Annotated in this window: 47 protein-coding genes (2 of these 47 cut by a window edge); 18 read left to right on the forward strand and 29 right to left on the reverse strand. The window is 49.0% G+C overall.

The genetic code is table 11. The features are described from left to right. Positions 1-659, forward strand: the 3' portion of a protein-coding gene (locus ACN0S4_RS04985) for a gluconeogenesis factor YvcK family protein (protein ID WP_417656617.1). 238 nt of this gene lie to the left of the window's left edge; 659 of the gene's 897 nt are visible here — the last part of the coding sequence; the start codon falls outside the window, past its left edge; its stop codon occupies positions 657-659. A gap of 12 nt (positions 660-671) precedes the next feature. Further along, positions 672-3,332 (forward strand): M14 family zinc carboxypeptidase, encoded by a 2,661-nt coding sequence (locus ACN0S4_RS04990; protein WP_417656618.1) that lies wholly within the window; start codon positions 672-674, stop codon positions 3,330-3,332. Positions 3,333-3,411: 79 nt separating this feature from the next. Here ACN0S4_RS04990 and dcd read toward each other — a convergent pair whose 3' ends face one another. Both dcd and ACN0S4_RS05000 read right to left on the reverse strand, forming a co-directional pair. After that, on the reverse strand, positions 3,412-4,008 hold the full coding sequence (gene dcd, locus ACN0S4_RS04995) for a dCTP deaminase (RefSeq protein WP_417656619.1): 597 nt from the start codon (positions 4,006-4,008) through the stop codon (positions 3,412-3,414). A gap of 24 nt (positions 4,009-4,032) precedes the next feature. Next, the gene (locus ACN0S4_RS05000; RefSeq protein WP_417656620.1) at positions 4,033-5,103 is read right to left on the reverse strand and encodes an Mrp/NBP35 family ATP-binding protein; all 1,071 of its coding nucleotides are present in this window, start codon (positions 5,101-5,103) and stop codon (positions 4,033-4,035) included. Between the two features lie 151 nt (positions 5,104-5,254). Here ACN0S4_RS05000 and metG point away from each other — a divergent pair, with 151 nt between their 5' ends. The 4 genes from metG to ACN0S4_RS05020 all read left to right on the forward strand — a co-directional run bounded on the left by metG (position 5,255) and on the right by ACN0S4_RS05020 (position 9,791). After that, positions 5,255-7,279, forward strand: a complete 2,025-nt coding sequence (gene metG / locus ACN0S4_RS05005; RefSeq protein WP_417656621.1) for a methionine--tRNA ligase — start codon at positions 5,255-5,257, stop codon at positions 7,277-7,279. Then, a complete protein-coding gene (locus tag ACN0S4_RS05010) occupies positions 7,279-8,463 on the forward strand; it encodes a class I SAM-dependent rRNA methyltransferase (RefSeq protein WP_417656622.1) in 1,185 nt (394 codons plus the stop codon). The genes metG and ACN0S4_RS05010 overlap by 1 nt, the downstream gene beginning before the upstream one ends. 83 nt (positions 8,464-8,546) lie before the next feature. Next, positions 8,547-8,933 (forward strand): histidine triad nucleotide-binding protein, encoded by a 387-nt coding sequence (locus tag ACN0S4_RS05015; RefSeq protein ID WP_417656623.1) that lies wholly within the window; start codon positions 8,547-8,549, stop codon positions 8,931-8,933. An 18-nt stretch (positions 8,934-8,951) separates the two neighbouring features. Beyond that, on the forward strand, positions 8,952-9,791 hold the full coding sequence (locus ACN0S4_RS05020; protein WP_417656624.1) for a sterol desaturase family protein: 840 nt from the start codon (positions 8,952-8,954) through the stop codon (positions 9,789-9,791). On the opposite strand, the gene ACN0S4_RS05025 is transcribed toward ACN0S4_RS05020, so the two are convergent. From ACN0S4_RS05025 to ACN0S4_RS05050, 6 genes are read right to left on the reverse strand one after another with little or no spacing between them, the layout of a single operon-like run. Further along, positions 9,754-10,359: a CDP-alcohol phosphatidyltransferase family protein gene (locus ACN0S4_RS05025; protein WP_417656994.1), complete on the reverse strand. Its 606-nt coding sequence runs from the start codon at positions 10,357-10,359 to the stop codon at positions 9,754-9,756. The two genes, ACN0S4_RS05020 and ACN0S4_RS05025, sit on opposite strands and share 38 nt — an antisense overlap. Further along, on the reverse strand, positions 10,356-11,024 hold the full coding sequence (locus ACN0S4_RS05030) for an ATP-binding cassette domain-containing protein (protein ID WP_417656625.1): 669 nt from the start codon (positions 11,022-11,024) through the stop codon (positions 10,356-10,358). Before ACN0S4_RS05030 ends, ACN0S4_RS05025 begins: the two co-directional genes overlap by 4 nt. After that, entirely contained in the window at positions 11,021-12,652 is a 1,632-nt protein-coding gene (locus ACN0S4_RS05035) for an ABC transporter permease subunit (protein WP_417656626.1), read from the reverse strand. Before ACN0S4_RS05035 ends, ACN0S4_RS05030 begins: the two co-directional genes overlap by 4 nt. After that, positions 12,649-13,785 carry an ABC transporter substrate-binding protein gene (locus ACN0S4_RS05040; RefSeq protein WP_417656627.1) on the reverse strand — a complete coding sequence of 379 codons (1,137 nt, stop codon included), beginning with the start codon at positions 13,783-13,785 and terminating at the stop codon, positions 12,649-12,651. Before ACN0S4_RS05040 ends, ACN0S4_RS05035 begins: the two co-directional genes overlap by 4 nt. 8 nt (positions 13,786-13,793) lie before the next feature. After that, on the reverse strand, positions 13,794-15,959 hold the full coding sequence (locus tag ACN0S4_RS05045) for an FAD-dependent oxidoreductase (protein WP_417656628.1): 2,166 nt from the start codon (positions 15,957-15,959) through the stop codon (positions 13,794-13,796). 35 nt (positions 15,960-15,994) lie between these two features. Then, a complete protein-coding gene (locus ACN0S4_RS05050) occupies positions 15,995-18,394 on the reverse strand; it encodes a TonB-dependent receptor (protein WP_417656629.1) in 2,400 nt (799 codons plus the stop codon). Between the two features lie 179 nt (positions 18,395-18,573). Between ACN0S4_RS05050 and ACN0S4_RS05055 the strand changes: the two genes are divergently transcribed. Together ACN0S4_RS05055 and msrB are read left to right on the forward strand one after the other, a co-directional pair. Continuing rightward, complete coding sequence (locus ACN0S4_RS05055) at positions 18,574-19,296, forward strand: DUF1499 domain-containing protein (protein WP_417656630.1); 723 nt, start codon at positions 18,574-18,576, stop codon at positions 19,294-19,296. Further along, entirely contained in the window at positions 19,293-20,486 is a 1,194-nt protein-coding gene (msrB, locus tag ACN0S4_RS05060; protein ID WP_417656631.1) for a peptide-methionine (R)-S-oxide reductase MsrB, read from the forward strand. Before ACN0S4_RS05055 ends, msrB begins: the two co-directional genes overlap by 4 nt. 43 nt (positions 20,487-20,529) lie before the next feature. Here msrB and ggt read toward each other — a convergent pair whose 3' ends face one another. Continuing rightward, positions 20,530-22,320: a gamma-glutamyltransferase gene (gene ggt / locus ACN0S4_RS05065; RefSeq protein ID WP_417656632.1), complete on the reverse strand. Its 1,791-nt coding sequence runs from the start codon at positions 22,318-22,320 to the stop codon at positions 20,530-20,532. 129 nt (positions 22,321-22,449) lie between these two features. Between ggt and ACN0S4_RS05070 the strand changes: the two genes are divergently transcribed. Next, positions 22,450-23,058, forward strand: coding sequence for a rhomboid family intramembrane serine protease (locus ACN0S4_RS05070; RefSeq protein WP_417656633.1), 609 nt, complete (start codon positions 22,450-22,452; stop codon positions 23,056-23,058). A gap of 21 nt (positions 23,059-23,079) precedes the next feature. Here ACN0S4_RS05070 and ACN0S4_RS05075 read toward each other — a convergent pair whose 3' ends face one another. The 11 genes from ACN0S4_RS05075 to gyrA all read right to left on the reverse strand — a co-directional run bounded on the left by ACN0S4_RS05075 (position 23,080) and on the right by gyrA (position 34,924). Then, positions 23,080-23,412 carry a ComEA family DNA-binding protein gene (locus tag ACN0S4_RS05075; protein ID WP_417656634.1) on the reverse strand — a complete coding sequence of 111 codons (333 nt, stop codon included), beginning with the start codon at positions 23,410-23,412 and terminating at the stop codon, positions 23,080-23,082. Between the two features lie 75 nt (positions 23,413-23,487). Then, entirely contained in the window at positions 23,488-24,195 is a 708-nt protein-coding gene (gene pyrF / locus ACN0S4_RS05080; RefSeq protein WP_417656635.1) for an orotidine-5'-phosphate decarboxylase, read from the reverse strand. After that, a complete protein-coding gene (gene lapB / locus ACN0S4_RS05085) occupies positions 24,196-25,353 on the reverse strand; it encodes a lipopolysaccharide assembly protein LapB (protein WP_417656636.1) in 1,158 nt (385 codons plus the stop codon). A gap of 3 nt (positions 25,354-25,356) precedes the next feature. After that, positions 25,357-25,641 (reverse strand): lipopolysaccharide assembly protein LapA domain-containing protein, encoded by a 285-nt coding sequence (locus ACN0S4_RS05090; protein WP_417656637.1) that lies wholly within the window; start codon positions 25,639-25,641, stop codon positions 25,357-25,359. A 99-nt stretch (positions 25,642-25,740) separates the two neighbouring features. Further along, positions 25,741-26,025, reverse strand: a complete 285-nt coding sequence (locus tag ACN0S4_RS05095; protein WP_417656638.1) for an integration host factor subunit beta — start codon at positions 26,023-26,025, stop codon at positions 25,741-25,743. A 52-nt stretch (positions 26,026-26,077) separates the two neighbouring features. Continuing rightward, complete coding sequence (gene rpsA, locus ACN0S4_RS05100; RefSeq protein ID WP_169929724.1) at positions 26,078-27,751, reverse strand: 30S ribosomal protein S1; 1,674 nt, start codon at positions 27,749-27,751, stop codon at positions 26,078-26,080. A gap of 110 nt (positions 27,752-27,861) precedes the next feature. Next, positions 27,862-28,563: a (d)CMP kinase gene (gene cmk, locus ACN0S4_RS05105; protein WP_417656639.1), complete on the reverse strand. Its 702-nt coding sequence runs from the start codon at positions 28,561-28,563 to the stop codon at positions 27,862-27,864. Positions 28,564-28,657: 94 nt separating this feature from the next. Next, a complete protein-coding gene (gene aroA / locus ACN0S4_RS05110) occupies positions 28,658-29,962 on the reverse strand; it encodes a 3-phosphoshikimate 1-carboxyvinyltransferase (protein WP_417656640.1) in 1,305 nt (434 codons plus the stop codon). Positions 29,963-29,973: 11 nt separating this feature from the next. Beyond that, positions 29,974-31,074 (reverse strand): histidinol-phosphate transaminase, encoded by a 1,101-nt coding sequence (hisC, locus tag ACN0S4_RS05115; RefSeq protein ID WP_417656995.1) that lies wholly within the window; start codon positions 31,072-31,074, stop codon positions 29,974-29,976. A gap of 59 nt (positions 31,075-31,133) precedes the next feature. Beyond that, a complete protein-coding gene (gene serC, locus ACN0S4_RS05120; RefSeq protein WP_417656641.1) occupies positions 31,134-32,225 on the reverse strand; it encodes a 3-phosphoserine/phosphohydroxythreonine transaminase in 1,092 nt (363 codons plus the stop codon). A gap of 5 nt (positions 32,226-32,230) precedes the next feature. Then, positions 32,231-34,924, reverse strand: coding sequence for a DNA topoisomerase (ATP-hydrolyzing) subunit A (gyrA, locus tag ACN0S4_RS05125; RefSeq protein WP_417656642.1), 2,694 nt, complete (start codon positions 34,922-34,924; stop codon positions 32,231-32,233). A 152-nt stretch (positions 34,925-35,076) separates the two neighbouring features. Here gyrA and ubiG point away from each other — a divergent pair, with 152 nt between their 5' ends. The 6 genes from ubiG (at position 35,077) to ACN0S4_RS05155 (ending at position 41,013) form a co-directional block, all read left to right on the forward strand. After that, entirely contained in the window at positions 35,077-35,814 is a 738-nt protein-coding gene (gene ubiG / locus ACN0S4_RS05130) for a bifunctional 2-polyprenyl-6-hydroxyphenol methylase/3-demethylubiquinol 3-O-methyltransferase UbiG (RefSeq protein WP_417656643.1), read from the forward strand. After that, positions 35,814-36,473 (forward strand): phosphoglycolate phosphatase, encoded by a 660-nt coding sequence (gene gph, locus ACN0S4_RS05135; protein WP_417656644.1) that lies wholly within the window; start codon positions 35,814-35,816, stop codon positions 36,471-36,473. The genes ubiG and gph overlap by 1 nt, the downstream gene beginning before the upstream one ends. Positions 36,474-36,873: 400 nt before the next feature. Then, complete coding sequence (gene nrdA, locus ACN0S4_RS05140; RefSeq protein ID WP_417656645.1) at positions 36,874-39,213, forward strand: class 1a ribonucleoside-diphosphate reductase subunit alpha; 2,340 nt, start codon at positions 36,874-36,876, stop codon at positions 39,211-39,213. A 30-nt stretch (positions 39,214-39,243) separates the two neighbouring features. Next, positions 39,244-40,374 carry a class Ia ribonucleoside-diphosphate reductase subunit beta gene (gene nrdB, locus ACN0S4_RS05145; RefSeq protein WP_417656646.1) on the forward strand — a complete coding sequence of 377 codons (1,131 nt, stop codon included), beginning with the start codon at positions 39,244-39,246 and terminating at the stop codon, positions 40,372-40,374. A gap of 9 nt (positions 40,375-40,383) precedes the next feature. Continuing rightward, complete coding sequence (gene yfaE, locus ACN0S4_RS05150) at positions 40,384-40,644, forward strand: class I ribonucleotide reductase maintenance protein YfaE (protein ID WP_417656647.1); 261 nt, start codon at positions 40,384-40,386, stop codon at positions 40,642-40,644. A gap of 105 nt (positions 40,645-40,749) precedes the next feature. Beyond that, the gene (locus ACN0S4_RS05155) at positions 40,750-41,013 is read left to right on the forward strand and encodes a GrxA family glutaredoxin (RefSeq protein ID WP_169929714.1); all 264 of its coding nucleotides are present in this window, start codon (positions 40,750-40,752) and stop codon (positions 41,011-41,013) included. A gap of 39 nt (positions 41,014-41,052) precedes the next feature. Here the strand turns inward: ACN0S4_RS05155 and hrpA are convergent, their stop codons facing one another. The 3 genes from hrpA to ACN0S4_RS05170 all read right to left on the reverse strand — a co-directional run bounded on the left by hrpA (position 41,053) and on the right by ACN0S4_RS05170 (position 46,407). Further along, the gene (hrpA, locus tag ACN0S4_RS05160) at positions 41,053-44,832 is read right to left on the reverse strand and encodes an ATP-dependent RNA helicase HrpA (RefSeq protein ID WP_417656648.1); all 3,780 of its coding nucleotides are present in this window, start codon (positions 44,830-44,832) and stop codon (positions 41,053-41,055) included. A gap of 62 nt (positions 44,833-44,894) precedes the next feature. Beyond that, positions 44,895-45,314, reverse strand: coding sequence for a CBS domain-containing protein (locus ACN0S4_RS05165; protein WP_417656649.1), 420 nt, complete (start codon positions 45,312-45,314; stop codon positions 44,895-44,897). A gap of 79 nt (positions 45,315-45,393) precedes the next feature. Beyond that, positions 45,394-46,407: an isoaspartyl peptidase/L-asparaginase family protein gene (locus tag ACN0S4_RS05170; RefSeq protein WP_417656650.1), complete on the reverse strand. Its 1,014-nt coding sequence runs from the start codon at positions 46,405-46,407 to the stop codon at positions 45,394-45,396. A gap of 208 nt (positions 46,408-46,615) precedes the next feature. Between ACN0S4_RS05170 and sbcB the strand changes: the two genes are divergently transcribed. Together sbcB and ACN0S4_RS05180 are read left to right on the forward strand one after the other, a co-directional pair. After that, positions 46,616-48,049 carry an exodeoxyribonuclease I gene (gene sbcB / locus ACN0S4_RS05175; protein ID WP_417656651.1) on the forward strand — a complete coding sequence of 478 codons (1,434 nt, stop codon included), beginning with the start codon at positions 46,616-46,618 and terminating at the stop codon, positions 48,047-48,049. Beyond that, on the forward strand, positions 48,018-49,640 hold the full coding sequence (locus ACN0S4_RS05180) for a GMC family oxidoreductase (protein WP_417656652.1): 1,623 nt from the start codon (positions 48,018-48,020) through the stop codon (positions 49,638-49,640). The genes sbcB and ACN0S4_RS05180 overlap by 32 nt, the downstream gene beginning before the upstream one ends. A gap of 38 nt (positions 49,641-49,678) precedes the next feature. Here the strand turns inward: ACN0S4_RS05180 and ACN0S4_RS05185 are convergent, their stop codons facing one another. Continuing rightward, positions 49,679-51,985, reverse strand: a complete 2,307-nt coding sequence (locus tag ACN0S4_RS05185) for an efflux RND transporter permease subunit (RefSeq protein WP_417656653.1) — start codon at positions 51,983-51,985, stop codon at positions 49,679-49,681. 13 nt (positions 51,986-51,998) lie between these two features. Beyond that, on the reverse strand, positions 51,999-53,147 hold the full coding sequence (locus tag ACN0S4_RS05190) for a YCF48-related protein (RefSeq protein WP_417656654.1): 1,149 nt from the start codon (positions 53,145-53,147) through the stop codon (positions 51,999-52,001). A 226-nt stretch (positions 53,148-53,373) separates the two neighbouring features. On the opposite strand from ACN0S4_RS05190, the gene ACN0S4_RS05195 reads away from it, so the two are divergent. Beyond that, positions 53,374-54,729, forward strand: coding sequence for a DUF1329 domain-containing protein (locus ACN0S4_RS05195; protein ID WP_417656655.1), 1,356 nt, complete (start codon positions 53,374-53,376; stop codon positions 54,727-54,729). A 120-nt stretch (positions 54,730-54,849) separates the two neighbouring features. Here the strand turns inward: ACN0S4_RS05195 and ACN0S4_RS05200 are convergent, their stop codons facing one another. The 4 genes in view from ACN0S4_RS05200 to ACN0S4_RS05215 are tightly spaced (at most 24 nt apart) and all read right to left on the reverse strand, a layout consistent with a single transcriptional unit that may run on beyond the window. Then, entirely contained in the window at positions 54,850-55,728 is an 879-nt protein-coding gene (locus ACN0S4_RS05200; RefSeq protein WP_417656996.1) for an NAD(P)-dependent oxidoreductase, read from the reverse strand. A gap of 24 nt (positions 55,729-55,752) precedes the next feature. Beyond that, positions 55,753-56,631 (reverse strand): diacylglycerol/lipid kinase family protein, encoded by an 879-nt coding sequence (locus tag ACN0S4_RS05205; protein WP_417656656.1) that lies wholly within the window; start codon positions 56,629-56,631, stop codon positions 55,753-55,755. Positions 56,632-56,635: 4 nt separating this feature from the next. Further along, on the reverse strand, positions 56,636-57,400 hold the full coding sequence (locus ACN0S4_RS05210) for a methyltransferase domain-containing protein (RefSeq protein ID WP_417656657.1): 765 nt from the start codon (positions 57,398-57,400) through the stop codon (positions 56,636-56,638). Next, on the reverse strand, positions 57,397-57,671 hold the final stretch of the coding sequence (locus tag ACN0S4_RS05215) for a Nif3-like dinuclear metal center hexameric protein (RefSeq protein ID WP_417656658.1). The gene runs 484 nt beyond the window's last position; 275 of the gene's 759 nt are visible here — the last part of the coding sequence; its start codon lies off the right edge, out of view; it ends in the stop codon at positions 57,397-57,399. The genes ACN0S4_RS05210 and ACN0S4_RS05215 overlap by 4 nt, the downstream gene beginning before the upstream one ends.

Raw genomic sequence — 57,671 nt, forward strand, 5'->3', positions numbered from 1 at the left:
TGGGTCATAATTTCGGTAACCTACTTTTATATACACTCGAGCAATTAAGTGCGCGTCCGGTAGACGGCATTCAATTACTATCACGGCTGTTGAATGTGGATATCAGACTCTTACCGATGTCTGAGAGCCCCGTCGATTTAGTCGCAAGCACTAAAGAAGGGTTACATTGTTTCGGCGAACTGCATGTCGATGGTTTGCTGCACATGCCGGCGTCACTACATTTATCCAAATCTGTACCAGCGACACCTGAAGCACTGCGCCACCTGCGCCGCAGCGATCTGATTATCCTCGGTCCAGGAAGTTTGTTGACGTCAGTCATGCCGCCGTTATTAGTAGAGGAATTCGCGCAGACTGTCGCAGATAGTCAGGCTCCTGTAGTTTTTATTGATAATCTCATACCTGAACAAAGTCCTGCGGGGAAAGTGAGCCTGGCTGAGCGATTACAATGGATGGAAGAACAATTGGGAGTCGATGTCGTTGACCTCATTATTAGTTCCAATCCGCATCCAGACATCGATAAGCCATGGGTTCAATTGCATCAACAGCAGCCTCAAGAGCCACATCGCCATTGCGCATCAGGCTTATGTCGCGCTCTGGAGCAATCGCTTACCCTGCTGGCTCATAAGTTACCTAAGCGCGCCAACATCAAACAAGTCTAAGAAGGAATTGGCATGAAACGAACAGCTTTAGCTTCTGCGCTCGCAGTAGCCTCTTGTTTTGTTACCTCAACAGTCGCAGATACACTCGGTTTAGAAGTGCCGTATGCTGCAAGCACGCCTAGTATAGAGGCAACATTGGGGTATCCAACTGGACAGAAAATCAGTAGCCCTGAAGCTATCCATGACTACTTCCAAGAGCTCGCGAAAGCGCATCCAGACCAAGTAAAACTCAAATATTACGGGAAAACTTGGGAAGGCCGTCCGCTATTTTTCGCGATCATTTCTAGCGCCAACAATATTGCCAATCTAGATTCATTTAGTGAGGGAATGCAACAGCTTGCAGACCCACGGCAGACGAGCGCCGCAGAAGCCGAGCAGCTAATTCAAAGCATGCCAGCAAGTATTTGGTTGTCGTATGGTGTCCATGGCAATGAAATTTCATCACCAGAAGCTGCCCTACTCACCGCTTATCACCTGTTAGCGGCTGAGGATCAAGCAACACAGACAATGCTCGATAACACCATGGTGTTCATTGACCCATTGCAGAATCCTGACGGCCGCGGTCGTTTTGTGAGCCGATACTATATGACGGCGGGGTTAGAACATAGCGCAGATCGCATTTCCGCAGAACACAATGAGCCGTGGCCGAGTGGTCGCAGTAATCATTATTTGTTCGACATGAACCGTGATTGGATAGCTTTAACGCAGCCTGAAATTTCCGGACAAGTCGATGCATTACTCGATTACTATCCGTTGATTTTTGTTGATTTACACGAGATGGGTGGTGACACCAGCTACTACTTTACTCCTGAAGCGCGTCCTTATAACCCGCTGATCACCAAAACGCAGCGCGAAGCGTTATGGCAAATTGGTGAAAATAACGCCAAGTGGTTTGATGAACGCGGCTATCAGTATTTTACGCGCGAAATCTTCGATGCGTTTTATCCAGGTTACGGAGCCAGTTGGCCGCTTTATCACGGTTCACTCGCAATGACCTATGAAATGGCCTCTGCGCGTGGACATAAATGGCGTACCAAAGATGGCACCATTTTGACCTACGGTGACGGTGTTAAACGTCACTTTGTTGCGTCTGTTGCCACTATTGAGAGCGCGTCTCAAAATCGTCAGCAACTCTTTCAGAATTTTTGGAACTACCGCAGCCAAGCTATTCGCGACGGCCGTGGCAGCGACAATCGCGTTCGCATCATTCCTGGCACCGACGATGCGGCAGCAGCACGCAAGTTAGCAGGATTGTTGGTGCAGCATGGTGTCGAAGTGAACCAAGCGACCGAGTCATTCAAAGTATGTGGCAATAATTATCCAGCCGGCAGCTATATCGTCGATGGCGCACAACCCGCACAGTATATGGTGCGCACCTTATTAGACGAACGCATCGATATGGATCAGCCGTTTATCGATGATCAAGAAGAGCGACGTGCGAACAATTTACCGGACGAAATCTACGATGTGACTGCATGGTCATTACCACTCATGTTCAACGTCGATATTGATGCCTGTAATAGCGTCCCATCCGTCGACAAAATCGCCGTTGATGGCCGTCTGATTGAGTCAGGTAGTGTTACCAACGCCGATGCGAAACTAGGTTACATAGTTGCTTGGGGCGATATGAATGCGGGCCGCTTCCTCACTGCAGCCCTGCGCGCTGGGTTACATGTGAAGCAAAGTGATCTTGCGTTCAAACATGTGAACGGCAAAACCTACCCTGCAGGAAGTTTGATTTTGACTCATGCTGAGAATGAATCGAACCTCGCAGCAGCGGTGCTCGAACTTGCTCGTGAAAGCGGCGCACAGGTTGATGGCGTGGATCGCAGTTGGGTTCTCGAGGGACCAAACTTTGGGTCTATGAACGTCAATCGTGTTCATGCACCGAACGTTGCCATGGCCTGGGATGAGCCATTCTCAAGCCTAAATGCCGGTCACACTCGTTTTGTGATCGAACAACAGTTCAATTATCCAGTGACGGCTATTCGCACGGAGCAGTTGGCACGTTCCAACCTCAGTCACTATCAAGTCTTGATCTTACCCGCTCTGGCTGGCAACTTCTCTCATGCACTGGGCGAAAGTGGGCTAGCTAACCTGAAAGACTGGGTGCAGAAAGGTGGCGTTCTCATCACGCTGGGAACTGCGACACGTTGGGCTGTCGATAACGACCTTCTTGCCAGCGCTCGTGAAGCTGCCATTACCGATAAAGAACCCGGCCATGGTGACGAAAACCGTGTGGACGGATTACTTCTTGAAACCGCCAGAGACCTTGCTCACTACATTCAAGCAGACGAGGCTGATCCGTATTGGACCGCCGGTATTCTCGCTCGCGGTGAAGTAGACCAAGACCACTGGTTGGCGGCGGGCGTTAAGCCTGAGGTGGTCAGCATTACTGTCGGCAATGACATTTATCGTCCACTAACCATTGATAACGGCCGCAATATCGTCAACTATGCAGCAGCAGACCGGGTTGTTGCTAGTGGCTACCTGTGGGCGGAAAATCAACAACAGTTGGCACATAAGCCAGTGTTGATGTGGCAACCGCACGGCCGTGGGATGTTGGTCTCGTTTACACAAGAACCGACCTATCGTGCGTACCTTGACGGCATGAACTTGCTATTGATGAACGCCATCTTTGGCGGCTCTGCGCACGCGCGACCTCTGCGTTAACCACCACGAAATGAAAAAAGGCGTTGCCGTTATTCCAGCGGCAACGCCTTTTTTATAACTTGAATATGAACGTTGTAGCCTAATCGTCGCTGGTATCGTCAGCACTGATGCGCGATGCAACCGCTCCACGTTGATCTTTGTACTTCGCGTCTTTACGTTTGCTGTAAGGGCGTAAACAAGGCTCATCAAGCAACTCAAAGCTCAATGCCCCAATTTTCATCAGTGGACGCAAAGCGAGCGGAAGTTTCCCACTATTAAAGAACTCGAGGACGACCTGCCCTGACCAACCTGGATCGATTCGATGCGCAGTGACATGTACCATGAGTCCAAGTCGAGCCAATGACGAGCGACCATCTAACCAGCCAACCATATTATCAGGTAACGTCACCGATTCATGAGTGACTGCCAAAGCAAACTCGCCAGGGTGAATAAAAAAAGCCTGATCTTCAGTCAAGATAATCGCTTCACTCATCACTTGTTCAATGGCACGCTCGATATCATCGCGGGGTCCACTGATATCGATAAAAGGTGCGGCATGGTCTTGTAACACTCGAAATTCATTTCCGAGATGAATATCGACTGTCACACCAGTGATATCGGCGGATTTGGGTCGTGGCTCGAGATGGATAATGCCTTGATCTAGGTAGCTTTCAATTTGTCGATCGGTCAAACGCATAGTTTCTTTCTCCTTGAAGCCTGACTATACCCGATCCTGCGCTTGCAGGTATAGCTGCGCGGCTAAACGAGCAGCAGAGTTTTCAATCGTGGCGGCCAAGCTACTCGACTGTGCCAATATGGCGTCGACTTGACCTGCATCCAAACTCTCACGTAAGCCTCTATCGAGCGGCCATTGCCCGAGCAGCGGTACGTTTTCCGCGGCAGCCGTCTCGGCTCCGCCAGAATGACCAAAGAGATCTTCGTGATGGCCGCACTTTGGACAGGTATAACCACTCATGTTTTCAATCAAGCCCGTGATCGGAACCCCGACTTTACGGAACATTGTGATGCCCTTGTAAGCATCAGCCAGCGCAATCGTCTGTGGCGTTGTGACTATAACCGCACCAGTAATCGGGAGTTTCTGAGCGAAGGTTAATTGAATATCACCAGTCCCAGGCGGTAAATCGACCAATAAGTAATCCAACGCCGGCCATTTGGTATCGCGCATCAACTGTTGCAGTGCTGCACTGGCCATTGGTCCTCGCCAAATAGCGGCATCCTTCGCATCACTTAAATAACCGAGTGAACTGACGTGCACACCAGCGCGGTGATGCGGAATCATTTTTTGTTGTTCGTTGAACACCAATTTCTGTTCTGGTTGCCCGAACATGGTCGGCATCGATGGTCCGTACAAATCTGCATCCAGAACGCCTACTTTGGCACCAAAACGAGCTAACGCTACGGCCAACTGTGCGGTGACTGACGACTTTCCAACGCCCCCTTTGCCCGAGGCAATCAGCACCACATTACCGTATATCATCGGCAGATCAGGCTGTGAGTTAGGGAGTTTACGAATATCGCAACGGAGCGACCAGTCAAAGCGACTTAACAGGCTATGTTCAAATAGCGGCGTTAAAACTGTTGCCGGTGCTGCAAAAGGCAAAGTCAGCAGCGCTTGGTTGGAGCCAGTGCGCTGAAACCATTCGAGTGACGGTGACTCAGGCCAGTTCGGCAGTCTGATTTGCGCCAATGCATCGACTTCATCTTGGCTCCATTGCGCCCCGTCTACTGAGGCTGACTTTTTCTGCGCTTTTTGCTTCATCCAATCGAACACACCACACTCCTTTCCCGAAATACAATCGAGCACTTCTGAGTTCTTTCTAACGCTTACGAATCCGCTCATGATACGGCTAGTGTAGCTGGATTGCCACGCTTGATTCGGGTACACTTTGCAGTCTTTCCACAGCGATAAACTAGGACTCTGAATGACAGCTCCGCGTAAGATTTTGGTCACCAATGCCCTGCCGTATGCCAATGGTCCGATTCATATCGGCCATATGCTAGGTTATATCCAAGCGGACATCTGGGTGCGCTTCCAAAAATTGCGTGGAAACGAGTGTCATTTTGTCTGCGCCGACGACGCTCATGGCACACCGATTATGCTGAAGGCCAAACAACTTGGTATTGAGCCAGAGCGAATGATTGCGGACATGAATCAAGCTCATCAGGCTGACTTCGCCGATTTCCATGTGGCATTCGACAACTATCATTCGACACATAGTCCTGAAAACCGTGAGTTAGCGGAACTGATTTACACCCGTTTACGTGACCATGGCTATATTAAAACCAAAACCATCGAACAGTTGTTTGACCCAGAACAGAAAATGTTTCTGCCAGACCGCTTTGTGAAAGGCGACTGCCCGAAATGCGGCGCGACCGATCAGTATGGCGATAACTGCGACGTCTGTGGCGCAACCTATGCGCCGACTGAGCTAAAAAACCCTAAGTCAGCAGTCTCAGGCGCTACTCCAGTATTACGTGAATCTGAACATTACTTTTTCGACCTGCCAGCGTTTGAGGACATGCTCAAGGCTTGGACCCGCTCGGGGTCATTACAAGACGAGATGGCCAATAAACTCAACGAATGGTTTGAGTCTGGATTGCAGCGTTGGGATATCAGTCGTGATGCACCCTACTTTGGCTTTGAAATTCCTGACGCTCCCGGCAAATATTTCTACGTGTGGTTGGATGCGCCGATTGGTTATATGGGCTCGTTTAAGAATTACTGTGACCGTACTGGTGCCGCTGATTTTGATACCTTCTGGAAAGTCGGTAGCGAGGCTGAGGTTTATCACTTCATTGGCAAGGACATCATTTATTTTCACAGTCTGTTCTGGCCCGCCATGCTCAAAGGTGCGGACTTCCGCCAACCTACCAATGTCTGGGCTCATGGCTTCATTACCGTAAATGGCACCAAAATGTCCAAATCGAAAGGGACATTTGTGATGGCGCGTACCTATCTAGACCATCTCGACCCAGATTATTTGCGCTATTATTTTGCCGCCAAGCTCACCAGTCGCATTGATGATTTAGATTTGAATCTGACGGACTTTGCGCAGCGCGTGAATGCTGATTTAGTCGGTAAAGTTGTCAATATTGCTAGCCGATGTGCTGGTTTTATTCAGAAAAAGTTTGCTGGCCAATTAAAAACAGAGTTAACGGACCGAAGCTTACTTGATGAGTTTCAAAGTGCTGGTGATTCTCTCGCAACCTTGTACGAGAAACGCGAGTTTTCGCGTGCCATGCGAGACATTATGGCACTGGCTGACAAGGCAAATTTCTATATTGCCGAAAAAGAGCCATGGCAGCTTGCCAAAGATCCAGAAAAGCTCGATGAAGTGCATGAAATTTGCTCGATCGGGATCAACTTATTCCGCTTACTGATGATCTACCTCACGCCAGTAGTCCCTGCATTAGCTGTGCGCGTGCAAGGTTTCTTGAATGATTCCTTTAGCTGGGACAGTCATCGTGAATTATTGCTCGGTCACGCCATCGAGCCCTTTAAAGCACTACTACAACGCATTGAAATGGAAAAAATAGAAGCCATGATTGAAGACAGCAAAACGCAAGCGCCAACGCCAGCAGCAACCACCAATGGTGAACTTGAAAAAGATCCCATCAGTGCTGAAATTCAATTTGATGACTTCGCTAAAATTGATTTGCGTATCGCGTTGATTGCCAACGCCGAACATGTCGAGGGCGCAGACAAGTTACTGAAACTGACCTTAGACTTAGGCGGTGAAACACGCCAAGTCTTTGCCGGTATCAAATCAGCCTATGCCCCAGAAAAACTGATTGGCCAACATACCGTTATGGTCGCAAATTTAGCACCACGGAAAATGCGTTTCGGTCTGTCCGAAGGCATGGTTCTCGCTGCAGGTCCCGGTGGTGAATATCTATGGATTCTGAATCCGCATGAAGGTGCGAAACCTGGAATGCGAGTTAAGTAATGGTCGCTACCGTCCATCTCAGTCCTGGCAAAGACAAATCATTACGGCGTCTGCACCCTTGGATATTTAGCGGTGCTATCGATCGCGTTAAAGGTAAACCGAAATCTGGTGAGACCGTGTCGGTGCACAGTTCTGAGGGTGACTGGTTGGGTTACGCCGCTTGGTCACCGCAATCACAAATTCGTGCACGGATCTGGAGTTTCAGTCAACGCGATAGCATTAATGCTGAGTTCTTTTTAACGCGTATTCGAGCGGCGCAAGAGTTGCGCAGCGGTCTGGCGTTGAATTCCAATGCATACCGTGTCGTCGCTGCTGAATCGGACGAGCTCCCCGGTATCACTATCGACCGCTACGACAACTGGCTCGTCTGCCAATTACTCAGCGCTGGTGCTGAGTTCTGGCGCGAAGCGATTGTTGCTGCGTTGCGCGAATGCTTTCCAGAATGCAGCATCCTCGAACGCTCAGACGTCGATGTGCGGCGCAAAGAAGGTTTAGAGCCCATCGTTCAAGTTCTCCATCAGCAAGCCGATGCCACCATCGATGACGTCATCTGGATTCAAGAGCACGGCATTGAGCTCGGGGTTGACCTGCTGAAAGGCCATAAAACCGGCTATTACCTTGATCAACGGGATAGTCGGCAAGCCATCATGAAATACACCAAAGGTAAGCGGGTATTAAACGCGTTCAGTTACACCGGCGGTTTCGGAGTGTTTGCTGCCCAAGCTGGAGCCAGTGAAGTCGTCAATTTGGATGTGTCTGAGAGCGCATTAACGCAAGCAACCTTGAACCATGAACGCAATCAGCTACCGGCACCTACCAACCAACAAATCGATGTTTTTGAGGCATTGCGTCAATTCCACCATACCGGTGAGCGATTTGATGTGATTGTTCTAGATCCACCCAAATTTGTTGATAGCAAAGCCAACTTGATGTCCGCATGCCGCGGCTACAAAGACATCAACCGACTCGCTTGCATGATTTTGAAGCCAGGTGGCACGCTATTCACTTTTTCCTGCTCAGGGCTACTATCAGGCGAATTATTCCAAAAAGTCGTCGCTGATGCTGCTCTGGACGCTAAGCGCCCTATGCATATCATCGAGCGCCTGTTCCAAGGCGCCGATCATCCAGTGCGCACCAATTTCCCAGAATCGCTCTACCTCAAAGGACTCGTCCTCCGCGGTTGATTATCTGTTGGGAGTCTGCAAGCCTGATCATTATTCGACTACACTTGGTACTATTAGAGTAAGAATGACAACGGAGTTTGGCTATGACGAATGAAACAGCGGGAAATACAACACTGTTTACGAAGATCATCAATCGTGAGATTCCAGCAGACATTGTCTATGAAGATGAGCATGCTTTGGCATTTCGGGACATTAATCCGCAAGCCCCTGTGCATGTATTGATTATTCCGAAAAAGCCGATTGCGACGATCAACGACATTACTGAGGATGATCGTGAATTGGTTGGTCATCTTTATGTGGTAGCCGCTAAACTTGCTGTTCAATTTGGTTTTGCGAAAGCTGGCTATCGGGTCGTTATGAATTGTAATGAAGATGGTGGGCAGTCGGTCTACCATATTCACTTGCATCTGCTGGCTGGTGTCACTATGGGCTGGCCGCCGTTTGCAAATCATCAGCCCAAACAAGTTTAGAGCTATGAGCCACGCATCATGAGTGCCGAGTTATGGATTCGCTTAGGTTGCTTTTTAGGTGTCCTGTTGGTGATGGCCGGTTGGGAGTTCCTGAGCCCGAAACGATCTAATCGAGTTGCTAAAGCGCTGCGTTGGCGGACTAATTTCAGCATGGTCGTTGTGAGCAGCGTGCTGCTGCGGCTACTCATCCCGGCAGGAGCTATCGGCGCTGCATTTTGGGCAGAGACCAATGGCTTTGGTGTATTGCATGCGCTAAACGCAGGCACCGTCATGGCGCTGGTCAGTGGTTTTCTGCTGCTTGATGTCGCTATCTATTGGCAACACCGCCTGTTTCACCGTATCCCATGGCTATGGCGCTTGCACCGAGTCCATCATGCCGATCTCGACTTTGACGTCAGTACCGGCCTGCGCTTTCATCCCATCGAAATTCTATTGAGTATGCTGATCAAAATTGCGGTCGTCGTTGCTTTTGGCATTCCTGCCATTGCTGTTCTCATTTTTGAAGTTGTTTTGAACGCAACGTCCCTTTTCAATCATGGCAACGTTGCGTTACCGCGCTGGCTTGAAAAACCGGTACGGATGCTTATCGTGACACAAGAGATGCATCGTATTCACCATTCGCAACGTCCGATTGAAACGGATAGCAATTTTAGCTTTAATTTTTCGGTCTGGGATCGCTTATTTGGAACCTACACCGCACAATCGAAAGATGGCTCCGATGGCATCAAAATCGGCCTGAAAGAGTATGAAAATGAACGTGAATCTGCTGGCTTTTGGTCATTGCTTACGAATCCTTTTCGCGCCGCACCGACACGCGAAACTAACGTAAAGTCTGATACCCCGACCACAACCGAATAGCCGCTGTCAGCCAACACAATGCCGCGAAACTAAGAGCCAACGCCGGAAACCACTGCGGCCAGACGCAAAACGCGACAAAAGCCAGAATCGTCTCAAATCCTTCAGTAATTCCACCCATGTAATACAGTGATTTGTTTGGATAGTTCGGATTATCGATACCACGTTTCGAGGCCACAGCAGCAAAGGCTAGAAATGTCGCACCCGTCCCCATAAACGTTAACATGAGAAACGCTGCAGCTACGGCGTTTTGCTCGAGATCAGCCAGCAAAAATCCGAAGGGTATGGCGGAGTAGAAAATAAAATCAAAGACACTATCAATATAGCCGCCAGCATCACTGGTTGTGGTCGAACGTGCAACGGCTCCATCGAGTCCATCGGCAACGCGATTAGCGAGAATCAAAACCAATGCTAGCCCATACCATTGCATTGCCAACGCCGGCACCGCCAGCAAACCTAAACCAAATCCAGCCATGGTGACATGATCGGCCCGAACGCCACGAGCAACCAATGGACGAGCCAGCTTCGCGAGAATGGGACGTAAGGTTTTATTGAGTAATGGATCAATCACAGCTGTGACTCCGGCCATTGCATAACAGCCACCTGATTGTCGGTCGCCGTTGCAAAATCATCGCTTTGGTGGCTGACCATGACGGTCGCGATACCGCGTTCGTGACAGCGTTGAAATGCCCAGTCGCGAATACGTTCGCGAAGCGATTGATCGAGTGCAGCAAACGGCTCATCGAGCAACAACACCCGCGGCTCGTTCAACAATGCTCGTAGTAGTCCGACACGAGCACGTTGACCACCGCTCAGCGCTGTGGGTAATGCCTGCGCATACTTTGCCAATTGCACTTGTTCCAGCTCGGCGAGCACATGCTCGACTTGGTCTTGACGAGGAAGTTTCCGTTGCGCACGCGGCAGCGCAAATAATAGGTTATCAATGACTGAGAGATGAGGAAACAACAAGATATCTTGAAAGACAATTCCCATAGAACGTTCCGCAATAGCGAGCTCATCCACACGCTCACCAGCAACATAGATTTTACCCAACACTTTTACGTAATTCGGTGCATCACCCAGTAACCAACGTAACAACGTCGATTTACCACTTCCGCTCGGGCCCATGACACCTAATGTGCAACCCGCATTGACTTGCAATGCTGGCACCTCCACCTGATGATCGCGCCAACGAAAGTGAATTGGACTGGTGCTGAGTACCACCGTATCGCTCATTGTATCTCCCCCTCGCGAGCAGCGGTTGCTCTCGGTTTGAGCACCACCAACACCAGTGCGCACAACAACCACATGGTCAGCGCATACAGTGCCTGCATAGAACTATTGGAACCACTGCTGAGTGCAACAAAGTCTGTCGTCAACGTCGACACTCGCCCACCACCGATTAACAGTGTTGGAACATATTGAGCAATGCTGACGAGCATTGCCAGTGCGAAGGCCGTTAACAGTGGCACTTTGAGAAGTGGTCGTTTTACTGCCCACCAAGCCCGCCAAAACGAGTAACCAAAGGTTTGGCTTTGTTGCAGATAGCGTTGTTCAAAACGTTCCTCGGCAGGTAAATATGCTAGTAGTGCATAGGCATAGGAAAATGGGACATGTGCCCATGCCACCCAAAACAGATTCGTGTCCGTCCACGGTATCCACACCAAAACTAGAAACACTTGCGGAATGAATAATGGCAGTAGTAACAGCGCCATAGGTATTTTCTGTTGTCGCGCGCGCTGCCACTCTGCAGTCACAATACACAAGGCCAAACTGATACTCGCCACTACCACAGCTATCCAGAATGCACGCCAAGCTCCCATGGCTAGGAATAACCATTCACTGTGCCATAGGGTGAAGTCCCACTGTTGTGGTAGCAACGCTGGATAAAACCAGCCGCGACCATGCGCCAACGCGACCAGCGCAAGCAATAATAGGATTGCTAGACCCATAAAAGCTGAGGGCAACACTCTCCCTACTCGGCTAATTTTTAACAGTATCAACTCGCTTTTCGTCACAGCACGTGACAACAGACGTTGCGCCCAAGTAAACAAGACCCATTCCTGCAGGCGAACCCAACCACATACCAACACAGCTAATAGCGCTAACATTACGCTACCAACCACAGCTAACTGTTGACTGAGCGGATTAAACTGGAGCTGCCATTGCACAACCTGAACAGCTAATGGTGCAGGGGTTTGCGGTGCGGCAAAGAGTGCTAAATCAACAACCGTGAGGCTATATACCGCAACCACACACAATGGTAAGCGCAATCGTTGTACCAATGCGGGAATGACAATGAGCCACCAAGTTCGTGTCTCACTGTGTCCCTGACTACGACCAATCAATAGCCATCGTTCGAGTGGTAATTGTTGTAATGCTCGCAAGGTCATAAACCACATAAAAGGTAATTCTTTCGCGATTAGGATAATCCATAAGCTCACTAGGTATTGGCGGTCAAACCATGGCATCCAAGGTGTCTCAACGGGTATCAAACGCCATAACCAACCCGTTGGCGCTGCCAGCCATAACAACGCAACGGCAAATGCCAGATGTGGCATGCTCAAAATACCTAGCCAACTGTGTTGTGTTTTGTGCTGATTAGTTTGTTGACCACTCTGCTTCAGCGCTAATAAATACCGCGCACTGATGAGTGTAAGACCGGTAACGACACTAACGGAAACGAGCGCTGTCAGTATGGACTGTGACAGCATCGTGAAAAATCCGGGGTAGTTGATCAACTTGCTGATCACCTGCTTGAGATCGAGTGTCCAGAGTAACTCCGATAAACTCGGAATAATCAGAAGCAGTGGCACGGCAACAACCATGACCACCATCATCAGCAGTAACTGCGGATACTTCATTGTTGGTAGCGCTCTAACCAACCGGACTCAATACGCTCAACCCAGCCAATGTGCATCTCAGCAACAGCAGGCAGTAATGACGACGCCTGCGTGTCCTCGGGTAAGCTGACAACCGCTGGATCGCCCCACCCTGACACATCGCGTTTGCACAATTGGGCCTCTGGACTCAGCAGAAAATCAACCACCACCTGCGCTGCTTGTGGAGTCCGAGTCCGTTTTGGAATGGCTAAATAGTGGCTGTTTGTTATCGCGCCATTGCCTAATACCACTCGTTCTAAGCCACCCGGCAGTCGACCTTGCATATTCGCAACGGTCAGCTCCTGCGGGTTAAATGACACCGCAATATCAAGCTGACCATTAGCGAGCATTTGCTGCTGAAATGCAGCGCCATTGGGAAAGTCTTGACCGCTCCGCCAGAGCAAAGGATGCAATGTATCGAGGTAGTCCCATAAGAGTTGCAGCGTTTGGCTACTCGAACCCGACGGTGGTTGTAAAAACACCTCGGGATCCTCGTTCAACGCGAGCAACAAACTCTTGAGAAAGGTGGTGCCATGAAATTCTGGAGGCTTTGGATAACTGAGTCGACCCGGATTCTGTCGCGCAAACGCTAATAGATTTTGAGGCTGTAGTCGTCCATCTTCAATGAAATCTTGAACGGCACTGGTTCGAACAATCAAATGAAATTGTCCAATCCCCCAGGGCAATTCGAAGCCATCAACAGGAACACCGAAATCCGATTGCCATGGAATGTCCGTGAGAATGTTTTGAGCAGCCGGAATTCGCTTCGGTAAGTTGCCCAGTAATTGACCAGCATCTTTCAATTGGTGAAAGTTCTCGCCATTGATCCAGAGTAGGTCGACAGCACTGGCTGAACTATCTTCATTCAAAATTCGCGACACAGCTTCAGCAACATCAGCCACTTTGACATGCACCAGTTCGATATCATGACGTTCGTCGAGTTCCTCGGATGCCCAGCGCAGATAGTCATTCACCTCGCTAGAGCCACCCCACGCATAGAAATAGACTGTTTGCCCACGCGCGGTGGCTACAGTCTCATTCCAAGTCGTATCAGCAACCGCAGGTGTACTCAGCAGCAACAGCGCCAGCACTGCAGATTGCCAGATTGATTTCATCGTCAAACTCAATCGTCCTTACCACCACGGCGCCAGCGATGAAATGAAGCTAACCACGCCAATACACGTTCTGGTGCATGCGCGCGTTGCCAGTTCCCCGCTGCAAACTTATTGGCTTCGGCCATGGTTGGATAAATATGAATCGTGCCCAGAATTTTCTTCAATCCTAGCCCATGTTTCATAGCCAACACAAACTCAGCAAGCAGGTCTGCACTATGCGCACCGACAATGGTCGCCCCGATGATTTTATCTTTACCCGGCACCGTAAGTACTTTCACCATACCGTAGGCTGCATCATCAGCAATAGCGCGGTCGAGATCATCGATACCGTAAGTGGTCAGCTCGTACTCAATGTTCGCGGCCTGCGCAGAACGCTCGGTATGCCCCACTGTTGCAATTTCCGGTTGAATGAATGTCGCCCATGGAATGACACTGTAATCGGCTTTGAACTTCTTGAAGGGCGAAAATAGACCGTTCACAGCCGCATACCAAGCTTGATGACTCGCGGTGTGGGTAAACTGATAAGGGCCTGCCACGTCACCGACGGCGTAGATATTCGGCAAGGTTGTTTGTAAGAAACCGTTAGTCACTATCGTTTTCTCGATTTCGATGCCCAACTCTTCAAGTCCATAGCCGTTCAGATTGGCTGCGCGACCCACTGCAACCAGAATGAGATCACAGGCTATCGACTCGAGTTGACCATCACGTTCAATGACCAGTGTCTGCTTGTCTCCAGTTTTCACCTCAACAGCTTTCCAACCTAAACGCAATTGAATGCCATCCGCTTCGAATTGCTGTTTTACCAAAGCTGCTACATCTGCGTCTTCACGCGGCAAGAGTTGTTCTTGCATTTCAACCAAAGTTACAGCCGTTCCTAACCGTGCGAATGCCTGGGCTAACTCTGCCCCAATTGGGCCACCGCCCAACACGACGAGTCGTTGCGGTTGTTCACGCAACGCCCACAAGTTATCGGATGTGACATAGGCAGCACTCTCTAACCCAGGAATCGGAGGGACAAAAGGCCGTGCTCCGGTTGCCAATACAATCGACTTGGCTGTTCTTGTTGAGGTCGTCCCGTTCGAATCGGTGATCTCAACTTCCCACGGCGATACTAAACGTGCATGACCTTGCACAACATTCACACCAAGGCTTTCATAGCGTTCTGGAGAATCGTGCGGTTCAATGGCGCGAATCACGTCATGAATAGAGTCCATGACTTGCGTAAACTGAATCGGCTTGAGATCGACTGGGGCGCCCTGCTTCGCTAGTTGCGCCGCCGCATGTCGACCATGCGCAACATGCAATAAAGCCTTAGAGGGAACACAACCTGTGTTTAGGCAATCACCACCCATCTTGTGCTTCTCAACCAAGGTTACCTTGGCTTTCACCGCTGCTGCAATATAGGCACTGACCAGCCCGCCGCTACCCGCGCCAATCACCAAAAGGTTATCGTCAAAGCGCCGCGGTTTCTTGAATCCTTGATACACTTTCCGTGCTTTGAGCACGCCGACCAACCACTTCGCAATCAGTGGGAAAATTCCGAGTAATACGAAACTCAATAACAATTCGAAAGAGACGATATCGCCGACTCGCTGCACCTGCGCCAGTTGCGTTCCCGCGTTCACGTACACGGCTGTACCGGCCAGCATACCCACTTGACTCACCCAATAATAGGTCCACAGGCGAATTCTGGTCACCCCCATCAGCAGGTTAATCATCCAAAATGGGAATAAGGGTACCAAGCGCAGAGTCGCTAAATACCAAGCACCATCACGCTCAATGCCTTGATTCATCGACTCTAAACGTTTGGAGAAGCGTTGCTCCAGTGAGTCGCGGAACAAATAGCGAGCGCTGAGAAACGCTAAAGTTGCGCCCAAGGTAGAGGCGAATGACGCGAGTAGTAAACCCAAGCCGAGTCCAAATACCGCCCCAGCTCCAAGCGTCAGTATAATCGCACCGGGAATCGACAACGCTGTCGCCAGCACATAGACACCAAAATACGCCGCAAATAACACCAACATGTGGTCATCTCGCCAACTAGCGAGTTGATTCTGCTGCTGCTTCAACTGTTCTAAGGTTAAATACTGCGTAACATCAAAAAAGATACTCGCGGCAATGGCAGCAATAATAAGTACTGCAATCAGCAGCTTCTTCCAACTTGTTGTGAGGCTCACTTTCGTTGCACTTCCCTATAGCTATATGGCTTCGATTAAAATTTGTAGGTGTACGTCAATTCCGCATGTCTGGGTAACTCTGGAAACACCAGAGTCGAACCGAAGTATCCACCCTCAAACACCGGTGACCAGTTCTCTTCATCGGTTAGGTTATAGATATCTAAGCGTACTTTATGACGTTGAGTTACTGACCGCCATTGCGCAAAAAGATTCAGCGTATGTTGGTCTCGAATTCGCACGGTATCCAGAAAGTCGAGTTTATAGTCACCGGTATAGGTCGCGTTACCACCTAGGGCAATCTGACTCGTGAAATCGTAGCCAAGAGCAATAGATGCTTGATGATCAGGTAAACCTTGCACTCGCATCGTTGACGGTGCGAACGCAGCGAAGTTCGGCGCACCAACCCCCGTTCCAGCAACCAAATCCGGCCGCTCGTCTGTGAAAGCGTCATAAACGGTGCGAGAATCTTGGAAACTTGCCGAATTGTCGAAGCGCGCATCCAAATAGCTATAGCCGGCAGTCAACCAAAGCTGTTCCGCTTGATAAAACCACTGAGCTTCTACGCCACGAGTCTTGATACCTGTATTACTACCATCGCGATTGCGTAGGCCCCGGGTCTGCGTAAACCAGGCTACATCGGCATACCAACTTGCGGCGACTGGCGCATATTTATAGCCCACCTCAAATGCGTCTGTTTCGCTGGCGAAATTAAGCGGGTTGATACGTTGATCAGCACCTAACACGGTACCACCAGCAACACTATTCGACGTCGCCTCTTGTTGATTCAAACTTGCATACCAGACGTGCGCTCGACTTGGCTGATATTGGATACTTAACTGAGCGCCATACAGCCAGTCTGTGTAGTTATCCTCTGGAACCTCAGTCACGCCTGCTGGCGGTAACGGGTCACTGGCGGTTACATCATAGTAATCAGCACGCACACCGCCATTCACTTTAATTGTGTCGGTCAACTGCCGCTCGTGCTGCAAAAACAGGCCCCATTGCTGACTGGTCGAGTCGGTACTATCGGACAAGTTAAAATCACCCACGCCATCGCCATCAAGATCATACTGAGTTCCCGGCGAGACAAATACACCGGGGCGTAGCTCGACTAAACGAGCTTGCTGCGCAGGAGTCAAAGGAATACGTCGATTACTTAACGGACCACTTAAATCGACGGGTAAGTCGGCTTCTGTGGTAAATTGACTGTATGCCAACACATCATTGATACGCAGATTCACACCGAACCAAGTAATAGCATCTGGAGATTTCGCATAACGTAGCTCAGCTCGAGTTTCAAAGGTCTGCGCGCCGTCCACAATTTCCACGAAAGAATTCTGAGCAATTTCCTCGCGGTCGAGGTGCTGATAGTAAAAGCGTTGACTAAATGCCCACTCTCTATTCAATTCTCGTTCATAGATACCGTGTAATAAGAGTGTCTGCGCACCATTGATGTCATCCGGGTCGGTGTAGACTTGTGAACGTGGTAATTCGACCAAACTCTCGGGCGAAATCAGAGCAAATGCACCAGGCACCATGGAACCATTCGGCTGACGACCTTGTCCTGTCACATATAGACCGTCGTCTATCAAGGCTTGAGTCGGACGATTGAAACCTGCATTGTCGGTCCATTCAACGTCGTACCACTCAGCAAATAAATTCAACTCCGACTGACTATCAGGGCGCCACCGATAACTGACAAAGAGGTCATCGCTTTGGTGCTCGCTGTAATCGTAGAAGCTATCTTCACGAATCACTTCGACACTAGCTCGGAGCGCTTCGTTATCCTTTTCGATCAACGCACTGTAATCAAATTGCCCACGATAACTCTGCCACTCACCCACTTGCACAAGGGCGGTACCGACGTCTTGACTTAAATTGGCGCGCTTAGGCTGAATATTGACAAAACCGCCTGTGCGCTGCGTACTACCTAGAATGACCGGCGGTAAACCCCGAACCACGTCAATTTGGCCAACACTGTTAAACGACAGCGGAATACCGAGACCGTTATTTCCGCCCTGGCGGCGCATACCTAGTTGAAAAATCTCGCCCAACTGCCCGCGTAAGGTAGGTAAGCTTGGTGCGCCAAAGCCTGCTGCCGCAAAACTGTTGGGAGCTATTTTATTGATGTCATGCAAATCGTTTACAGCAGCCGCTTCAATGAGCTCTGCCGAAATAGGTGTAACAGATCGAGCTAATTCAGCGAGTGCTTGGGTGTCGCCGAACAAATCGCCGATGCCAGCGCTTTGCGGTGATAAGGCCGCAGAATCCGTTCTCGTGCCTTTAATTTCAATGACTTCAGTGGTCTCGTCTCTGCCGGTATTCTCTGCTGAATCAGCGGCTTGCATTGCATAAGACACAGGTAAACTCAGAGTACTACAAGCTAGTACACAACTTTGAGCGATCAGCGATAACCGAAACTTACTCACCGACATATGAATTTCCTTTATTATTCTCAATGATTTACCAATACTAGAATACGCGCTCAATTGTTCATGTGCGCAGCTTTATTTGCGTAAAAAAGTGATCAATTTAGTGCAGTAATGCGTAAGAATCGTCGAATTCAATCGACTGATCTTACAGTAGGCAACGATAACAATAAGGATTAATTGCCATGTTTAACAAATTCACGCTCGCCGTCATTGTCGTCGGAATCCTAGCGGTTCTTGCACTCGCAATTTCTGGGCCACTCTATCGGTTTGAGTTGCTCTCGCTCGGCGATGCATTTTTTATTCTTCGCTACAGCGCGATTATTGTCGGTGTTGTTGCGATTTTGTCGTTACTACTCATGATTTTTCGTCGTCCACAAGGTGCGAAGCAAGGCTTGCTGGTTGCGTTGATAGTGGTCGGCGCTATTGGTTTCTATCTGCCCTATCAGCAGTATCAAACAGCTATGAGTGTGCCACGCATTCACGACATCAGTACTGACTTGGAGAATCCACCAGCATTTGTCGCTATTGCGCCATTGCGAGCGGATGCGCCAAACCCTGTTGAGTATGCTGGTGCGGAAACTGCGGAGCAACAACGTGAAGCTTACCCTGATATTACCACCTACTTTACTGCGGTTGCCCCTGCAGCTGCTTTCGATACGGCACTTCTTGTCGCCGCCGATATGGGTTGGGAAATTATCGCTTCGGATCCTGCTGCAGGCCTGATTGAAGCCACCGCAACAACCACTTGGTTCGGTTTCAAAGACGATGTTGTGATCCGATTAGTTGCAACCGGTGATAACACAGCCATTGATGTTCGTAGTAAATCACGTGTTGGTTTGAGTGATGTGGGTGCCAATGCGCGCCGTATTCGCGCCTTTATTGAGGAGTTAGATAGCCGCTTATGAGTCATTATTACCGCCGTTTAGTCCGTTTAACCGCTGCCATCGTGCTCACCGCGTTGGCGCCCGCTTCTTTTGCGCAGGACGCTACCGATTCTGAGCAATACAGCAACTATGCCCAAGCCACCTTTGCGGGTGGATGTTTTTGGTGTGTAGAAAAGGCCTTTGAAGAAGTACCAGGGGTGGTTGAAGCAATATCGGGCTACACCGGCGGTGATGAGGTCAATCCAAGTTATCGGGAAGTGGCTGGTGGGCAAACCGGCCACACCGAGGCAGTGCGAATCTATTACGACCCTGAAGTCGTCACGTATACTGCATTACTCGAAGCATTGTGGCGAATGATGGATCCGACCGACCTCAATGGTCAATTTGTTGACCGTGGTCAACAATATCGACCGAGTATTTTCTATCATTCTGAGCGTCAGCAACAATTAGCTGAATTAGCAAAAACGAAGCTGATTGCAGAAGATAGGTACGACGAGCCCGTAGTCATTCCAATACTACCCGTACAAGAGTTTTATCTTGCGGAAACATATCATCAGAATTACTACCAGAAGAATCCGGTTCGGTATCAAATCTATACGTTTAATTCTGGTCGGTTTCAATTTACTGAGGCTGCTTGGGGGCGTGACTATGAAGTTGATTACAGTCAAATCAGCGACCCTACTGTGCCTGCCAATACGGACAATTCGCAGTCGTCATCAGCGGCTGAATCAGGTGCCAACGCTGGAGCTACCACTATGAATTTTGAAAACTTTGTGAAGCCATCGGATGCAGAATTGAAAGAAAAACTGACACCCATTCAATATTCAGTGACGCAAAAAGATAAAACCGAGCGGGCTTTCGACAATCCATTGTGGGACGAGAAGCGAGACGGAATCTATGTTGATATTGTCAGCGGTGAACCACTCTTCTCATCGCGCGATAAATTTGAGTCAGGTACGGGCTGGCCAAGTTTTACGCAGCCAATTGATGATCAATACATTGTCACCAAAACGGACCGGTCTTGGTTCATGACGCGTATCGAAGCACGAAGCCGCTACGGTGACTCTCACCTGGGCCATGTATTCGAAGATGGTCCAGCGCCAACGGGGCTGCGCTATTGCATGAATTCAGCGGCGCTCGAGTTTATTCCAGTCGATGAAATGGCCGAGCGCGGTTATGGTGACTACATCGCAGCGGTCTCAGCCGATTAGTTCGAACGCTTAAATAAAAACGGGCCCGTCGAGGCCCGTTTTTTTATTGTCCAGCGGCTATCCCTTCTCGTCTCGGATCAGCGCCACCGAATAAGGTACCATCAGGTAACACCGTAATACCATGCAAGCCACTGTTGAGGTCTTGCACTTGAACCTTGTGCCCTCGGGCTTGCAAGGCTTGTTCTAACTCGGCCATCACCGTTCCGGCCTCGAGTTGAGTCGAGCCATTCAAGTTGGTGATATGTGCTTGGTCGATGGCACTTTGCATGTCCATCTCAAAATCCGTCAAACCGACGACCGTTTGGGCAACATAATTGATGATGCGCGAACCTCCGGGAGAACCAACCACATGCACCAAATCGTCACCCTCTTGATCGAAAATCATGGTAGGCGACATGGAACTGCGTGGACGTTTACCACCCTGAACACGGTTGGCCACGAGCCTACCATCAGCCATAGGAATGATGGAGAAGTCGGTTAACTGATTATTGAGTAAGAAACCACCCGCCATAACGGCTGATCCAAAACCCATTTCAATGCTGGTGGTCATGGAGACCGCATTGCCTTGCGCGTCGACAATAGAGATATGACTGGTGTTCGGGAATTCAGGTGATTGGTCATCCGCATAACTGTATTGAGCAAATACACCTGGCTGTGCCCGTCCCATGTCCTGATTACCGATCAACGCAGAGCGCTCTTGCAGATAAGCCTTATCTAACATCGCTGTTACAGGGACATCAACAAAGTCACTATCAGCTAAATAGCGATTCCGATCGGCAAATGCGAGGCGAGATGCCTGCGTAAAATGATGAACAAATGCTTCACTGGTTGGGCTCCAATCGCCGACCGGGAAATTCTCTAGAATCCCGAGTATCTGTAATACTGTGGTTGCGCCGGAACTCGGTGGCCCCATGCCACAGATGGTATGAACACGATACAGCGAACAAACAGGTTCTCGGAGCTTAGCCTCGTAATGTGCTAGATCATCCAGCGTCATCAGCCCAGGTGATTGGCTACTGTTTTGCACGGCTTCTACGATTTGTGTCGCGATAGGTCCTGTGTAAAACGCATCCGCTCCTTGCTCTGCAATGAGCTGAAAACTAGCGGCTAGTGCGGGGTTCTTTAAAATAGTTCCCACAGCAAGTGGCTCACCATTAGGATAAAAATAATCAGCTGCAGGATGGAGCTTCTTGATTCCCGGATTCATCTCAATCTCGAGTAGTTTCGCCAACCGTGGCGACACCGGAAAGCCTTCTGTAGCCGTTTGAATGGAGTCAGCAAAGAGTTCCGACCAAGCCAAAGCACCCCACTTCTGATGCGCTAACTCGAGTCCTTTAAGTACACCTGGAGTTCCTACAGACCGGCCACCAATCACCGCATCCCAATAGCTCTGTGGCGGCTTTCCCTCCGCATCAAAAAATAATTCAGGACTCGCGTTCAATGGCGCCCGTTCGCGCGCATCAACGGTATACAGCCTCTGCTCTTCAGCATTCCAGTAGAGAATAAACGCGCCACCACCAATACCGCTCGATTGTGGTTCAGTCAGGGTCAACATAGCCTGCACGGCTACTGCAGCATCGATGGCTGAGCCACCTGCCGCTAATATCCGCGCGCCCGCTTCCGCTGCTAACGGCGTTGCCGCCGCGGCCATAAAGTTTTGTGCGGTTTGTCCCGTTTTCGCTGCACGACCAGTTGCTGCTTCAGGGTCTGCTGCTACGGATTGATCAACGACAGAATCCTTAGTTGATGGCGCCGGTTGGCAAGCGACTAAAACGCAACTTAAAACGCCTGCTGCGCTTATCCATCCGACCTTAGACCAGAATGTATACGACACTCACTACTCCTCGTTCTGGGATCCAAAAATCCATGATTGTGATTATTTCTGATTCGAAACATGCATTAGATTCGGTATGATAGGCAGCATGATTCAGGAGCGCAATGCCGGTATGGAGTTTCACGACTAATGTCGGATAGAAATCAGGTCGTTATCACGAGTCTTTTACTTGCCATCATAAGCCTATGGCTTTTTGGCATGGCCGTCGAGCAGCCTTCATTCGTTGAACCCTATTGGTTTGAGCGCGAGTTAGCTTTTTCGGAGATTTGGCGACTTATAACCACTCACGCACTGCATCTCAGCTGGCAACATGTCGGCTGGAATGCTGCGGCATTAGTTTTCGTGACCGTTTTGTTTGCGCAGCATTTTACCGTCCGCACCTACATTAATGGTGTGCTTATTATCACTACGCTGAGTAGTCTATTCATCTATGGTTTCGGTCGACCGGAATCATTTGGTGGCTGGTCGGTGCTGATTCATGGTTGGTTGCTGTTTGGATTGTTGATTGAGTGGCGCCGCGCCAATTGGTCAACGCGCGATTATCTAATCATCATTCCACTGGTTCTGCTGCTTCTGAAAGTCGGTAGTGAATGGCTCGGATGGACTTTTCTCGAGATAACGCCAGCAAGAGAGCTCGCTATTGTTCACACAGCTGGCCTAATTGCCGCGCTACCGGCTTTTTACCTACATCGCAGAGCTCTACGGCAATTGGCATTAAAAGACGCACCAGAGAGCTGATGCGTCTTTATACATGCTCCGCTAGATAGCCAATCGATCTTTGTTGATCTCCAGCATCCGCGGGCCAATTCCTTTGACCTGCAGAAGCTGGTTAATATCACTGAAGCCACCAATCTTCTCGCGCAACTCAATAATCGCTTGCGCGCGCTTCAAACCGACACCGGTGAGATTCATAGCCAACTGTTCTGCAGTCGCGGTATTGAGATTTACTTGTTCCGTAGCGACTGCAGCAGCCTTCTGTACCAGTGGATTCATTGATGCATAAGACGGTTCCGCATATAGCGTCGCCGAGGCACCACCGATGACAACTGCGAGAGCGACCAAAAACGATCGCCGGGGATTATGACGTTCCATGTAATGCTCCTTGTTAAAGACCTGCTTAATGCAGTCCATTCAGTGTAATCAAGGAAAATTATGGATACGAATTGCTTACGCGGAACTTGGTGTAAGACTTTCTTGGATTGCTTGTAGCGCTGCAAGCGGATCTTTCGCTTGCGTTATCGGACGACCAATCACTAGCACTTGTATGCCAAGCGCTGCCGCCTGCTCTGGTGTCATAATACGGCGTTGATCACCCTGCTCACTCCCAGCTGGACGAATGCCCGGAGTTACCAAGATAAAGTCATGACCTCGCGTTTGTTGCAGTGCTTCGGCTTCATGTGCCGAACAGACTACCCCATCTAAACCGGCATCAGCTGCAAGTTGTGCGAGTGCCTGCACGTGTTGTTCTGGAGTCCGTTCAATACCGAGCTCGCGTAAATCATCAGCGGTCATACTGGTCAGTACAGTAACCGCAATCAATAACGGGCGATGCTCACGGTCCGCTAACGCGTCTCGAGCCGCAACCAGCATACGTCGACCACCCATTGCGTGGACATTCACCATCCACACACCGAGGTCGGCGGCCGCTGCAACGGCTTTAGCGACCGTATTGGGTATATCATGGAATTTTAGATCGAGAAAAACCTTAAACCCTAACTGCACCAGTTCGCGAACAAAGTCCGGTCCAGCTGCGGTAAATAGCTCCTTACCGACTTTTAAGCCACACAATTGCGGGTCAAGTTGATTTACTAACTGCCGTGCAGACTGCGCATCAGCATAATCTAAGGCCACAAAGAGTTGCGAACGAGTGGTCATTTAATCTCCATCTAATCCAATAATTGGCTTTAACTGTCCCCAGCTCCGACAGGATGGGCAATGCCAATACAAAGTACTTCCTGAAAATCCACAGTGCCGGCAACGATAACGCGGGCGTTGCGACATTTGTTGTTGAACTAAGCGCTGCAAGACTCTCAGACTATCACGTGCTTTACCAACATCCGCGGCGCGGATGTGAAAGTCCATCAACTGATGGAAGCCTTTCATGGTTGGGTTTCTAATCAAACTGCTCTGCACAAATTGTTCAGCGGCTTCGATACCGTTTTCTCGCGCAATCAACTCAGACAACAGAATACTAGCCGTCGTCGACTGTCCCTCGCGCACACACTCATGGAGGAAATGAATCAGACCGGATTCATCATCTAAGGCTTCGTAGCAAGCTTTAATCAGCGGGAGCGCTTCAGCGATAAAGTCACTGTCTTCATGCAAGATTCCGCACAAGATCGACTGTGCTTTACGAAAGTGACCTTGGTTGTACCATAGCCGTCCCAACGCAAGAGCAGCACGAACACAGCTGCCGTCATGTTTCCGTGCTTTGTTATAAAACTTCTCAGTCAGTTCGCTATCGTCTTGCTTATCGGCTAATTCGCAATAGAGTTGCGCGACTATTTTCTCGGCATTATTGTCAATCTTAGTTAACTTAAGCGCAATCTTAATCGCTTTATCCCATTCATGGGTAGACTCATAAAGCTCTAGCAGGTGACGTAAGCACGCGGCTTTGAACTGTGGGTCAGATTGCAATGCTAACAGCATATCTTCTGCGCGATCATAAAGTCCCGCCGCTAAATAATCGAGGCCAAGTTCGAACATGGCGGTGCGTCGTTCACTTTCACTAATGGCAGGACGCGATGTCAGGTTTTGATGGATTTTAATAGCGCGGTCAAATTCACCTCGACGGCGAAATAGTTTCCCTAATGCCCAATGAGTCTCAAGCGTATCGGAATCGACATCAAGCAGCTCAATAAACAAATCGACTGCTTTATCAGGCTGATCCGACAACAACAGGTTCAAACCCGTGACATATTGCTTGGAGAATTGCTCTTGTTCTTTGCGATCTTCATTACGGACACTGTTACGGCCCATAAACCAGCCATAGGCGGCTGCAACTGGAAGCAATAAGAACAGAAGTTCAAGCATCGTCTAAGGTCGCTCTGCCGCCGCTGAAGTTGTTGTAGGCTGGGCTTTAGTCAATTGCTTTTTTAATTTGCGATTTTCACGACGTAACCACCAGTTCCGCGAAACTAATCCAGCTACACCAATAAGGAAGCCAAGCACTAAAAAGATGGCGGTCAGGACTGCGAGGGGTAGTTCTGTTTGCACGATGATGAAATCAACGGCAATCACATTTTTATTAAGCGCACCAAAGGCAATGGCCAACAAAAAGAGGACCACAACGGGAAGAATGACAAAGACGAAACGCAACATGATATTCCCTATTCTAGCGAGGCTAAATCGTCATAAAAAAACGGCATGCTGTACTATAGCATGCCGTTTTTATGAACTCGACGACGAATTCCAATAACCTTAGCCGAGATTATCTACGCGTTCACGCAGCTCTTTGCCTGGTTTGAAGTGTGGAACATACTTTCCATCTAGTTCCACTTTCGCCCCGGTTTTTGGATTTCGACCCACTCGTGGTGCGCGGTAGTGCAATGAAAAGCTGCCGAAGCCACGGATTTCAATTCGACCTCCGCTTGATAGCTGTTGAGCCATTTGCTCAATCAACTCCTTCACAGCATCTTCAACTTGACGCGGCGATAGGTCTGGATACAGTGCCGATAACTGTTGAATCAGTTCCGATTTTGTCATCACAAACTCCTCTATTAGCGTCAATGCCTATACAGCGCATCGCAAATGGTTATTAATCGTCAGTTTTCGCAGCTTTGAAAGCTTCAGCCATTGCGTTACTGAAGTTGTCTTCTTCCTGCTTGTTGACAGTTTCCATCGCTTCTTTCTCTTCTACTTCGTCTTTAGCACGAATAGAGAGGCTCAGCGTACGGTTTTTACGGTCAACGCCCATGAAACGAGCTTCAACTTCATCACCAACTTTCAATACAGTGCTCGCATCTTCGATACGGTCACGTGAAATGTCAGCAACGCGAACATAGCCTTCAACACTATCTGCAAGCTCAACTTTAGCGCCTTTGGCATCAACTTCGATGACCTTACCAGTAACGATAGCACCTTTTTTGTTGACTGCCAGATAATTGTTGAACGGATCTTCTTCTAACTGCTTAACGCCTAACGAGATACGCTCACGCTCTGCGTCGACTTGCAGTACCACAGCAGTGACTTCTTCGCCTTTCTTGAATTCACGAACAGCTTCTTCGCCAGTCGCATTCCAGCTGATGTCTGACAAGTGAACCAAACCATCGATACCGCCGTCCAAGCCGATGAAGATACCGAAGTCAGTGATTGACTTGATCTTGCCTGATACTTTGTCGCCCTTGTTGAAGTGTTTCGCGAACTCTTCCCACGGGTTAGCTTTACATTGTTTCAGACCCAATGAGATACGGCGACGCTCTTCGTCGATTTCCAATACCATCACTTCAACAACGTCATCTAAGTTAACAACTTTAGATGGGTGTACGTTCTTGTTGGTCCAATCCATTTCAGATACGTGTACCAAACCTTCAACACCTTCTTCGATTTCAACGAAGCAGCCGTAGTCAGTTAAGTTAGTGACACGACCTTGCAGACGATGCCCTTCTGGGTAACGTGCAGCAATGTCAGCCCACGGATCAGCGCCCAACTGCTTCAGACCCAGAGATACACGGGTACGATCGCGGTCGAACTTCAATACTTTAACAGTGATTTCGTCACCAACATTCACGACTTCGCTTGGGTGCTTCACGCGCTTCCAAGCCATATCAGTGATGTGCAACAGGCCGTCAACGCCGCCTAAGTCAACGAACGCACCGTAATCGGTCAAGTTCTTAACGATACCTTGAACTTCTTGACCTTCTTGCAGGTTCTCAAGCAGTGCATCGCGCTCAGCGCTGTTTTCAGTCTCAATCACAGCACGACGTGAAACCACAACGTTGTTGCGTTTCTGGTCAAGCTTGATGACTTTAAATTCGAGTTCTTTATTTTCTAAGTGGGTCGTTTCACGAACTGGACGTACGTCTACCAAAGAACCTGGTAAGAACGCGCGTACACCACCTAAATCAACTGTGAAGCCGCCTTTAACTTTACCGCTAATTAAACCGGTAACAGTTGCTTGCTCTTCGTATGCTTTCTCAAGCACCAACCACGCTTCATAACGCTTCGCTTTTTCACGAGACAAGATAGTCTCACCGAAGCCGTCTTCTACTGCGTCCAACGCCACATCAATTTCGTCACCGACTTTGATTTCGACTTGGCCTTCAGCGTTGCGGAATTGTTCAACTGGGATAGCACTTTCAGACTTGAGGCCTGCGTCAACTAACACGACATCACGGTTAATCGCTACGACAGTACCTTTTACGATAGAACCTGGGCGAGTTTCGACCGTTTTCAGGCTCTCTTCAAACAGTTGTGCAAAATTTTCTGACATATGTGTTAACTACTTTTAGTTAAGTACGTCCACCAAGCAATCCAGAAAGGCGGGGTTGTGAAAAATAATCTGCTCGCATCCTTACGGCAGACAGCTAAGCCAACAGCGTCTTAGGCTGTTTTCTCAGAATGTGAGAGCTTGCCATGAGCAAACTCTAAAATTTGGTCCACGACTTCAGCAATCGTCAAAGTCGTTGAATCTACAAACAAAGAACCCTCGGCGGCCTTCAAAGGGGCAACCGAGCGGTTGGTATCGCGTTCATCACGTTCTTGGATTTCGGCGATTAATTGGTCAATTTTAGCAGGTATTCCCTTTTCCAGCAATTGCTGGTGACGTCGCCGTGCTCGTTCTTCGGCACTGGCGGTCAAATACACTTTCGCGGCTGCGTCTTTAAACACCACCGTGCCCATGTCACGGCCATCGGCAACCAAACCCGGCAACTCTTTAAAAGCGCGCTGGCGGCGCAGTAGCGCTTCACGAACACGAGGTAACGCGGCAACCTTCGAGGCCATATCAGCCACTTGCTGAGTGCGAATCGTCATGGTGACATCTTCGCCTTCGAGAATGATGTGGGTGAGCGCTTTTTCGGACTCAACCTCGAACTTCACATCAAGATTGCTAGCGAGTGCAACCAGACTCTCTTCATCATCTGGAGCGAACCGGTGATGGATAGCAGCCAACGCTAACACCCGATAAATCGCACCGCTGTCGAGTAAATGCCAGCCAAGTTTTTCCGCCAATATTTGGCTTACTGTGCCTTTGCCAGCCCCGCCTGGGCCATCGATTGTAATTACCGGTATGTTTGTCGCCATGCTGTCCTCTATAAAATTGAAGCGCCGCAATTATACGGATTTTTACAAAAAATGCACGTTTAATCGAAGTTTGAGGGGTGCAGGCTACCGCCTGTTAATGACAGTACTGTTGAAACTTCGTGAAGAAATCTGGATAAGTCTTACGACAGCAATTGGGATCACGAATAGTCACGCCGGCGGTGCTAAAACCAAGCAAAGCAAAGCTCATTGCCATGCGGTGATCATCGTAGGTATCTATGTGTGCGTGTGCAATCACGGCAGGCGGAGTAATTTGAATGTAATCACTACCCTCTTCGATTGTCGCTCCGACTTTCCTGAGCTCCGTCGCCATCGCGGCGAGACGGTCAGTTTCTTTGATTCGCCAGTTGGCGATATTGCGAATGGTCGTTGGTCCAGCGGCGAACAATGCCAGTGTTGCAAACGTCATGGCCGCATCTGGAATCGCATTCAAATCAGCGTCAAAGCCATGAATCTGGCCACCGGCGACGTCAATGTAAGTTTCCGCAACGGTTACCTTGCCGCCAATGGCTTGGAGTTGCTCGGCAAATGCCACATCGCCTTGAATACTTGCACTACCGATGCCATGCACTCGCAGCGGACCACCACCAAGTACCCCAGCGGCCAACCAGTAGGACGCCGAGCTGGCGTCACCCTCAACCCAATACTGCTGCGGTGAGCGATATTGCTGTCCACCTGGGATCATGAATTCGTGTTTCGCAATGCGATGAATCTCAATACCGAAGCGCTCCAGCATTGCTAACGTGAGCTCAATGTAGGGCCAGGAAACCACAGTGCCGGTGAGTGTCAGTAGGCTTTCGTGCGGTAATAAAGGCAGTGCCATCAGGAGAGCACTGACATACTGGCTTGATTCGCTGCCATCAATGCTAATTGACCCACTGTGCATACCCCCGCGGATACGAAGCGGCGGATAGCCCTCCTCGGCAAGATACTGGATACCTGCATCGGCTTGCAGTAGCGCTGAAACTAACGCTCGGATCGGACGCTCTTGCATGCGAGCGTCACCAGTGAGCTCAATACTTTGCGCCGAAGATAATGTAGTGGCGAGTACTGCAACCAGAGGACGCATGGCAGTGCCTGCGTTGCCCAAATAGAGCTGCTGAGGAATCTGGGACCAGTGTCCACCGCAGCCGATTACCCGAACGGTGGTCGGATTGGCAGCATCAAATTCAATACCGACACCTAACGCTTGCAGCGCTTCAAGCATGCGTTCGGTGTCGTCACTGCGCAATAGATTGGTTAACTCGGTGAGCGCTGGCGCATCATCCTGACTTGCGCACAACGCTGCCATCAGCAAGGCTCGATTCGCGATACTCTTAGAACCCGGCACATGAATTTCACCGGTACACTGTTGTAGTCCTTGAAGCCTGATGGATTCCATAGTTGACACGGCTACAGTATGGTTTCCATAGCGTTAATAAACGCTTGGTTTTCATGCTCAAGACCGATACTGACCCGTAAGTGTCGTGGCAATTCATAGCCCGCAACTGGACGTACGATCACACCTTGCTGCAACAGTTTCTGATAGAGACTGGCAGCATCAGGGCCTACCTCAATAGTGAGAAAGTTACCATGTGATGGAATGAATGGCAGTTGGTGCTTTTCACAAAATGCTACGAGCTGCGCCATTCCAGCGTCATTCACCGCTACCGACTCAGTTAAATACTCAGTGTCATCGAGAGCAACTTCAGCAGCACGCAAACTTAAGCTATTCATGTTGAATGGCTGACGAACGCGATTCATTAAATCAGCTAACGACGGATGCGTCACCATGAAGCCAGCACGTAAACCTGCTAAGCCATAGGCCTTCGAGAAAGTCCGACTAACAACTAAGTTTGGATAGCGCTGAACCCATTCAATCGATGGCGCGCGTTGTGCCTCTGGCACATATTCGTAGTACGCTTCATCGAGAACGACCAGCACGTTCTCAGGAACCTTGGCGATAAAAGCTGCTAACTGTTCTGAGGTTAAAAAAGTACCGGTTGGATTATTGGGGTTGGCGATAAAAATCATGCGCGTCCGCGGTGTAATCGCCGCTAACATTGCATCCAGGTCGTGGCCGTAATCTTTGGCTGGTACCGCAATACCTTTGGCTCCCAACGCTTGCGTCACTAGTGGATAGACGACAAAAGCGTGCTGTGAATAGATGACCTCATGCTCATCATTCACAAAGCTTCTTGCCAGCAATTCAAGCACATCATTCGAACCATTACCCAATGTAACTTGATTCGCTTGCACACCAAATTTTTCAGCAATCTTCGCTTTTAAGTAAAAACCATTCGCGTCCGGGTAGCGCGCCAAACCGGTTAACATTTCAGTCAACGCAGCTTTCACACGCGGACTCAAACCAAGCGGGTTCTCATTCGACGCCAGCTTCACAATGTTCTTGATACCAAGCTCGCGCTCTACTTCTTCAATAGGCTTGCCCGCTTGATAAGGGCTGAGGTTGCGAATGCCAACATTGGCCAATTCGGTCGCGTTAAATGTCATGATTACACCTTGTAACTCGGAAAATCGTAAATAGTTAATAGCTCATAGCTAGTCGAAAATGACTAACCTTTGGCTTTTTCGAAATCGCGCATAAAGTCGAGTAAAGCATCGACGCCAGCCATAGGCATGGCGTTATAGATGCTCGCGCGCATACCACCGACAAAGCGGTGACCTTTTAATCCGACTAACCCTGCCGCTGCAGCTTGTTGCAAGAATTCACCGTCAAGCCGATTATCGGCTAACAGGAACGGCACGTTCATAATAGAACGATGATTCGGATGCACTGGATTCGAATAAAAACCGGATTGATCAATATAATTGTATAGTTTATTCGCCTTAGCGTGGTTCATTCGACCCATCGCCTCAACGCCACCTTGGCGCTTCAACCACTGAAACACAAGTCCAGACAAATACCATGCAAAGGTATTCGGAGTGTTGTACATGGAGCCGTCTTTCGCCTGAACGGTATAGTCCATGATGGTTGAGGTGTTGCCTTGAGCTTTGCCCAAGAGGTCATCGCGAACTATCGCAATAGCGAAACCGGATGGACCAATGTTCTTCTGGGCGCCCGCATAAATGACACCAAAGCGACTCACGTCCAACGGCTCCGACAAAATGTTGGAGGACATATCTGCAACCAACGGCACGTCACCAACATCGGGGATATCATGTAACGCAATACCGTCAACGGTTTCGTTTGGGCAATAATGAAAATAAGCCGGTGCGCTTGAACGTTGCCAAGTATCTGGCGCGCTAATCGCTCGACCTTGCGGCGTATCGACCGTTGCACCCACTACATTCACTTGAGCCACGTATTTTTGGGCTTCCCGAATCGCAAAATCAGACCAAACACCACAATGCAGATAGTCGACCGTTGCATCGGGCCCTGCGATATTTTGCGGCACCGCTGAAAACTGTCCTCGACCACCACCATGCATGAAGAGCACGCGATAGTTGTCAGGAATGCTCATCAAATCGCGAAGATCTTGCTCTGCCGCCGCAGCCATATCCATAAACGCTCGGTCGCGGTGACTGATTTCCATCACCGAGATGCCACTGTGGTTCCAATTACGGAATTCCTCTTGGGCTTGCAACATGACTTCAGCCGGCAGCATTGCCGGCCCCGCAGAAAAGTTAAACGGGGCACTACTCATGCAATTTAATCCTCGTTTTTGTCCGCCGGGCTATCAGTGTCACCGTCAGCGGCATCGTCAGTTGCTTCCGCATCATCCAGCGCTTCTGGCTCTTCTACCAAATCTGCTGGATCAACAGGTTCAAGTGCATCGGTCTCTGCATCTTCGTCAATTTCATCAATCCGCTGCATGCCAACAACTTTTTCATCACCTGTCGTTCTGATCAATCGCACACCTTGCGTGTTACGACCAACCACGGACACTTCGCTGACTCGAGTTCGAACCAGGGTGGCGCGGTCACTGATCAACATAATTTGGTTATTGGCGACTACTTCCATCGCTCCAACTACAGCACCATTACGTTCACTGACCTTAATCGAGACCACACCTTTGGTCGCACGACTCTTCGCAGGGTATTGACTAATCGGCGTACGCTTACCATAACCGTTTTCGGTAACCGTCAGTACCGCGGTTTCCGTCTCATCTTCACCTAATTCAGGTTCACTACGAGGCACAATCAACGACACCACTCGCTGCCCTGCTTCGAGGCGAATACCACGAACACCAGTCGCAGTACGGCCCATTGAACGCACTTGATCTTCACTGAAGCGAACTACTTTACCTGCGTCCGAGAACAGCATGATTTCGTCGCCGGCGCTGGTTAGATCGACACCGATCAACTCATCACCATCATTCAAGTTCAATGCGATAATACCGCCATTACGAGGCCGCGAATAATCGACTAATGGGGTTTTCTTCACAGTACCATTACGCGTCGCCATCACGACAAACTTATCTTCTGGATAATCGCGCGTCGGCAGAATCGCGGTAATGCGTTCCTCAGCTTCGAGCGGCAACAGGTTTACAATAGGACGTCCACGCGAAATACGCGTCGCTAGAGGTAATTGATACACCTTCATCCAGTAAATGCGACCACGAGTCGAGAAGCACAAAATCGTGTCATGGGTGTTGGCCACCCAGAGTCGTTCCACGAAGTCTTCGTCTTTCATCTTCGTCGCTGACTTGCCTTTACCACCACGACGCTGCGCCTCGTACTCGGTCAACGGTTGATACTTCACATAACCATGATGTGATAGCGTCACCACCACGTCTTCTTCGTTGATGAGGTCTTCCATGCTGATGTCGTGCATCGACGCGGTAATCTCGGTACGACGTGCATCACCATAATCGGCTCTGATTTTTTCAAGCTCTTCGCGAATCACTTCCATCAAGCGGTTGGAGTCATTCAAAATCAACAACAGTTCTTCGATTTGCTGCAGCAGATTCTTGTATTCTTCCAGGATTTTCTCATGCTCAAGTCCAGTCAACTTGTGCAGGCGTAAATCCAAAATTGCTTGCGCTTGTTCTTCGGTGAGATAGTACTGACCGTCGCGAATTCCGAATGCAGGATCTAAGTGATCAGGACGCGCAGCATCAACACCGGCGCGCTCCAACATAGCTGCCACGTCACCCAACAACCACGCTTGTGCTGTTAAACCAGCTTTCGCTTCCGCTGGTGTCGGTGAGCGGCGGATCAGCTCAATAATTTCGTCGATATTGGCCAGCGCAATTGCGAGACCTTCAAGAATGTGTGCACGTTCACGCGCTTTACGCAGTTCATAAACCGAGCGGCGTGTAACCACTTCCCGACGGTGACGAATAAAGCATTCGAGCATATCGATAAGGGTAAACAAACGCGGTTGATTGCGGTCCAACGCTACCATGTTGATACCAAACACTACTTGCATTTGGGTATTGGCATACAGATGGTTCAGAACTACGTCACTGACTTCGCCACGTTTCAATTCAATCACGATACGCATACCGTCTTTGTCAGACTCGTCGCGCAAGCCAGAGATGCCCTCGAGACGCTTCTCTTTGACCAGTTCTGCAATCTTTTCGATTAATCGTGCTTTGTTAACCTGATAAGGAATCTCGGTAACGATAATCGCTTCACGACCATTACTATCGGTCTCGATTTCAGCCTTAGCCCGCAAATGAATACGGCCACGACCGGTTTTATAAGCTTCGATGATGCCGGCACGACCGGAAATACTTGCCGCAGTCGGGAAATCAGGACCTGGAATATATTCCATCAATTCTTCGATGGTGATCGCAGGATTCTCAATCATCGCCAAACAGCCATCGATAACCTCAGTCAGGTTATGCGGTGGAATATTGGTTGCCATACCGACCGCAATACCCGAAGAACCATTGACTAATAGGTTCGGAACACGTGTTGGTAGGACATCAGGGATTTGTTCAGTACCGTCATAGTTAGGGACAAAGTCGACGGTTTCTTTATCGAGGTCTGACAGCAATTCACTGGCAATTTTCGCCATCCGAATTTCGGTGTAACGCATGGCTGCAGCGGAATCACCATCTACAGAACCAAAGTTACCTTGGCCATCGACCAACATATAGCGCAATGAGAATGGCTGTGCCATACGAACAATAGTGTCGTAAACGGCACTGTCGCCATGGGGGTGATACTTACCGATGACATCACCAACAATACGAGCTGATTTTTTATACGGCTTGTTAAAATCATTCCGTAGTTCGTTCATCGCGAACAACACGCGTCGATGAACAGGTTTTAGACCATCGCGTACGTCTGGCAATGCACGTCCGACAATGACGCTCATCGCGTAATCGAGGTATGAACTTTTCAGCTCATCTTCAATATTGACCGGTACGACTTCTCTTGCGAGATCACTCATAGCTTTATCCCTAAACGATCATTCTTTTTATAATATTCAAACGGATTCCATTGTACCCGTAGCAAAATGCTATCGCATCCTTTTTCCGGCGCTTTTTTTAAGGCGGTAGGTTGAGTACACTGTACCCACTTTTTCGCCGTAGCAGAAGTATTATGAGCCTTAAACAGCCCGCACATGAAAATGTCGACCCGAATGAAATCGCAAAATTTAGTGCCCTCGCCTCACGCTGGTGGGATCCGGAAGGCGAATTCAAGCCCCTACATGCCATTAACCCCCTGCGCTTAGACTTTATTCAGCAGCATAGTGATGGTGTTTTTGATCTGGATGTTCTCGATATCGGCTGTGGTGGCGGGATTCTCGCTGAAGGGTTAGCCCGAGCCGGAGCTCGCGTTACCGGTATTGATTTGGCGGAGCAATCACTAGAAGTCGCTCGGTTGCATGCCTTAGAGAGTCAACTGACGATTGATTATCGCTGTGTGGCAGCCGAAAACTTTGCTAAACAACATCCACAGCAATTCGACGTGGTGACCTGTTTAGAAATGCTGGAACACGTCCCTGACCCAGGCAGCGTCGTTCAAGCCGCGAGTCAACTGGTAAAACCCGGTGGCGTGGTGGTGTTCTCCACTTTAAATAGAAACCTCAAGTCGTGGTTACTAGGTATTGTCGCTGCTGAGTATGTCTTGCGGTGGGTGCCGCGGGGGACGCATGACCATAAACGCTTCATTCAACCGGCGGAGCTACTTCGAATGACCGATGCAGTCGGTCTATCAGCAATAACGATGACGGGACTGCATTACTTACCATGGCGCGGCTTTTATTTAGACGAGCAAAATGTCGATGTGAACTATATTGTGGCGTTGCGTAAGCCCAAGTCCAAGGAGAACAGCTGATGTCTCTGACGAAGCCACAAGCCATTCTCTTCGATCTTGATGGTACCTTGCTGGATACCGCTCCTGATTTAGGTGCTGCACTCAATAAAGTACTCGCGGCGGAAGAACGACCGTTGGTTACTGCGGAAGAATATACGCCGCTGGCCTCTCACGGTTCGGCGGGTTTGCTGAAGCACGCATACGGGATTGCCGAGTTTGAAGAACGTAAGCACGAGTTACGTACGGCATTTTTACAGGCCTATGCAGACTCCATTGCGAGCGGCACAGCGCTCTACCCTGGCGTGATTGATCTACTAGAAGCGCTCAGAACGCATTCGATAGCCGTTGCTATTGTGACCAACAAGCCGAGTAAACTGACCGAGCAACTGCTGCCTTACTACCCACAACTGCATGCTATTGATGTTGTGGTGTGCGGCGATACGTTAGCGGTCGCTAAACCGCATCCCGAACCACTCCTTCATGCGGCACAGCAACTCGGCGTCAGTGCCGAAGCTTGCTGGTACATTGGTGACGCTGAGCGAGACATCCAAGCTGGCCGAGCAGCAGGAATGCTCACCGTACTCGCTGCGTACGGTTATATACACAGTTCCGAACAACCACACTTGTGGCAAGCTGATCACCAAATTCAGACGCCATTAGAGTTATTATCGTTGCTGTAAGCAGATGACATGGAATGACCACAAACACTAGATGTGGGGTTTGTGGTCATAATTTCTTCAAATATCTTGTGTAAGCCTTATAAACAGGCGCTTATGATTTGTATATCTTAAGAAGCTATCTGAAAGACTAAAAAATTCTTAAAAATAAGTTTTTCTCGGCTTGATTTTGCTAAAGCGTTATAACCACAACGCTTTTAGGCAGACACCTCGACCCAGTTGTCCTCTTACCCGCACTTTTGTCGAAAAGAATCGCTTGATCATCCGTAGATCCATGACTACGATAGCCAAAGCTAACAACCCTAGATATTGTGCAATTTTCGCTCGAAACGCCTATTCAAAGCACTACATCTAGTGGCAACAAAAATAACTCATAACGATAAAAGTGACGGAAATACGCCCCATGAACCAACAGCTCTTCGTGACGAAACGTAGCGGTGAACGCGAACCTCTAGATCTCGATAAAATCCACCGAGTGATTAGTTGGGCCGCGGAAGGCCTGAATAATGTCTCAGTCTCTCAAGTGGAGATTAAGTCACACATTCAATTTTATGACGGCATCAAAACCGAAGACATTCATGAAACCATCATCAAAGCTGCTGCTGATTTGATTTCGGAAGAAGCTCCGGACTATCAATACCTCGCTGCACGGTTGGCTATCTTTCACTTGCGTAAATTAGCGTATGGCAAGTTCGAGCCGCCACACCTGTATCAACAGGTGAAGCGAATGGTCGAGAACGGTCGTTATGATAAACACTTGCTCGAAGACTACACTGAAGCTGAGTTCAATGAGTTAAACGATTATATGGATCATGGTCGCGATCTGAACTTCTCGTATGCCGCTGTGAAACAGCTGGAAGGCAAATATCTAGTACAGAATCGTGTCACTGGTGAAATCTACGAAAGCGCTCAATTCCTTTACGTGCTGGTTGCGGCTTGCTTATTTGCGAATTATCCGCGTGAAACTCGTTTGACCTATGTTAAACGCTTCTACGACGCGACCTCATTATTTAAGATCTCATTGCCAACACCCATCATGTCAGGTGTCCGCACGCCAACTCGCCAATTCAGCTCATGCGTATTGATTGAAGCAGGCGATAGCTTAGACTCTATCAATGCGACGGCAAGCGCCATCGTCAAATACGTATCACAGCGAGCCGGTATTGGTATCAACGCGGGCCGTATTCGAGCACTCGGTAGCCCAATTCGCAGCGGCGAAGCATTCCACACCGGTTGTATTCCGTTCTACAAATACTTCCAAACCGCAGTGAAAAGCTGTTCGCAAGGTGGTGTTCGCGGTGGCGCAGCAACCCTCTTCTATCCGCTGTGGCACTTGGAAGTTGAAAACCTATTGGTATTGAAGAATAACCGTGGTGTTGAAGAAAACCGCGTCCGTCACCTCGATTATGGCGTCCAATTTAACAAGGTCATGTACCAACGTTTGATCAAAGACGATTACATCACCCTCTTTAGTCCATCGGATGTCCCTGGGTTGTATGACGCGTTCTTTGCTGACCAGGTTGAGTTCGAGCGCTTGTATCTGCAATACGAGGCCGATGATTCGATCCGGAAAAAACGTATCAAAGCTATTGAGCTCTTTGGTTTATATATGCAAGAGCGTGCCAGCACCGGTCGTATCTACTTGCAGAACGTCGACCACTGCAACACGCACAGTCCTTTTGACCCGAAAGTTGCCCCCATTCGTCAAAGCAACTTGTGCCTTGAGATCGCGCTACCAACCAAGCCATTGCGTCATGTAAATGATGAGGAAGGCGAAATTGCGTTGTGTACGTTATCGGCATTCAACTTGGGTGCAATTAAATCACTCGACGAAATTGAAGAAATGGCGGATTTGGCAGTACGTGCCCTCGATAGTCTACTCGACTACCAAGAGTACCCAGTGCCAGCAGCACTCAACGCCACTATGGGCCGTCGTACACTCGGTATTGGCGTGATCAACTTTGCCTATTACTTAGCGAAAAATGGGGTCCGTTATTCTGACGGTTCTGCCAATGGCTTAGTGCACAAAACATTCGAGGCGATTCAATATTACCTCATGAAAGCGTCGGTGAATTTGGCGAAAGAAGTAGGCGCGTGTCCGAAGTTCAACGAGACCACGTACTCACAAGGCTTGATGCCTACCGATACCTACAAGAAAGAACTCGATGCCGTTTGTTCTGAACCACTGCATCTGGATTGGGATCAATTGCGTGCGGACGTTAAGAAATACGGCATGCGTAACTCGACGTTGTCTGCATTGATGCCATCAGAAACATCATCACAAATTTCGAACGCAACCAATGGTATCGAGCCACCACGTGGACATATCAGTATCAAAGCATCGAAAGATGGTGTTACGAAGCAAGTTGTTCCTGAATATGAAACGCTCAAAGATGCTTATGAGTTGTTATGGACTATTCCGAACAACAAAGGCTATCTGGAATTAGTCGGCATCATGCAGAAGTTTGTCGATCAAACCATTTCTGCGAACACCAACTATGACCCGAACAAGTTTGATGGTGGCAAGGTTCCGATGAAGCAGTTACTACAAGATCTGCTCTACGCCTACAAACTGGGCGTGAAGACTTTGTACTACCACAACACCCGCGATGGTGCGTCTGATAACCAAGTCGATCTGCGCGATAAAATTGACCAAAAACAAGTAGAAGCAGCAAACCAGAGCGCAACCGTTGACGTAACAGAAGAAGACGATGATTGCGCAGGCGGTGCTTGTAAAATCTAACGCATCTGATGAGAAAGGAAGTAGTAACGTATGAGTTATTCGACATTTAATAAGAATCAGATCAACCCACTGACCGAACCTATGTTTTTCGGTAACTCGGTCAACGTTGCTCGTTATGACCAACAGAAACACAGTATTTTTGAAAAGCTTATTGAAAAGCAAATCAGCTTCTTCTGGCGTCCAGAAGAAGTAGATGTGAGTCGCGATCGGGTTGATTTCAATAATCTAACCACTGCAGAAAAGCACATATTCATTTCGAATTTAAAGTATCAAACTCTATTAGATTCAGTACAGGGGCGCAGCCCGAATATCGCTCTTCTGCCGATTGTATCGATCCCTGAACTGGAGACCTGGATCGAAACCTGGTCATTCTTTGAAACTATCCACTCGCGTTCGTACACGCACATTTTGCGTAACTTATTTACTGACCCGAGTGAAGTTTTTGAAGATATCGTGATCAACGAAGAGATTCAGAAGCGTGCGAATGATATTTCGCAATATTACGATGACCTGATTTTCTACACGCAACTATGGCAAACCCATGGTGAAGGTGAAATTGAGGTACTGGGTGAAGTTCACAACGTCACAATGCGTGAATTGAAGAAGAAGCTGTTCTTATGCATCAACTCAGTTAATGCGTTGGAAGCGATCCGGTTCTACGTCAGTTTTGCTTGTACCTTTGCCTTTGCTGAGCGAGATTTGATGGAAGGCAACTCGAAGATCATTCGTCTAATTGCACGTGATGAGAACTTGCACCTAGTGTCGACTCAGCAGATTCTGAATTTATGGCAATACGGGTCTGATGATCCCGAAATGAAAGAAATTGCCGAGGAACTCCGTGAGGAGGCATTGGCTATCTTCATGAAGGCCGTCGAACAAGAGAAAGAATGGGCACACTATCTGTTCCGTGATGGTTCGATGATTGGTTTGAACGAAGAGATTCTCTGCCAATACGTCGAGTACATTGCCAATTTACGGATGGAAGCCATTGGTTTTGACGCACCGTTTAAACAACGGAGCAACCCATTACCGTGGATGAATAAATACTTGGTTTCTGACAACGTCCAGGTGGCACCACAAGAAGCTGAAATTTCATCTTATTTAGTCGGTCAAATTGATAGCCAAGTCAGCGCCTCTGACTTGGGAGATTTCGATTTATAACTGGTAACCATGACCACTACATTCCGAGTGAAAGTCAACGGTCAGCACGAGCTGACCGTTGATCCATCTGAAGGTACGCTATTGGAAGCTATGGAAGCTGCCAATATCGAAACCCACTATCATTGCCGTGATGGTTTTTGTGGTGCCTGTCGAACCAAAGTCTTAAGTGGTGACGTCTATTACATTAATGAGCCTTTAGCTTTTGTCAGACCGGGTGACTGTTTACCTTGTTGTTGCGTCCCGACTTCCGATCTTGATCTCGATCATTAATCGATTTCTTATGTTGTGATTATTCAGCAAAGCTATTGGTCTCTGTGCACGATTTGTAGGAAAATACGCGCCGTTTGACTGAATTAAAAGCGAGAAAGGAGTTCTATGTTTACTGTAATTTTTGGTCGCCCTGGTTGTCCGTACTGCGTCCGTGCTAAGCAGATTGCCGAAAAACTCACCGCTGATCGCGATGACTTCGAGTTTCGCTATATCGACATGCTTGAAGAAGGTATTACCAAAGCGGATTTAGAGAAAACTGTTGGCGCACCGGTGCACACAGTGCCACAAATCTTCATTGACGAACGTCATGTTGGTGGCTGCACCGAATTTGAAGCTTACGCTCGCGCAAATCTGGGACTGTACGCTTAATTACCAGCGTAGAACCACTGACTATCTAGATAAAGGCACTCAATCGAGTGCCTTTATTGCGTGTTCGACTCGCTTTTCAGAGATTGGAACTCGCGTTCCGAGTGTTTGCGCAAACAAACTGACCCGTAACTCCTCAATCAACCATGGCAACTCACGCCAATCTGACTGTTGCAGCCGCGTGTTACTCTGCTTTGCTCGTTTAGCCTGATACTGTTGCCATAATTTATCGATGACCAGTGTCTGTAACCGATCTCGATTCGGATCTACTGGCAGCTTATCAAGACGGCGTTCGATTGCTTTTAAATACCGTTCAATATCCACCAAACGATGCGCACCAGCTGCACTCACAAAACCGGGATAAACAAGCTGATCTAATTGTTGCGCAATATCACCATGGGCTTGAATTTGGTCGAGTGGTACGCGTCCTTTTAATCGTTTCCGAATCGCTTGGCTTAGAATTAAACAAGGCTCCACACGCTGCGCAATTGCCGTCACCCGATCATTAAGCTCCGCTCGTGCTTGTTCATACAACCGTAAGAAGGCATCGGCATCACGACTAGCCATAGCGCCGCCCTGCTGTTCAATCAGTTGATTCAGTGCCGCCACTACGCAATCCTGAATGAGGTCATCCACTTTGCCCCAGGGATTGTAATACATGGCTAATTTAGCCTTGTTCGACAGCGTCTGTTGCAGATGTCGCACCGGTGATGGCAATTGAATCAGCAGTAACTGACGCAAACCTTTTAAGTGTGCTTGTGCCGCTTTTTCTGCGGAATCAAACAGCTCTTGTCGAACGCCTTGTTCAACAGGTACCAATGCTGGATACGCCTTGATTGAAAATCCTTGTTGTTGCTGTTCCAACACCTCGGGTAGCGCTCCGAACTGCCAGTCTGTGGCTACGGCTGGAGTTTGCTCCTCCGGTTTGTCGTCGACAGCTTGTCGCAACGCGTGCTTCACTCGATTCTGCAGTTGTGTCTTAAGCGCTGTTAGATCACGACCTTGAGCAACCAGTTGTGGCTTTTGTTTTCCTTTAGGGCTCGCCCAGATGGCAAAATTCATCTGCAGATGCGTCGGTAGCTGACTGGAGTCCCATGCTTCTATAGGCACCGTAACACCCGTCATCCGCCGTAACTTTGCTGCTAATACTTCTAATAACGGCTCCCGAGTATCTGGATCAGCGCCGATATCAGCCAGAAACGCTTGTGCATAATTCGGTGCCGGCACAAAATTTCGCCGCCATGACTTTGGTAAACTCTTGATCCAAGCCATAACCAGGTCTTCCCGCAGTGCCGGAATCAACCAATCAAAGCCAACGGCTTCTACTTGATTGAGTAGCGTCAACGGAATATCCACAGTAACGCCATCATCCAACTCACCCGGTTCAAATCTGTATCTGAGTGGCAACCGGATATCACCTTGTTGCCAAGTGTCGGGATAAGCCGTTTCAGTGACATGACTAGCGTCTTGAGCGAGCAAATCAGCCCGTTCAAAAAATAGCAGCCGGGGCGCTTTTTTAACGGCTTTATGCCACCAGCCACTCAAGAGTTGCAGATTATAAATTCCCTCTGGTATTTCAGCGTCATAGGCTGCAAACAGTGCTTCATCGTCAACCAAGATGTCGCGCCGCCGTGATTTTTCTTCGAGTTCCTGAACTTGCTGGATCAACGCTAGGTTGTGCTGCACAAAAGGCAATGTGCGCTTCAGTTGACCTTGCACTAGTGCCTCACGAATAAACAGTTCTCTCGCTTCAACGGGGTTAATAGGACCATACTGAACGGAGCGCTTTGGAACGACAATAAGACCAAATAATGTGACCTGCTCATCGGCAATCACCGAGCCTTGCTTACTGGCAAAATGGGGCTCGAAATAGTTTCGTTTGACCAAATGTGTCGCGGCAGGCTCCACCCACTCTGGCTCAATCCGCGCATTCACACGTGCAAAGAGTCGCGATGTTTCCACCAATTCGGCACTCATCAACCACTTTGGCGACTTCTTAAAGAGTCCAGACCCCGGAAATACATAGAACTTGCGGTTTCGGGCACCGAGAAATTCATGCCCTTCTTCTTTGGTACCAAGATGCGATAATAGGCCTGTCAGCAGTGCTCGGTGAATCGCTTCATAGCTGGCCGGTTCCTGATTGATTCGATATCCCAAGCCGCGCACCGTTTGCCGAATTTGTGTATACACATCTTGCCACTCACGCATCCGCAGAAAATGTATAAACTCCGACTGTAATCGTTTTCTAAATTGAGTTTTGGAAAGCTCATCTTGAAGCTCTCGAGCATAATTCCAGAGCTTCAAATACGCTAAAAAGTCAGAGTCTTTATCATGAAATCGTTGATGCAACTCATCTGCTTTTTGTTTGGCCGCTTGTGGCCGTTCACGAGGGTCCTGAATACTGAGCGCAGCGACAATCACCATAACCTCTTGCACACAGCCAAATTCGTTGGCTGCCAATACCATCCGCCCCAAGCGTGGATCAATCGGCAATTGGGCAAGCTGGCGTCCCAATGGAGTTAGCTGTGTACCGCCACCGCGACGTTTCCGACCACTCAAGCGAACCGCATGTAGCTCTTGCAACAGGTTAAAGCCGTCATTGATAAAACGCTCGTCGGGACGATCAATGAATGGGAACTTGCGGATATCACCTAGTTTAGCGGCTGTCATTTGCAGAATAACCGCGGCTAAGTTGGTTCGAAGTATTTCTGGTTCGGTGTATTCGGGACGAAGCGAGAAGTCGTCTTCACTATACAAGCGTATGCAAATACCCGGGGCTACACGTCCACAGCGCCCTTTTCGTTGGTTTGCGCTCGCCTGTGAAATCTTTTCAATCGGCAGTCGCTGCACTTTGGTGCGATAGCTATAACGGCTGATCCGCGCCGTACCCGGGTCAATCACATAACGAATACCTGGCACCGTCAACGATGTTTCAGCCACGTTTGTTGCAATCACAATACGTCGGTTGCTATGCGATTGAAAAATCCGATTTTGTTCACTATTGGAGAGCCTTGAAAATAACGGTAACAGCTCAGTATCGTGTAAATCCAAATCGCCCAGAGCTTCCGCAAAATCACGGATTTCACGCTCACCACTGGCAAAAATCAAAATATCTCCGGGTCCTTCACGGCGCAACTCTTGCACTGCATCGCACACACCTTGAATGACATCACCGGAGTCTTCACGGCTATCTGCATCTCTATCCTGCAGCGGTCGATAACGCACTTCAACCGGGTACGTACGTCCTTCGACAGTGATAATGGGTGCCGCATTGAAATGCTTGGCGAAACGCTCGGTTTCGATAGTTGCAGAGGTGATGACGACCTTAAGATCAGGACGTTTAGGAAGGAGTTGAGCCAATACACCCAATAGGAAATCGATATTGAGACTGCGCTCGTGCGCCTCATCAATAATGATTGCGTCATAATCACGCAGCAAAGGATCTGCCTGGACCTCAGCTAGCAGCATACCGTCGGTCATCAGTTTAATGGCGGTTCCGCTGTGCGTTTCATCCTGAAAGCGAATCTTGTAACCCACCAATTGCCCGACAGCAGTCTGTAATTCTTCTGCGATACGCTGTGCAACACTGCGTGCAGCGAGTCGCCGCGGTTGGGTATGGCCAATTTTACGAGAGGGCTGCGAGGTATCTTGACTCGGTGGTTGTCCATAACCCAACTCAAGCAGCATTTTCGGCAACTGCGTGGTTTTACCAGAGCCAGTCTCACCGGCAACGATAACCACCTGATGCGTCTGGATTGCTCGCTGAATCTCAGCTTTGGCTTGTACGACCGGAAGTTCGGCTGGATAGTGAATCGACTGCACGCGCTGCCTTAAGAAATCAATGAGTAGACAGCGCGTAGTTTACCAGTGTCTGACAGCGATGTTTAGCGCTGCCGATAATGATTCTGGAGGTGGACGTCAATCGCTCGCAACACATCGGTACGTGTAATAATACCGACCAATACACCGTTGCTATCCACGACGGGATATATTTTGGGCTTATTGGACTGCATCGATTGCGCCAAGTCGGTGATACTGTGATGATCAGCAACCATCAGTACATCACCAGTGAACATGCAATCGCCAACATTGGCGCTTTGTTCATTGTGATAGGTATCGCGTAACATGGCCGCTAAACAATCCTGCTCGGATAGAAAGCCAACCACACGTTGTTGGTCATCGACCACAGGACCACCGCGCTGATGGCTTTGTAACAAACGCTCGACCGCATGCTCAATCGACATCGACGCAGTAAACACCACAGGATGTCGATTCATGTAATCTGCTACCGTTAATGATTGCATACCACCTCCATAGCTAACTGTTCACTATTCACTGTTCACTGTTCACTGTTCACTGTTCACTGTTCACTAGTGATTATAGTTAATCTTTGTAGATAGCGACGTCGATCGGTTGATTCGCTTGTCGACTCGCGCGATACATTCCTTCCGTATTAAATGGCAAGTGAACGCGGCCATCTTTATCGACAATAATCACCCCGCCAGTCCCTCCAGCAGGCAATAGGACGTCATGAATAACCGTATCACCTGCGGTGTAGACGTCGACGTCTTGATATTTCATCCGATTACAAATGTCCGCAGCAACTTGATAGCGAATGAAGTACTCGCCATGTCCGGTGGCACTGACTGCGCAGCTTTCGTTGTCGGCCCAAGTGCCGGCGCCAATAATCGGCGAGTCACCGACTCGGCCCCAACGTTTTGCTGTCATGCCACCCGTTGAGGTCGCCGCGGCTAAATTACCGGCTTTATCACGTGCTACCGCACCAACAGTGCCATATTTATAGCGTTGGTCGAGGTCTAGATACGCTTGTTTATCGGGCTGTTCACCTAACTGCGCACGCGCTGCTTCTAATTGTTTGTAACGCGCTGGCGTATTGAAATAGCTGTTTTCGACTTGCTCGAGGCCCTGTAGCCGCGAAAACTCCTCAGCGCCCTCACCGCTTAACATCACATGGACCGAGTTCTCCATAACGGCACGCGCCAACGTAATCGGGCTTTTAACCGTTTTCACACCGGCAACCGCACCGGCTTCACGGGTAGCGCCATCCATGATCGAAGCATCTAACTCATGCTCGCCATCAAATGTATACACGGCACCACGACCCGCGTTAAACAGCGGGGACTCTTCCATAATGGTGACTGCAGCTACCACGGCATCCATGCTGGTGCCGCCAGCTTCGAGAACAGCGTATCCTGCATTGATTGCCTCGGTTAACTTGGCTTCATAGGCAACTTCTTGTTCCGCGGATAAATTCGCTCGAGTAATGGTTCCCGCACCGCCGTGAATCGCAATCGCAAACTCCGCGCCGTCTGCGTGATCATCAGCCACTGCTGCAGGGCTGAGTAGTAACAAAGTCGAAAGTAATAAAAATCGCATGACTGCTCCGTTGTTCGTTGTCAGTTAATCGTTAATCGTTAATCGAAACATTATGCTGGTTCTCAGCAGTAAAGCGAATTCTATTCATCGATGGATATTAGGTGACCATCGTTTCACTGTTCACTATTCACTGTCTCTTTGTGTTGTTGGCTGTTTCGTTACCGATACGATATTCTGTTGCCACGAGCGAACAACCGATAGCGAACCCATGCAAGAACCCACCTTCTACTGGCATGATTATGAAACTTGGGGTGCCAACCCGCAGGTCGACCGACCGGCACAGTTTGCTGGACTGCGAACCACGCTAGATGGCACACCTGTGGGCCGGCCGTTGATGCTATATTGCCAGCCGACGCCGGATTTTTTGCCGCATCCACAAGCCGTTATGATTACCGGTATTACGCCACAACATGCGCTCAAGCAAGGCTCAAACGAAGCAGCCTTTGCGGAACGAATCGCGACCGAATTTTCGCATCCAAACACCACCATTATTGGTTACAACAATATTGCTTTTGATGATGAAGTGACGCGACATCTGTTCTATCGCAACTTTATCGATCCTTACGCACACACTTGGCAACAACAGAATTCGCGTTGGGATTTGATCGATTTGGTGCGCGCCTGCTATGCACTGCGCCCCGAGGGAATCGAATGGCCTTACCATGATGATGGTCGGGTCAGTATGAAATTGGAACATCTCACCAAAGCCAATGGTATTGACCATGGGCAAGCGCATGATGCACTCGCTGATGTGAATGCGACAATTGCTATGGCAATGAAGATAAAACAAGCACAGCCCAAGCTGTTTGAGTACGCCTATGGCTTACGTCGTAAGCAAGCGGTGCAACAGCATATCAAGTTGGCTGAGTTTAAACCCCTGGTGCACATCAGTGGCTTCTATGGCGCCGAGCAAGGCTACGTGAGTCTGATCATGCCTCTGGCGTATCATCCGGAACAACCCAATGGGCTGATCTACTGGGATCTACGGGTCGACCCGCGCGCTTTTGCCAGCGCAAGCCATGATGAATTGGTGGAGTGGCGCTTTACACGCCGAGATACGTTGCGTGAACAAGAGCGTCCATTTTTTGCTGGTAACACCTTACATATCAATAAATGTCCATTTATCGCTGACCCGCGCGTTCTCGATAGTGAGCGTGCGCAGCATTGGCAGCTTGATCTCGAGGCCTGTGCTCGTCATCGCGACTACCTGATTCAACAGCCTGAATTGCGCGAACGATTGCTACAAGCTGCGCTTGAACAAAGACAATATGAGCAGAGTACCGACCCTGATCTGATGCTCTACAGTGGTGACTTCTTTTCCGACCAAGACCGCTCCAATATGGATATTATTCGCGCCACTGCACCCGATCAGCTTGCCGGCTTGTCGTTGAATTTTGCCGACTCCCGATTACCCACCATGCTGTTTCGGTATCGTGCCCGTAACTATCCGGCCACATTGACCGACCAAGAATTGCAACGCTGGCGTAGCTTCTGCCAAGAACGTCTGACACACCCACCTGCAAAAGGGTTAAATGCGGAACAATTTATGCTTGAATTACAGCGTCTAAGTGAGCAGTATCAAGAGCATCCTAATCAACTACGACTGCTCAATGACCTCTATCAATATGCGCAACAGCTTTGACTTTATTATTGTTGGCGGTGGCTCTGCAGGCTGTGTTCTAGCGAACCGTTTGTCGGCTTGTGGCCGCTTTCACGTTGCTTTGATTGAAGCTGGACCGGCAGCTACGTCTCCTTTTTCAACCATGCCAGGCGGTGTTGCACGGTTTATGCATAGTCGCCGGTTCAATTGGTTGAACCGCAGTTCCGATCCAGCCCCGCTGCGAGCAGGCAATGGACTATATGCGCCGCGCGGTAAAGGTCTGGGCGGTAGCAGCGCCATTAACGCGATGATTTATACTCGCGGCTTACCTAGTGACTACAATCGTTGGGCCGAAACTGCCGGCGAGCATTGGAACTGGGAGCATGTGTTACCGGTATTTAAGCGACTGGAATCGAATACGCGCGGTGCCAATGCCTATCATGGCGCAGATGGACCACTTCATGTGAGTGACGTTGCACCACATTTTGCCGTTGCGAAGGCTTTTCTTCAGGCTGCACAAGAAGCTGGATACCCGCTCAATCCAGAGTTTAATGGCGAGACTCTAGAAGGATTTGGTCCGTTCCAATTTACGATCAAAAATGGCGAGCGTTTCAGTGCTAAGCGCGCATTCTTGGAACCTGTTGTCGATCGGGTCAATCTGCATATCTTGTCAGATACTGCCGTTGAAAAGATCCTATTTAACAGCAGTGGTGAAGCACAAGGCATTCAAATTAGGCAAGGCAAGCGCGTCTCAAGCCTCACTGCAACGCGAGAAGTGCTCTTAAGTGCTGGCGCATTTAACTCACCACAACTCTTATTGTTATCGGGTGTAGGCCCGCGCGAACAGTTGCACAGTCATGGTATTGAGGTGGTCGCGGATAGACAGGAAGTTGGTGCGAATTTACAAGAGCATGTCGACATTACCGTTCATGTACGCAACAAGAAGCGTGACACCATATCGTTAAACCCACTTGGATTGCTGCAATTAGCGGGGCAAACATGGAAGTATTGGCGTCATCGCAAAGGTGCTATGGCTCATCCACCTTGCGAAGTGGGCGGCTTTATCAAATCTAATGAGCAGCAATTAGAGCCTGACTTGCAACTGCACCTGGTCAGTACACTCTTTAATGACAGTGGCTATGATCTGACGCCTGCACTGCGCTATGGCTTTTCTTGTCATGTCTGTGTATTGCGTCCACACGCGCGCGGAACCTTGACCTTAGCAAGTTCAGATCCGCGCCAACCACCGCGTATTCAATTTAATTTTCTCGACAACGAAGCCGACCAGAGAGCGCTTATTGCTGGCGTCAGACAGGTCCAACAGATTATGCAGAAACCCGCTTTAGCCAGTCATTATGGTGGCGAATTAATGCCGGGGCAGTTTGACGATGATGAGGAGTTGCTAGCACAGTTACAGCGGCATTGCGGGCTTATTTATCACCCGACTAGTACCTGCCGGATGGGGCTTGATGCAGACTCCGTTGTGGATGAAAAACTGCGGGTTCGTGGGGTGCAAAACTTACGTGTGATTGACGCATCAGTGATGCCGCAAGTCATTAGCGGAAACACCAATGCGCCTACCATGATGATCGCCGAACAGGCTGCTGACTTTATCTTGGCTGACCACAGTTAACACCGCGTCAGCCAAGTTTCAGTCAGCTCATCCCGTCCCTAATGCATCGGTTTACCTAATTTAGAGAACAACCGTGCTAGCGCCGGTATCAGGATCAAGGCTCCTAACATATTCCACAGGAACATAAAGGTTAGCAGGATACCCATATCGGCTTGGAACTTGATTGGTGAGAATATCCAAGTCGCCACACCAATGGCCAACGTCAGGCCAGTAAACCCAACTGCTTTACCTGTATTCTCAAGTGCATAACGGTAACAATCATTCAGGTTCATGCCCTGCTCTAAGCCTTCTTTCATCTTGGTATAGATGTAGATACCGTAGTCGACACCAATACCGACACCCAGCGCAATCACTGGTAGAGTCGCTACTTTCACACCGATGCCCATTACCGCCATTAAACCTTGACTCATAACCGTCGTTAACGCGAGCGGAAGCACAATACAGGCGACCGTTCTGATGCTGCGGAATGTGATTAAACACAAGACCACCACAACCCCGTAAACCCACAACAGCATCTCGTACTGAGCATCTTCGATAACCGAGTTCGTCGCCGCCTCAATACCAGAGTTACCGGCCGCCATCAGCAATTCTAAGCCTTCTTGCTGATAATTTTGATTAAACTCGTTGACCGAGGCCACAACGGTTTTCAGTGTTTCCGCTTTGTGGTCATTGAGGTAGATGATGATCGGAGCCATGGAGCAATCTGGATTAATGAGCCCCGGTGGCGTGCGTGATGTATTAGCATTTAGTACGTACTGGTTACGATTGAGGCTGAACCACTTCAAGTTCCCTTCATTCAAACCAAAGCCGCCCATTTTTGCGACATAGACAATCGACTTCACATCTTGCACACCCGGCGTGTTTTCCATATGCCAACTGAATCGATCCATCAATTCTAGATTTTCATACGCAATACACTGGCTAGGCGCCGTTTCAGCCATCACCACAAAGATATCGGTACTGGAGCTGTAATTATCGACCACAAATTGATTGTCGAGGTTATAGCGGCTGTCTGGGCGTAATTCTGGTGCACCAGCATCCAAATCACCAATCTTCATCTGTTGGCCGTAATAAGCACCCCATGACAATCCAACTACTGCGAGAATCAACGCAGTGTAAGCATATTTGGGCTGAGAGAAGCGCCCAAAGAATGCCAGCATTGGATGCGCTTCATTGCGAACCGATGCGGTATAAGTTTGTCCGCGTGGTGAAATACCGACATAAGACATAATGATAGGCAGCAAGCCTAAATTGGTTAGGACGACAACCGCCACACCTATACTGGCGGCGATAGCCAGCTCTTGAATAACCGCGATATCGATGACCATCAAGGTGGTGAAACCAATAGCATCTGAAATCAGAGCGGTTAAACCGGCAATATAGAGGCCGCGGAATGCGAGTTGCGCGGCTTTCAATTTGTCGTGCCCATCAACCGTGTTGTTACTTATCGCATTGATGATCTGTACACCATGACTCACGCCAATGGCGAATACCAAGAATGGCACCAACATGGAATATGGATTGATGCCACTGCCGATCAATTTAATGATCCCTAATTGCCAAACCACCGCAATAATCGAGCAAGCAAGCACGGCAATTGAACTACGCCAACAGCGGCTGTACCAAAACAGCATGACCAGCGTAATGATGATGGCGAGCAGGAAAAATAAACCAACTTGCTGTGCGCCCTCAATCAAATCACCAATAATTTTGGCAAAGCCAGTCATGTGAATAGAGATAGTATCGCTTGAATATTTATCTCGAATTTGGGTCTCAAGCTGCTCAGAAAATTCCTGATAATCCAGCGGCTCACCGGTTTCCGGATTCGTTTCGATCAAAGGAACATAAACGATGGCGGACTTGAAGTTCGTTGCCACTAAATTACCAACTTCGCCTGAACGCAAAGTATTGGTACGAAATTGCTCTAGCGATGCTTCAGGATCTCTATCATCCCAGGTATCCGGAACCACAGGACCGCCAACAAAGCCCTCTTCAGTGACTTCGCTCCAACGCACGTTGGGAGTCCACAAGCTTTTAATCGCTGAACGATCGACACCAGGAATAAACGTTGCTTCATCTGTTACAGAACGCAGCGTTTTCAAAAACTCAGGAGTAAAGATATCCCCTTCTTCTGTGGCAACAACAATACGGACAACATTGCCCAAGCTGCGCAGGTCATCCTGGTGTTCAAAGTAATTCTGAATAAACGGATGATTCGTCGGAATCATCTTTACAAAGCTGGCCTCGGGACGAACTTGACTCGCATGCCAGCCTAAAAACAACGTTAAAGCCGCAAAAATAACGAACCACAACGGACGAATACCAAATAATGCACGTTCCAACATTGTCAGCGATTCCTTATTCTTGTTCTACAGAAGCTGTATCAAACGATTCAAGCGACAGCACACCGCGCTGCCCAACCAAGGTCAACGAACCATCTTGATTGATCGTTAAATCCGTCAAAATAGCGCCGCTACTATGCGTTCGTTGTTGAACTTCGCCTTGTTCATCGACATAACCAACAACACCAGCGTTACCGACTAAGTAAACGCCGCCATTGGCGCCGTCAACGATGGAATTAATGTTAACTGTATCTTCCAGACGGATCTGAGTGTAGGTTTCACCCTGATCATCACTCATGAAAATATTACCGCGTAACCCAGCAACCCAGAGCCGGTCCGATCGATCGATATGCAATCCAAAAAATGAACCGTAATAAGGTGAATCGAGAACTTCCCAAGAATCACCACGGTCTGCACTGCGGAATATTTGTCCAGCTTCACCAGCGAGGAATAGATACTCAGAGCCGTTCGCTAAACCATTGAAGTGGTAACCATCAGGATTCTCGACGTTGGCATCCAATAAATTCCAGCTTGCTCCGCCATCATCACTCCGCAGCAAGGTTCCGTAAGCTCCAGCAACTAATACTGTATTTGCGTCCAATGCTAAGACATCGAGGAATGGCTTTGTGGGACCTTCGTCAGCGGCAAAATCAGCGTTTTCTGCTTGAAATAGCGCATTCTCCAACGCCCACTCGAGCTCTTCTATTTCAGTGTCATCGTCACTCGCATCTATAGCAGATTCTAATTCTTCTACTAAACTGCCCCAATAATTTTGCTGTAATTCAATAAATTGAAAGCCGTCGAGTTGGCGTTGCCAAGTCAAGCCGCCGTCGCTGGTCGCAACAATGACCCCATGATGACCGACGGCCCAACCGCGCTGGGCATCGGCAAAACTCACCCCCGTGAACAGAACACTTGTCGGCACATCGGCTTGTTGCCAGTCGCTCGTATTCTGGTCTCGAGTGAGTATCAAACCGTAGTCACCTACTGCAACCAGCCGCTCACCGGCTACCGCAATTTCTGTTAGTACAGCACGCTCAGCCTTTGGCGCAACCAGAGCTGGCGCGGTAATGACTTCATAGTCAGTAACCATTTGCGCTGCGACTGGCACCGTTATAAGCGTCAGTGCACAACTTATGCCTAACCCTACGATTGTTCTTCTCATGGAACCCTCTTACAAATTTTGTGTCTTAGTTTTGTCATTGTAACAGTTGCAAATTTTCGATAAGCGATACATGCTATGGATATTTCATGACAGGTCAAACCAGCTGCTACCATACCTTGAGAAAGGTAGAAACGCTAGTATCAGCTGGGGATTTTAATCGGTCTGCTTTTCATGTAGTTTAAGCGTATAAATCGATAAGAGTACAAAGTACAACAAGGAAAAACCCATGAATAAAATGATGCTTAAAGCCGGTGTGTTTGCGCTTTCTGTGATCTCAGTCAGTGTAATGGCGAAAGTCACTCCTGAGGAAGCCGCACGTCTTGGCCAAGATTTAACCCCAATGGGGGCTGAAATGGCTGGTAATGCCGATGGTTCCATTCCGGCGTGGACAGGCGGTTATAGCGTCGACGCCAATGGTGACATCCCAGCGCGCCCAGCAGACCCATTTGCTGACGATGAAATTCTGTTCACCATCACGCGCGCTAATCTCGATGAGCACCGTGACATGCTGTCTCCTGGACAGGTTGCTATGTTCAACAAGTATCCTGAATACAAAATGAACATCTACCCGACTCGTCGGACCGCTGCTTATCCACAAGAAGTTTACGACGTTGTCAAAAAGAATGCCGTGAATGCCGAAATGGTCGCTGGTGGTAATGGTCTTGATAACTTTGACCGCCATGTGCCGTTCCCGATTCCACAAAATGGTCTGGAAGTGATTTGGAACCATGTAACCCGCTACCGTGGTGGTGCCGTTACTCGTTTGGTAAACCAATTCCCAGTTCTCGAGAACGGTGATTTCGTTCCAGTTTTACTGCGTGAGTCGCTGGTATTCCCTGAATATATGCAAAGCGGCCGTGAAGCAGCGGACGACAACGTCCTATTCTACTTCTTACAAGAAGTCCTTGCGCCAAGTCGTTTGACCGGTACTGTGCTGTTAGTACATGAAACGATCAACCAGGTTCGCGAAGGTCGTCGCGCATGGTTGTATAACGCAGGTCAGCGTCGCGTCCGTCGTGCACCAAACGTTGCATATGATGGTCCAGGTACTGCTTCAGATGGTCTGCGTACTTCTGATGGCTTAGACATGTACAACGGTGCTCCAGATAAATACAACTGGGAACTCGTTGGTAAGCGTGAAATGTACATTGGTTACAACAACTATAAGTTGATGGATACCAACCTAAGCTATGACGATATCATCAACGCAGGTCACTTAAACCAAGACCTAGTTCGTTATGAAAAACATCGCGTGTGGGAAGTAAAAGCCACATTGAAAGACGGTGAGCGTCATATCTATTCAACGCGTCACATGTTTATTGACGAAGATACTTGGACGGCCTCAGTGATTGATCATTACGACGGTCGTGGCGAATTATGGCGTGTTGCTGAAGCCTACAACTCACAGTTCTATCACCACGACACCCCGTGGATGGCCGCTGAAGCACTGTATGACCTGAACTCAGGCCGTTACATTGTACTTGGCTTGGCGAACGAAGAGTCTTCATACATGGACTTCGATATCGAGCCACAACGTAGTGATTTCAGTACTTCTGCGCTGCGCCGCATGGGTATTCGTTAATCATCTCAAGAACTGAAAAAGCCCCTTTACGGGGCTTTTTTTGTTACTGGCTATTGGTTACTGGTTACTGGTTACTGGTTACTGGTTACTGGTTACTGGTTACTGGCGACTAGATAAGAACTACTCACGATTCTTTTCGAGCCGAGCCAGAAGGCTCGATGTATCCCAGCGATTTCCACCCATTTGCTGAACCTCTGCATAAAATTGATCCACTAAAGCGGTCAACGGCAAGGTTAACCCTTGACGATCACCTTCAGCTAAAGCAATTTTTAAATCTTTGCGCATCCAATCCACAGCAAATCCATGATCGTAGTGTTGGTCCCACATCGTTTTATAACGGTTTTGCATTTGCCATGAACCGGCAGCACCCTGACTAATTGCTTTGATCAACGTATCTGCGTCTAAGCCAACTTTGCGTGCAAACGACAACCCCTCGGCTAATCCTTGAACCACACCGGCTATACAAATCTGATTTACCATCTTCGCTAACTGGCCATGCCCCGCTGGGCCCATATACTCGCGGGTTTTAGCATAGCTGGATAACAAAGTATCGACGTCGGCTAAAGCGCTTTGATCACCGCCAATCATGGCGGTTAACTTGCCATTCTCGGCACCTTGCTGGCCGCCTGATACCGGCGCATCTAAAAAGCGCCCGCCAGCGTCAATAACAGCCTGATTTAACTCACGGGCAAGTTCTGCTGATGCTGTGGTATGGTCAATCACAATAGCACCTGGTTTCAGTTCAGCGAGCAAACCATCAGAACCATAAAACACACTGCGGACGTCATCATCATTACCAACACAGACGCAAATAACATCATTCCCAGCCGCGGCTGCTCGTGGTGTCGATGCTGCTTCGCCGCCGTATTCTTGCACCCAGCGTTGTGCCTTGCTATCCGTACGATTGTAAACCGTCGTTTTCCAGCCCTCTCGCTGTAAATGTCCGGCCATGGGATAGCCCATTACTCCTAACCCGATAAATGCAACCTGCGCTTTCATCATGACTCCTTCTGCTGGTTGTGATTAATCTTTAGATTGTTGAATTGGCACATAGATAGTTAACCCTTTTGGAATGACTTGGATCTGTTGCGGACCAGTATCGAAACTATCACCATCTAATTCAATAATGTTTTCACTATCACCGATCATGAACTGAGTACCAACACTCAAATTGACCAGCTCCGTTTGTTCGATACGACCCCGTAATACTTGAATCAACGCTTTCAATTGACGCCACCTTGATGCTCGGGGTACCGCTGCCCACTGTAAGAGTCCCTCAGAGCGATTCGCGCTCGGATAAACAGGTATTCCACCACCAATAAAGCGACTGACCGCAACAATTTGCGCGTCATGCCAAGCGTTCGTATCAAGATCGTGTACAGTCGACCTGTGTTCATAGGGTCCACATAAATAGCGCAATATCGCGAGTACATAGCTGCCACCACGTAAAAACCGTTTCATCCATGGTCGTTGTAAACGAATCAGATCCACGGTAAGCCCCGCTCCCGCATGATTAACAAAAATATGTTCACCGCATTGACCAATCGCTACCTGGCGGGCTTCGTAAGTATCCTGCAGGCGCCATCGCGTTCCACAGATACCATTATCACGAGCAAAATCGTTGCCAGTGCCTAAAGGTACTACCGAAATCGGTACGTCACTGTGTGCGAATACTTGCGCAGCTATGTTGACGCTGCCATCGCCACCCATCACGACCAATTCATTAATGTGTCCGCGTAATTCAGTTAGTTGCTGAATATCGCCACAACGACTCGGTGTGCTTGCAATAAGCGATACTTCGCATCCCAAACGAAGGAAGTGTTGTTCATACATCGCGACCAAACGCAAAATTCGCGGCCGAAGCTGATGGTAGTAGATCGCAATATGTAGTGATGACTTCACATCGTTACTCGTCAAAACGAATGAGCCAATGCAAATAGCGACCCAAATCACGAAATGGGGGTTCTTGGTTGAACCTGAATTCAATTTCTAGCAGCTGCTCAAACTGCTCTGCATCCTTTGGATTACGCAGATAATCATGAATAACCCGAACACCCGTTTTGCAGGTAACTTGACCGTTTTCATCCTGAATCCACTGTTCCACCCGATTAGGATCCAACGGTTGCTGTGGACTGAGCCGAACCGTCTTTTTGACCTTTAGGTTGCTTTGGACATAGTCAAAATTGCCATAAATGGCGTTGGCAAAATACTTCGCGTTACGATTGTAGAACATCAACGATAGTTGACCGTTGGGAGCCATCAGGCCCTTAATGACATGTAGCGCTTGCTCAGGATCCGCCATCCATTCCAACACGGCATGGCACAGAACTAAATCATAGCGTTCAGACGGAAGGCGCTGAGGTAAGTCTTGCAACGCTGCCACTTCATAACGATGTGCTAATAGACCCTGTTGTTGATGCAGTGTTCTCGCTTCGACGACCATTTCTGCTGCAATATCTGTATGGGTGACTTGGTGGCCTGCTGCGATGAACCAAGCTGATAACTGCCCTAGCCCGCCGCCAATATCTAATATTCGTAAAGGTGACGCTTCGTGAAACGATGCCAAGTCACGTTTCAAAACTGCGAGCCTTAACCGTCCCTTGGTCGTGGCATAAATATTCCTCTGAAATTTGCCCGTCATCGTGGCAAAACTTTGGTCACGTTCACTCATGCAGGGTTATCGATATCAATAAAGTGATGCGTTACTTCAAACCGTTCCGCTAAGTGTTCACCCAGCGCTTTAATGCCGTAGCGTTCGGTTGCATGATGCCCTGCGGCGAAAAATGCTAGCCCTTGCTCACGCGCGCTGTGCACCGTCTGTTCAGAGACTTCACCTGTCAGATACGCATCAACACCAATATCTGCAGCACTATCGATAAAACCTTGCCCACCGCCGGTGCACCAAGCAATGGTTCGAATGGGGTCGTTGCGATCGATTTGGC

The sequence above is a fragment of the Pseudidiomarina aestuarii genome (assembly GCF_048263735.1).
Lineage (GTDB): Bacteria > Pseudomonadota > Gammaproteobacteria > Enterobacterales > Alteromonadaceae > Pseudidiomarina > Pseudidiomarina aestuarii_B.

Excerpts from the sequence above, each read along its gene's own strand:
- cmk (WP_417656639.1), bottom strand. The coding sequence starts at position 28,563 with ATGGCGACAAACATACCGGTAATTACAATCGATGGCCCAGGCGGGGCT.
- ACN0S4_RS05015 (WP_417656623.1), top strand. The coding sequence starts at position 8,547 with ATGACGAATGAAACAGCGGGAAATACAACACTGTTTACGAAGATCATC.
- ACN0S4_RS05190 (WP_417656654.1), bottom strand. The coding sequence starts at position 53,147 with ATGAGAAGAACAATCGTAGGGTTAGGCATAAGTTGTGCACTGACGCTT.
- nrdA (WP_417656645.1), top strand. The coding sequence starts at position 36,874 with ATGAACCAACAGCTCTTCGTGACGAAACGTAGCGGTGAACGCGAACCT.
- yfaE (WP_417656647.1), top strand. The coding sequence starts at position 40,384 with ATGACCACTACATTCCGAGTGAAAGTCAACGGTCAGCACGAGCTGACC.
- ubiG (WP_417656643.1), top strand. The coding sequence starts at position 35,077 with ATGAGCCTTAAACAGCCCGCACATGAAAATGTCGACCCGAATGAAATC.
- aroA (WP_417656640.1), bottom strand. The coding sequence starts at position 29,962 with ATGGAATCCATCAGGCTTCAAGGACTACAACAGTGTACCGGTGAAATT.
- ACN0S4_RS05165 (WP_417656649.1), bottom strand. The coding sequence starts at position 45,314 with ATGCAATCATTAACGGTAGCAGATTACATGAATCGACATCCTGTGGTG.
- ACN0S4_RS05040 (WP_417656627.1), bottom strand. The coding sequence starts at position 13,785 with ATGAAATCAATCTGGCAATCTGCAGTGCTGGCGCTGTTGCTGCTGAGT.
- ACN0S4_RS05170 (WP_417656650.1), bottom strand. The coding sequence starts at position 46,407 with ATGCGATTTTTATTACTTTCGACTTTGTTACTACTCAGCCCTGCAGCA.
- ACN0S4_RS05075 (WP_417656634.1), bottom strand. The coding sequence starts at position 23,412 with ATGGAACGTCATAATCCCCGGCGATCGTTTTTGGTCGCTCTCGCAGTT.
- ACN0S4_RS04990 (WP_417656618.1), top strand. The coding sequence starts at position 672 with ATGAAACGAACAGCTTTAGCTTCTGCGCTCGCAGTAGCCTCTTGTTTT.
- ACN0S4_RS05210 (WP_417656657.1), bottom strand. The coding sequence starts at position 57,400 with ATGAGTGAACGTGACCAAAGTTTTGCCACGATGACGGGCAAATTTCAG.
- pyrF (WP_417656635.1), bottom strand. The coding sequence starts at position 24,195 with ATGACCACTCGTTCGCAACTCTTTGTGGCCTTAGATTATGCTGATGCG.
- ACN0S4_RS05185 (WP_417656653.1), bottom strand. The coding sequence starts at position 51,985 with ATGTTGGAACGTGCATTATTTGGTATTCGTCCGTTGTGGTTCGTTATT.
- ACN0S4_RS05095 (WP_417656638.1), bottom strand. The coding sequence starts at position 26,025 with ATGACAAAATCGGAACTGATTCAACAGTTATCGGCACTGTATCCAGAC.
- ACN0S4_RS05050 (WP_417656629.1), bottom strand. The coding sequence starts at position 18,394 with ATGTCGGTGAGTAAGTTTCGGTTATCGCTGATCGCTCAAAGTTGTGTA.
- gph (WP_417656644.1), top strand. The coding sequence starts at position 35,814 with ATGTCTCTGACGAAGCCACAAGCCATTCTCTTCGATCTTGATGGTACC.
- gyrA (WP_417656642.1), bottom strand. The coding sequence starts at position 34,924 with ATGAGTGATCTCGCAAGAGAAGTCGTACCGGTCAATATTGAAGATGAG.
- ACN0S4_RS05155 (WP_169929714.1), top strand. The coding sequence starts at position 40,750 with ATGTTTACTGTAATTTTTGGTCGCCCTGGTTGTCCGTACTGCGTCCGT.
- ACN0S4_RS05195 (WP_417656655.1), top strand. The coding sequence starts at position 53,374 with ATGAATAAAATGATGCTTAAAGCCGGTGTGTTTGCGCTTTCTGTGATC.
- rpsA (WP_169929724.1), bottom strand. The coding sequence starts at position 27,751 with ATGTCAGAAAATTTTGCACAACTGTTTGAAGAGAGCCTGAAAACGGTC.
- serC (WP_417656641.1), bottom strand. The coding sequence starts at position 32,225 with ATGAGTAGTGCCCCGTTTAACTTTTCTGCGGGGCCGGCAATGCTGCCG.
- lapB (WP_417656636.1), bottom strand. The coding sequence starts at position 25,353 with ATGCTTGAACTTCTGTTCTTATTGCTTCCAGTTGCAGCCGCCTATGGC.
- sbcB (WP_417656651.1), top strand. The coding sequence starts at position 46,616 with ATGCAAGAACCCACCTTCTACTGGCATGATTATGAAACTTGGGGTGCC.
- ACN0S4_RS05035 (WP_417656626.1), bottom strand. The coding sequence starts at position 12,652 with ATGAAGTATCCGCAGTTACTGCTGATGATGGTGGTCATGGTTGTTGCC.
- msrB (WP_417656631.1), top strand. The coding sequence starts at position 19,293 with ATGAGTCATTATTACCGCCGTTTAGTCCGTTTAACCGCTGCCATCGTG.
- ACN0S4_RS05020 (WP_417656624.1), top strand. The coding sequence starts at position 8,952 with ATGAGTGCCGAGTTATGGATTCGCTTAGGTTGCTTTTTAGGTGTCCTG.
- nrdB (WP_417656646.1), top strand. The coding sequence starts at position 39,244 with ATGAGTTATTCGACATTTAATAAGAATCAGATCAACCCACTGACCGAA.
- metG (WP_417656621.1), top strand. The coding sequence starts at position 5,255 with ATGACAGCTCCGCGTAAGATTTTGGTCACCAATGCCCTGCCGTATGCC.
- ACN0S4_RS05030 (WP_417656625.1), bottom strand. The coding sequence starts at position 11,024 with ATGAGCGATACGGTGGTACTCAGCACCAGTCCAATTCACTTTCGTTGG.
- ACN0S4_RS05055 (WP_417656630.1), top strand. The coding sequence starts at position 18,574 with ATGTTTAACAAATTCACGCTCGCCGTCATTGTCGTCGGAATCCTAGCG.
- ACN0S4_RS05180 (WP_417656652.1), top strand. The coding sequence starts at position 48,018 with ATGACCTCTATCAATATGCGCAACAGCTTTGACTTTATTATTGTTGGC.
- ACN0S4_RS05090 (WP_417656637.1), bottom strand. The coding sequence starts at position 25,641 with ATGTTGCGTTTCGTCTTTGTCATTCTTCCCGTTGTGGTCCTCTTTTTG.
- ACN0S4_RS05070 (WP_417656633.1), top strand. The coding sequence starts at position 22,450 with ATGTCGGATAGAAATCAGGTCGTTATCACGAGTCTTTTACTTGCCATC.
- dcd (WP_417656619.1), bottom strand. The coding sequence starts at position 4,008 with ATGCGTTTGACCGATCGACAAATTGAAAGCTACCTAGATCAAGGCATT.
- ACN0S4_RS05200 (WP_417656996.1), bottom strand. The coding sequence starts at position 55,728 with ATGAAAGCGCAGGTTGCATTTATCGGGTTAGGAGTAATGGGCTATCCC.
- ACN0S4_RS05010 (WP_417656622.1), top strand. The coding sequence starts at position 7,279 with ATGGTCGCTACCGTCCATCTCAGTCCTGGCAAAGACAAATCATTACGG.